Origin of the sequence: Rhodoferax mekongensis (genome assembly GCF_032191775.1) — a bacterium.
In the GTDB taxonomy this organism is placed as follows: Bacteria; Pseudomonadota; Gammaproteobacteria; order Burkholderiales; family Burkholderiaceae_C; genus Allorhodoferax; species Allorhodoferax mekongensis.
In genome coordinates this window covers 1,213,483-1,268,153 of record NZ_CP132507.1, presented here as the reverse complement: position 1 = coordinate 1,268,153, position 54,671 = coordinate 1,213,483, and the positions used below count along the sequence as shown (strand labels likewise).

Annotated in this window: 55 protein-coding genes and 1 tRNA gene (1 of these 56 running past the window's edge); 32 read left to right on the top strand and 24 right to left on the bottom strand. The window is 59.5% G+C overall.

Annotated elements, in window-relative coordinates; translation table 11 throughout:
* Positions 1-50: 50 nt before the first annotated feature.
* The 13 genes from RAN89_RS06015 to RAN89_RS05955 all read left to right on the top strand — a co-directional run bounded on the left by RAN89_RS06015 (position 51) and on the right by RAN89_RS05955 (position 6,920).
* A complete protein-coding gene (locus RAN89_RS06015) occupies positions 51-731 on the top strand; it encodes a LexA family transcriptional regulator (RefSeq protein ID WP_313868703.1) in 681 nt (226 codons plus the stop codon).
* A gap of 17 nt (positions 732-748) precedes the next feature.
* On the top strand, positions 749-1,042 hold the full coding sequence (locus RAN89_RS06010) for a hypothetical protein (RefSeq protein WP_313868702.1): 294 nt from the start codon (positions 749-751) through the stop codon (positions 1,040-1,042).
* A gap of 148 nt (positions 1,043-1,190) precedes the next feature.
* Positions 1,191-2,180 carry a recombinase RecT gene (locus RAN89_RS06005; RefSeq protein ID WP_313868701.1) on the top strand — a complete coding sequence of 330 codons (990 nt, stop codon included), beginning with the start codon at positions 1,191-1,193 and terminating at the stop codon, positions 2,178-2,180.
* Complete coding sequence (locus RAN89_RS06000; protein WP_313868700.1) at positions 2,177-2,782, top strand: hypothetical protein; 606 nt, start codon at positions 2,177-2,179, stop codon at positions 2,780-2,782. The genes RAN89_RS06005 and RAN89_RS06000 overlap by 4 nt, the downstream gene beginning before the upstream one ends.
* Before the next feature lie 8 nt (positions 2,783-2,790).
* A complete protein-coding gene (locus RAN89_RS05995; RefSeq protein WP_313868699.1) occupies positions 2,791-3,597 on the top strand; it encodes a hypothetical protein in 807 nt (268 codons plus the stop codon).
* 18 nt (positions 3,598-3,615) lie between these two features.
* Positions 3,616-3,834, top strand: a complete 219-nt coding sequence (locus RAN89_RS05990) for a hypothetical protein (protein WP_313868698.1) — start codon at positions 3,616-3,618, stop codon at positions 3,832-3,834.
* The gene (locus RAN89_RS05985) at positions 3,831-4,133 is read left to right on the top strand and encodes a MazG-like family protein (RefSeq protein WP_313868697.1); all 303 of its coding nucleotides are present in this window, start codon (positions 3,831-3,833) and stop codon (positions 4,131-4,133) included. Before RAN89_RS05990 ends, RAN89_RS05985 begins: the two co-directional genes overlap by 4 nt.
* A 3-nt stretch (positions 4,134-4,136) precedes the next feature.
* Positions 4,137-4,658, top strand: coding sequence for a single-stranded DNA-binding protein (gene ssb / locus RAN89_RS05980; RefSeq protein WP_313868696.1), 522 nt, complete (start codon positions 4,137-4,139; stop codon positions 4,656-4,658).
* 10 nt (positions 4,659-4,668) lie between these two features.
* Positions 4,669-4,899 (top strand): hypothetical protein, encoded by a 231-nt coding sequence (locus RAN89_RS05975; RefSeq protein ID WP_313868695.1) that lies wholly within the window; start codon positions 4,669-4,671, stop codon positions 4,897-4,899.
* An 11-nt stretch (positions 4,900-4,910) separates the two neighbouring features.
* Positions 4,911-5,357, top strand: a complete 447-nt coding sequence (locus tag RAN89_RS05970) for a hypothetical protein (protein ID WP_313868694.1) — start codon at positions 4,911-4,913, stop codon at positions 5,355-5,357.
* Between the two features lie 52 nt (positions 5,358-5,409).
* Complete coding sequence (locus RAN89_RS05965; RefSeq protein ID WP_313868693.1) at positions 5,410-6,252, top strand: recombination-associated protein RdgC; 843 nt, start codon at positions 5,410-5,412, stop codon at positions 6,250-6,252.
* The gene (locus RAN89_RS05960; protein WP_313868692.1) at positions 6,245-6,634 is read left to right on the top strand and encodes a hypothetical protein; all 390 of its coding nucleotides are present in this window, start codon (positions 6,245-6,247) and stop codon (positions 6,632-6,634) included. The genes RAN89_RS05965 and RAN89_RS05960 overlap by 8 nt, the downstream gene beginning before the upstream one ends.
* Before the next feature lie 58 nt (positions 6,635-6,692).
* Positions 6,693-6,920 (top strand): hypothetical protein, encoded by a 228-nt coding sequence (locus RAN89_RS05955; protein ID WP_313868691.1) that lies wholly within the window; start codon positions 6,693-6,695, stop codon positions 6,918-6,920.
* On the opposite strand, the gene RAN89_RS05950 is transcribed toward RAN89_RS05955, so the two are convergent.
* From RAN89_RS05950 to RAN89_RS05920, 7 genes are all read right to left on the bottom strand, one after another.
* Positions 6,862-7,887, bottom strand: a complete 1,026-nt coding sequence (locus tag RAN89_RS05950; RefSeq protein ID WP_313868690.1) for a tyrosine-type recombinase/integrase — start codon at positions 7,885-7,887, stop codon at positions 6,862-6,864. The two genes, RAN89_RS05955 and RAN89_RS05950, sit on opposite strands and share 59 nt — an antisense overlap.
* 243 nt (positions 7,888-8,130) lie before the next feature.
* A complete protein-coding gene (locus RAN89_RS05945) occupies positions 8,131-8,865 on the bottom strand; it encodes a lysophospholipid acyltransferase family protein (RefSeq protein WP_313868689.1) in 735 nt (244 codons plus the stop codon).
* A gap of 22 nt (positions 8,866-8,887) precedes the next feature.
* Positions 8,888-10,183 carry a dihydroorotase gene (locus tag RAN89_RS05940; RefSeq protein WP_313868688.1) on the bottom strand — a complete coding sequence of 432 codons (1,296 nt, stop codon included), beginning with the start codon at positions 10,181-10,183 and terminating at the stop codon, positions 8,888-8,890.
* A gap of 25 nt (positions 10,184-10,208) precedes the next feature.
* The gene (locus RAN89_RS05935) at positions 10,209-11,171 is read right to left on the bottom strand and encodes an aspartate carbamoyltransferase catalytic subunit (RefSeq protein WP_087496363.1); all 963 of its coding nucleotides are present in this window, start codon (positions 11,169-11,171) and stop codon (positions 10,209-10,211) included.
* A gap of 2 nt (positions 11,172-11,173) precedes the next feature.
* Positions 11,174-11,671 carry a bifunctional pyr operon transcriptional regulator/uracil phosphoribosyltransferase PyrR gene (gene pyrR, locus RAN89_RS05930; RefSeq protein ID WP_313868687.1) on the bottom strand — a complete coding sequence of 166 codons (498 nt, stop codon included), beginning with the start codon at positions 11,669-11,671 and terminating at the stop codon, positions 11,174-11,176.
* 79 nt (positions 11,672-11,750) lie between these two features.
* The gene (gene ruvX / locus RAN89_RS05925) at positions 11,751-12,164 is read right to left on the bottom strand and encodes a Holliday junction resolvase RuvX (RefSeq protein ID WP_313868686.1); all 414 of its coding nucleotides are present in this window, start codon (positions 12,162-12,164) and stop codon (positions 11,751-11,753) included.
* Positions 12,161-12,760, bottom strand: a complete 600-nt coding sequence (locus RAN89_RS05920; protein ID WP_313868685.1) for a YqgE/AlgH family protein — start codon at positions 12,758-12,760, stop codon at positions 12,161-12,163. The genes ruvX and RAN89_RS05920 overlap by 4 nt, the downstream gene beginning before the upstream one ends.
* A gap of 21 nt (positions 12,761-12,781) precedes the next feature.
* Here RAN89_RS05920 and RAN89_RS05915 point away from each other — a divergent pair, with 21 nt between their 5' ends.
* Positions 12,782-14,278, top strand: coding sequence for a cryptochrome/photolyase family protein (locus tag RAN89_RS05915; protein WP_313868684.1), 1,497 nt, complete (start codon positions 12,782-12,784; stop codon positions 14,276-14,278).
* On the opposite strand, the gene RAN89_RS05910 is transcribed toward RAN89_RS05915, so the two are convergent.
* From RAN89_RS05910 to RAN89_RS05885, 6 genes are all read right to left on the bottom strand, one after another.
* Positions 14,251-20,097, bottom strand: a complete 5,847-nt coding sequence (locus tag RAN89_RS05910) for a hybrid sensor histidine kinase/response regulator (protein WP_313868683.1) — start codon at positions 20,095-20,097, stop codon at positions 14,251-14,253. The genes RAN89_RS05915 and RAN89_RS05910 overlap by 28 nt on opposite strands.
* A 52-nt stretch (positions 20,098-20,149) precedes the next feature.
* Positions 20,150-22,411 carry a methyl-accepting chemotaxis protein gene (locus RAN89_RS05905; RefSeq protein ID WP_313868682.1) on the bottom strand — a complete coding sequence of 754 codons (2,262 nt, stop codon included), beginning with the start codon at positions 22,409-22,411 and terminating at the stop codon, positions 20,150-20,152.
* A 20-nt stretch (positions 22,412-22,431) separates the two neighbouring features.
* On the bottom strand, positions 22,432-22,962 hold the full coding sequence (locus RAN89_RS05900; protein ID WP_313868681.1) for a chemotaxis protein CheW: 531 nt from the start codon (positions 22,960-22,962) through the stop codon (positions 22,432-22,434).
* A gap of 11 nt (positions 22,963-22,973) precedes the next feature.
* Complete coding sequence (locus RAN89_RS05895) at positions 22,974-23,339, bottom strand: response regulator (protein WP_313868680.1); 366 nt, start codon at positions 23,337-23,339, stop codon at positions 22,974-22,976.
* Positions 23,339-23,731, bottom strand: coding sequence for a response regulator (locus tag RAN89_RS05890; RefSeq protein WP_313869350.1), 393 nt, complete (start codon positions 23,729-23,731; stop codon positions 23,339-23,341). Before RAN89_RS05890 ends, RAN89_RS05895 begins: the two co-directional genes overlap by 1 nt.
* A gap of 71 nt (positions 23,732-23,802) precedes the next feature.
* Complete coding sequence (locus tag RAN89_RS05885) at positions 23,803-23,955, bottom strand: rubredoxin (protein ID WP_250644829.1); 153 nt, start codon at positions 23,953-23,955, stop codon at positions 23,803-23,805.
* Between the two features lie 141 nt (positions 23,956-24,096).
* Here RAN89_RS05885 and thiD point away from each other — a divergent pair, with 141 nt between their 5' ends.
* The gene (thiD, locus tag RAN89_RS05880; RefSeq protein WP_313868679.1) at positions 24,097-25,020 is read left to right on the top strand and encodes a bifunctional hydroxymethylpyrimidine kinase/phosphomethylpyrimidine kinase; all 924 of its coding nucleotides are present in this window, start codon (positions 24,097-24,099) and stop codon (positions 25,018-25,020) included.
* A gap of 14 nt (positions 25,021-25,034) precedes the next feature.
* Entirely contained in the window at positions 25,035-26,336 is a 1,302-nt protein-coding gene (gene hemL, locus RAN89_RS05875; protein WP_313868678.1) for a glutamate-1-semialdehyde 2,1-aminomutase, read from the top strand.
* A gap of 81 nt (positions 26,337-26,417) precedes the next feature.
* Here the strand turns inward: hemL and RAN89_RS05870 are convergent, their stop codons facing one another.
* The 4 genes from RAN89_RS05870 to dusB all read right to left on the bottom strand — a co-directional run bounded on the left by RAN89_RS05870 (position 26,418) and on the right by dusB (position 30,195).
* Positions 26,418-27,011 carry an SIS domain-containing protein gene (locus tag RAN89_RS05870; RefSeq protein ID WP_313868677.1) on the bottom strand — a complete coding sequence of 198 codons (594 nt, stop codon included), beginning with the start codon at positions 27,009-27,011 and terminating at the stop codon, positions 26,418-26,420.
* Positions 27,012-27,205: 194 nt separating this feature from the next.
* Positions 27,206-28,837, bottom strand: a complete 1,632-nt coding sequence (purH, locus tag RAN89_RS05865) for a bifunctional phosphoribosylaminoimidazolecarboxamide formyltransferase/IMP cyclohydrolase (RefSeq protein WP_313868676.1) — start codon at positions 28,835-28,837, stop codon at positions 27,206-27,208.
* A gap of 72 nt (positions 28,838-28,909) precedes the next feature.
* Positions 28,910-29,146 carry a Fis family transcriptional regulator gene (locus tag RAN89_RS05860; protein ID WP_087496349.1) on the bottom strand — a complete coding sequence of 79 codons (237 nt, stop codon included), beginning with the start codon at positions 29,144-29,146 and terminating at the stop codon, positions 28,910-28,912.
* On the bottom strand, positions 29,143-30,195 hold the full coding sequence (gene dusB, locus RAN89_RS05855; protein ID WP_313868675.1) for a tRNA dihydrouridine synthase DusB: 1,053 nt from the start codon (positions 30,193-30,195) through the stop codon (positions 29,143-29,145). The genes RAN89_RS05860 and dusB overlap by 4 nt, the downstream gene beginning before the upstream one ends.
* Before the next feature lie 148 nt (positions 30,196-30,343).
* On the opposite strand from dusB, the gene RAN89_RS05850 reads away from it, so the two are divergent.
* Positions 30,344-30,817, top strand: a complete 474-nt coding sequence (locus RAN89_RS05850) for a YqaA family protein (RefSeq protein ID WP_313868674.1) — start codon at positions 30,344-30,346, stop codon at positions 30,815-30,817.
* Position 30,818: 1 nt separating this feature from the next.
* On the opposite strand, the gene mnmH is transcribed toward RAN89_RS05850, so the two are convergent.
* The 3 genes from mnmH to ychF are packed head-to-tail and all read right to left on the bottom strand — an operon-like array spanning position 30,819 to position 33,894.
* The gene (gene mnmH, locus RAN89_RS05845; RefSeq protein WP_313868673.1) at positions 30,819-31,871 is read right to left on the bottom strand and encodes a tRNA 2-selenouridine(34) synthase MnmH; all 1,053 of its coding nucleotides are present in this window, start codon (positions 31,869-31,871) and stop codon (positions 30,819-30,821) included.
* A 12-nt stretch (positions 31,872-31,883) separates the two neighbouring features.
* Positions 31,884-32,780: a DMT family transporter gene (locus RAN89_RS05840; RefSeq protein WP_313868672.1), complete on the bottom strand. Its 897-nt coding sequence runs from the start codon at positions 32,778-32,780 to the stop codon at positions 31,884-31,886.
* A gap of 22 nt (positions 32,781-32,802) precedes the next feature.
* Positions 32,803-33,894, bottom strand: coding sequence for a redox-regulated ATPase YchF (gene ychF, locus RAN89_RS05835; protein WP_313868671.1), 1,092 nt, complete (start codon positions 33,892-33,894; stop codon positions 32,803-32,805).
* Positions 33,895-33,925: 31 nt separating this feature from the next.
* Between ychF and RAN89_RS05830 the strand changes: the two genes are divergently transcribed.
* The gene (locus RAN89_RS05830) at positions 33,926-35,680 is read left to right on the top strand and encodes a 7TM diverse intracellular signaling domain-containing protein (protein ID WP_313868670.1); all 1,755 of its coding nucleotides are present in this window, start codon (positions 33,926-33,928) and stop codon (positions 35,678-35,680) included.
* Positions 35,677-37,488, top strand: coding sequence for a 7TM diverse intracellular signaling domain-containing protein (locus RAN89_RS05825; RefSeq protein WP_313868669.1), 1,812 nt, complete (start codon positions 35,677-35,679; stop codon positions 37,486-37,488). Before RAN89_RS05830 ends, RAN89_RS05825 begins: the two co-directional genes overlap by 4 nt.
* On the opposite strand, the gene RAN89_RS05820 is transcribed toward RAN89_RS05825, so the two are convergent.
* Positions 37,473-38,354 carry an MOSC domain-containing protein gene (locus RAN89_RS05820; protein ID WP_313868668.1) on the bottom strand — a complete coding sequence of 294 codons (882 nt, stop codon included), beginning with the start codon at positions 38,352-38,354 and terminating at the stop codon, positions 37,473-37,475. The genes RAN89_RS05825 and RAN89_RS05820 overlap by 16 nt on opposite strands.
* Before the next feature lie 55 nt (positions 38,355-38,409).
* On the opposite strand from RAN89_RS05820, the gene RAN89_RS05815 reads away from it, so the two are divergent.
* The 3 genes from RAN89_RS05815 (at position 38,410) to RAN89_RS05805 (ending at position 42,278) form a co-directional block, all read left to right on the top strand.
* Entirely contained in the window at positions 38,410-39,537 is a 1,128-nt protein-coding gene (locus RAN89_RS05815) for an FAD-dependent monooxygenase (protein ID WP_313868667.1), read from the top strand.
* Positions 39,538-39,575: 38 nt separating this feature from the next.
* Positions 39,576-40,304 (top strand): DsbC family protein, encoded by a 729-nt coding sequence (locus RAN89_RS05810; protein ID WP_313868666.1) that lies wholly within the window; start codon positions 39,576-39,578, stop codon positions 40,302-40,304.
* 99 nt (positions 40,305-40,403) lie between these two features.
* The gene (locus RAN89_RS05805; RefSeq protein WP_313868665.1) at positions 40,404-42,278 is read left to right on the top strand and encodes a M61 family metallopeptidase; all 1,875 of its coding nucleotides are present in this window, start codon (positions 40,404-40,406) and stop codon (positions 42,276-42,278) included.
* 25 nt (positions 42,279-42,303) lie between these two features.
* Here the strand turns inward: RAN89_RS05805 and RAN89_RS05800 are convergent, their stop codons facing one another.
* Positions 42,304-43,128: an enoyl-CoA hydratase-related protein gene (locus tag RAN89_RS05800; protein WP_313868664.1), complete on the bottom strand. Its 825-nt coding sequence runs from the start codon at positions 43,126-43,128 to the stop codon at positions 42,304-42,306.
* Between the two features lie 54 nt (positions 43,129-43,182).
* Between RAN89_RS05800 and RAN89_RS05795 the strand changes: the two genes are divergently transcribed.
* The 6 genes from RAN89_RS05795 (at position 43,183) to scpC (ending at position 48,679) form a co-directional block, all read left to right on the top strand.
* The gene (locus RAN89_RS05795; protein ID WP_313868663.1) at positions 43,183-43,962 is read left to right on the top strand and encodes an enoyl-CoA hydratase; all 780 of its coding nucleotides are present in this window, start codon (positions 43,183-43,185) and stop codon (positions 43,960-43,962) included.
* Positions 43,963-43,986: 24 nt separating this feature from the next.
* Positions 43,987-44,063: transfer RNA gene (locus RAN89_RS05790), tRNA-Met, on the top strand.
* 109 nt (positions 44,064-44,172) lie between these two features.
* Positions 44,173-44,553 (top strand): hypothetical protein, encoded by a 381-nt coding sequence (locus RAN89_RS05785; RefSeq protein ID WP_313868662.1) that lies wholly within the window; start codon positions 44,173-44,175, stop codon positions 44,551-44,553.
* Between the two features lie 115 nt (positions 44,554-44,668).
* The gene (gene miaB / locus RAN89_RS05780) at positions 44,669-46,006 is read left to right on the top strand and encodes a tRNA (N6-isopentenyl adenosine(37)-C2)-methylthiotransferase MiaB (RefSeq protein ID WP_313868661.1); all 1,338 of its coding nucleotides are present in this window, start codon (positions 44,669-44,671) and stop codon (positions 46,004-46,006) included.
* 168 nt (positions 46,007-46,174) lie between these two features.
* Positions 46,175-46,993 carry a nidogen-like domain-containing protein gene (locus RAN89_RS05775; protein ID WP_313868660.1) on the top strand — a complete coding sequence of 273 codons (819 nt, stop codon included), beginning with the start codon at positions 46,175-46,177 and terminating at the stop codon, positions 46,991-46,993.
* Positions 46,994-47,164: 171 nt separating this feature from the next.
* Positions 47,165-48,679 carry a succinyl-CoA:acetate CoA-transferase ScpC gene (scpC, locus tag RAN89_RS05770; RefSeq protein ID WP_313868659.1) on the top strand — a complete coding sequence of 505 codons (1,515 nt, stop codon included), beginning with the start codon at positions 47,165-47,167 and terminating at the stop codon, positions 48,677-48,679.
* Positions 48,680-48,755: 76 nt separating this feature from the next.
* On the opposite strand, the gene RAN89_RS05765 is transcribed toward scpC, so the two are convergent.
* Together RAN89_RS05765 and ffh are read right to left on the bottom strand one after the other, a co-directional pair.
* The gene (locus tag RAN89_RS05765) at positions 48,756-49,655 is read right to left on the bottom strand and encodes a DMT family transporter (protein ID WP_313868658.1); all 900 of its coding nucleotides are present in this window, start codon (positions 49,653-49,655) and stop codon (positions 48,756-48,758) included.
* Positions 49,655-51,019, bottom strand: a complete 1,365-nt coding sequence (gene ffh / locus RAN89_RS05760; RefSeq protein ID WP_313868657.1) for a signal recognition particle protein — start codon at positions 51,017-51,019, stop codon at positions 49,655-49,657. Before ffh ends, RAN89_RS05765 begins: the two co-directional genes overlap by 1 nt.
* 78 nt (positions 51,020-51,097) lie before the next feature.
* Between ffh and RAN89_RS05755 the strand changes: the two genes are divergently transcribed.
* The 4 genes in view from RAN89_RS05755 to RAN89_RS05740 are tightly spaced (each overlapping or abutting the next) and all read left to right on the top strand, a layout consistent with a single transcriptional unit that may run on beyond the window.
* Positions 51,098-51,901 (top strand): cytochrome C assembly family protein, encoded by an 804-nt coding sequence (locus RAN89_RS05755; protein WP_313868656.1) that lies wholly within the window; start codon positions 51,098-51,100, stop codon positions 51,899-51,901.
* Positions 51,898-52,128, top strand: coding sequence for a PP0621 family protein (locus RAN89_RS05750; protein WP_313868655.1), 231 nt, complete (start codon positions 51,898-51,900; stop codon positions 52,126-52,128). The genes RAN89_RS05755 and RAN89_RS05750 overlap by 4 nt, the downstream gene beginning before the upstream one ends.
* Entirely contained in the window at positions 52,128-53,867 is a 1,740-nt protein-coding gene (locus RAN89_RS05745) for a two-component system sensor histidine kinase NtrB (RefSeq protein ID WP_313868654.1), read from the top strand. The genes RAN89_RS05750 and RAN89_RS05745 overlap by 1 nt, the downstream gene beginning before the upstream one ends.
* Positions 53,846-54,671, top strand: the 5' portion of a protein-coding gene (locus tag RAN89_RS05740; protein ID WP_313868653.1) for a sigma-54-dependent transcriptional regulator. The gene runs 686 nt beyond the window's last position; the window shows 826 of its 1,512 coding nt (coding positions 1-826); the start codon lies at positions 53,846-53,848; its stop codon lies beyond the right edge, outside the window. Before RAN89_RS05745 ends, RAN89_RS05740 begins: the two co-directional genes overlap by 22 nt.

The window sequence follows — 54,671 nt, the reverse complement described above, 5'->3', positions numbered from 1 at the left end:
GAACAAAGATGCAAAGCATACGCTTCACGGGGGTTTAATAAACTGCTAACATGACTGAACCAACCATCGAAATACGACGCAAGCACCTCGCTGAACAGCTGAAAAAGAGCAAGCTAAGTCGAAGTGACTTCGCAAATAAGCTGGGCATAAGTCGCAGCTATCTCACTCAGCTACTAACCGAGGGCTTCAGATTCGGAGAAAAGTCTGCGCGAGCCCTAGAAAAGAAGCTGAGGCTGCCGGATGGATTCATGGATTCCTCAGCAGAGTCTGAGGTGCGAAGTGTTGAGGTATGGGAGAGCCCCGACGATTTGCCGGAGGGCGTATTCGCAATCGTCCCCCGGGTGGCCATACAACTATCAGCAGGCTCGGGGGCCATCAGTGAGGGAGAGATGGATTTACCACCGCTGGCCTTTAGGGCTGACTGGCTGAAAAAAAAGAACGTGACTAGCAGGGACAACCTGAGAGTCTGCGAAGTCTCAGGAGACTCCATGGAGGGATACCTCTATGACGGCGACTCCGTGCTTATTGATATTGGGCAAAGGGATCTGGTTGACAACGAGGTGTACGCGATCCGCTACGGCGACGAGCTGAGGATCAAGCGCATAGGCAAGCGATTCGATGGCGGCATCATCATCAAGTCGGACAACCCGCGCTACCAGCCCGAGTCCCTGTCTCCCAGTGAGGCAGAGCAGATCCACATTATTGGGAGGAAGATATGGCGCGGGGGTTGAGCAAACCAGTGTTCACCATGATGTTTGTAGCGGCTGCCCTAGTTGCTGCTGGCACCTTGATCCTATCAATCGTGCATGCAAGAGAGCAGGAGCGCAAAACGCAGAGCAAGCCAGCAGCCGTCAGGCCGGCCGGCGAGTCTTGGATCCAGATGTCAGGCGGGCAAATGGGTGTGGTTGACATACCCGTGACCAGCATCAAGGGAATGACCGAGCGGCAGACGTGCTTCGTGTGGCGCGACACTGAGTACAAGAGCACCAGCATGCAGTGCCCGAATGACAGGGCAAGCTACGCACCAGATCCGCCACCCTGACCCGGTAAATTGATTTGCATAAGAGCCCACCAAGCGTGGGCTTTTTTTCGACTGTTGTTTTCTTGTTAAGCAAATAGTGAAAAAAGTTCTCGACAAGTTGTTTTACGTTTGCTAAACTGCAGGCATTCGTTAAACAACCGAGAAACAGATGTCCAACAACCTTCAGGTTATCGAGCGGGAGATCATGGCGCTGCAGCCGCGCTTTGAAACACTCAGCGTTGACAGCAACATTGTCTTTGCCCGAGAGGCTGAGTTCGCGCTGCAGATCATTGGCGCCAACAACTACCTGCAGAAAATTGTGATGGGCAACATGCAGGCGCTGCACGACTCTGTGCTCAACGTCAGCTCCATCGGCATCTCCCTGAACCCGGCTCGCAAGCAGGCTTACTTGGTCCCACGCAAGGGCAAGATCTGCTTGGACATCAGCTACATGGGCCTGCTCGACATGGCCATTGCTGGTGGTGCGATTCGCTGGGGTCAGGCCGAGGTTGTCTACGAGGGCGATGTCTTCAAGCGCACAGGCTTCAACACGCCCCCTATCCATGAGTGTGACCCATTTGATGATGGCCGCACCAACCTGCGTGGAACCTACGTGGTGGTCAAGACCGCTGACGGCGACTACCTGACGCACACCATGTCTGCTGCCAAGGTGTTCTCCATTCGTGATCGCTCTGAGGCTTTTAAGTCTTATCTGGCCGACAACTCCAAGAAGTGCCCATGGGTCACTGACGAGGAAGAGATGGTCAAGAAGACTGTCATCAAGCAAGCCTCAAAGACTTGGCCAAAGTCCGCGCAGTTGGATCGCGCCATCCATCACCTCAACACCGAGGCTGACGAGGGCATTGAGTTCACTCCTCAGCAAGAGCCCAAGCAGCCAGTGGGGCGCAAGCCTGACGTTGCCATGCCAGAGGCGCGCAAGCGTCCTGCGCCAGAGGGTGTGACTGATGTGGAGCCCAAGCAAAAGCCGACCCAGTCCAACCTGTGCTCCGAAGGTGAGCGTATGTTCATCACCCGCAAGCTGGAGCGCAAGCAGTGGAGCGTGGCCTATGCCCGGGAGATCGCCGGTCTGGATGTGTCTGAAACCTTGGACAGCCTGACGGCCGATGAGTTCATCGCATTGAAGGACGTGCTCAAGTGAACACCGCACAAGACATCATCTTCGATGAAGAGGCGCACATCTACCGCCTCAATGGAAACATCGTGCCCGGCGTGACATCGATCCTCAAGCCGCTGACTGACTTCTCCATGGTCAAGACGGAAGTGCTGGAGTCCGCAAGCAAGTTCGGCCGCGCAGTCCACAAGGCGTGCGAGCTGGATGACCTTGGCGAGCTGGATGAGGGATCTCTGGATCCGGCCTTGCGTCCATACCTGATCGCATGGCGCAAGTTCACCGCCGACTACCAGTGCGAGTGGGAAGTGGTCGAGCAGCTGGTCTATCACTCTGCCCTGAACTACGCAGGAACCCCTGACCGCTACGGCAAGGTCAAGGGTCGCGCAGCCGTGGTGGACATCAAGAGTGTGAGCGGAACCATGAGCCCGGCGGTTGGACCGCAGCTCGCCGCCTACAAGAACGCCATCCCCGGGGTGCCGCCAGTGTGTGACCGCATTGGTGTGCAGCTCAAGCCTGATGGCACCTACGTGGCGAAGAACTACATAGACCGCAATGACTGGCCGGTGTTCTGTTCTTTGCTGACCCTTCGCAACTGGTGCTCGCACCACAACATCACCCCGACTTTTTAGGAGAAACCATGACCGCAGCAACTGAAGAAAAGAAGCTCAAGGGCACCGTCGAGTTCGACATCACCAGCGTGGTCGACCACGTCAAGACATCCGAGGGCGCACTGACTGACGCCAAAGACTACGTGATCGACAGCGACAACATGCTGACACTCGCATCGGGCGACCTGATGAATATCAAGGGCCTGCAGAAGATGGTGGAGGCCGAGCGCGTGTCCAAGGTTAAGCCATTGAACGATGAGGTCAAGCGCATTAACGACGAATACAAGGTGCCGGCCAACTTCTTGGCACAGGCCGAGACGGTTCTGAAGGGCGCCATCAGCACCTACCAAACCAAGCAGCTGGAGATCGCCCGGGAAGCCAAGCGCTTGGCGGATGCAAAGGCCGCTGCGGAAGCCGCTGAGATTGCCCGCAAGGCAGAAGAAGCTCGGCAGGCAGCGGCCAAGCTGGAGAGCGATGCCAAGGCCGCAGCCGAGTCTGGCGACGAAGCCGCAGCCGCAGCCGTTGCCGAGCAGGCGGCCGCCATGACAGAGCAAGCCCAGAGCCTGCAGCTGGCAGCCGAGGTGGTGACATCTGCGCCCGCTGTGCAAGCACCAGCTCGCGTCTCTGGCATCAGCACTCGCGTCACCTACTCCGCTCAAGTGGACAGCCTGCTGGATCTGGTGAAGGCTGTGGCCGAAGGCAAGGCTCCTCTGGAGTGCATCGCAGCCGACGAAAAGTTCTTGGGCGCTCAAGCCCGTGCATTCAAAAAGGCCGGTCCTTTGTACCCCGGCGTCCGTGCAATCGCAGCGCAGTCTATTGCCGCCCGCGCTGCTTAACTCCTGAAAGGAACCACCATGGCAACACGTATCTACAAAGCAACCACACCCAAGGGTGTGCGCCTGATCGACGCAGGCATCAAGTCCTCGGTGATCGCGCATGTCGCGCGTGACGAGATCAAGGTCGAGGTGGCCTCCGGGCACGACATCGCTGAACTTGTCGGCGCTGGCGTGAAGGTCGAGGTCATTGGCGCCAACGCGAACCAAGACCTGTTTGTGGAGGGCACTCAGCAATGAGCTATTCAGAACTTGAAATCAAGGTGATCCAGTGGGCAGAAGCTCGCAAGATCATCCCTAATGCAGCCCCTCAAGCGCAGCTCAACAAGGCACTTGAAGAGCTGGCTGAATTATTTAAGGCAGAGAGTCAGAAGAACATGGACGGCATCAAGGATGGTGTCGGCGATGTGGTTGTCTGCCTCATCAACTACTGCGCCCTGAAGGACATTGATCTGGTGAGCTGCCTTGATCTTGCTTACAACGAGATCAAGGATCGCAAGGGAACCCTGATGCCTGATGGCACATTTGTGAAGGAGTGATAAGTGGCGTCTGTGAATAAAGTAATTCTGATCGGCAACTGCGGCCGAGATCCCGAAGTCCGCTACCTGCCTTCCGGGCAAGCCGTGGCCAACGTCAGCTTGGCAACCACCAGCCGTCGCAAAGATCGGCAGACAGGCGACACCATTGAAGATACCCAATGGCACCGCATCACTTTCTACGAAAAGCTGGCTGAGATCGTTGGCGATTACGTCAAGAAGGGCGACCCGATCTACATTGAAGGTCGCCTGAAGTACGGCAAGTACACCGACAACAGCGGCGTGGAAAAGAATACCTGCGACATCGTGGCTACCGAGATGAAGATGCTTGGAAGTCGTGATCGTCAGGATCAAGGGCAAGGTCAGGATCAAGGTGGCCAGCAACCCCAAGGGCGCGGCCAGCAGCAGCGTCAGGCGCCACCACAGCGCGGTGGTCAAGCACCTCGCGGCGCGCAGCAGCCGGCACGCCAAGCGCCAGCTCGCCCATCCAGCGGCTTCGATGACATGGACGACGACATCCCATATTGATCCAAGGTAGATGAGCAAAAAGAACCCGAAGTTTTTGGTTCCCATGGTCGGCCTCAGTGCAACGCAACGCAAGAGCATTGGGGCCGGCAAGTATGAGCCGAGACAGCGCCACCCGGATGAGGCGCTTCCAAACACCATCAGCATCAAAGAGCTGCCGCATTACGTGCCGCCAAAGCACCAACCCGTGAGAGCTGGAGCTGATGACCACCTGAACATTAAAAGCATAGGAGTCGCCTGCTAGGCGAGAGCAACATGAACGAACAAAAGACCGTGGAAGTTACAGAGCAAAGCCTGTCAGTTGGCCGTCTGTTCATCACCGAAAACAACAAGAACTGGCCAGCCGAAACAAAGGCAAAGCACGACGAGCAAGAGCGCGGCCGCATCTACGCAAACCTGCGTGAAGATGATGCTGGCGCCTCTGCAATCTTGGTGGGCGTGATAGCCAATCCCGAGCTGGCCGAGCGCGTGGTGGTGTGCCTGCAAGCGTGTGAAGGCATCGACAACGAAAAGCTCGCATACGCCCCGGTGGCCACCATCGTGGGTGTCGGCGTGGCGCAGCGCGAGATCGCAGTGAAGGCGCTGGAAAGCCTGCGTGATGAGTATGGCCAAAACATGTCTGGCCGTCAGCTGGCGTTCATTGAAGACGCCATCCTGCGCGCCCGTGGCCTGAAGGCGAAGGAGGTTAGCGATGTTCAGTAACGCGACCATTCTCAAGTACACCGGCAACGACCTCTCGATCACGGATGACTCGTTGCAAAAGTCCGCCTTCATTGAGTGCGGAGCAACACAGGAGAAGTCGGTTGGCTGGGTGCCCCCACGTGGGCAGCAGCACGACCCGCTGATTGCCGTTCTGCGTGGCGCCACCTTCGACCACAAGATCCTGTGCTTGATGATTGAGACAAAGCGCGTGCCCGGCGAGGCCATCAAGCGCAAGGTCGATGAGCAGTGCAAGGCCATTGAGCAGAGCACCGGCCGCAAGCCGGGCAAGAAGGAGCGCCGGGAGATCATGGAGGATGCTCGCCTGTCTCTCTTGCCAATGGCATTCACATCCCGCAAGAAGGTGTATGTGTGGATCAATCGCAGCGCCGGCTACATAGTCATCGACTCAACCAGCCAGTCTGTGATTGATGATGTGACGTATCGCCTTATCGGTGACTCTGAAGATCTTTCGATCATGCAGATGAGCACCTTCAAGACCCCGGCATCTTTGATGACAGGGTGGCTTGGAAGCGGTGAGGGCGGAGTGCTTTTCTCTATTGAGCGCGCATGCGAGCTGAAAGCTCAGGATGAAACCAAGGCTGTGGTGCGCTATAAGAATCACCCGCTCGACACGCCCGAGGTGATGGATCACATCAAGGCAGGCAAGTTGCCGACCAAGCTGGCGCTCACATTCGGTGATCGTGTGTCATTCACACTGACGGAAAACATGCAGCTTAAGGGCATCACATTTTTGGATGTGGTGTTTCAGGACAAGGCTGCCGGCAATCAGGATGATGTGTTTGACTCTGAGGTCTTCATCACAACATCCGAACTGGATGCGCTGATCTTTGCGTTGAAGGTGGAGCTTGGTGGGGAGATGCCACTGTATGAGTAAGGTAGATTACAAGTGGATGGAGGCAACCCCTCCAAAGCCAGATGTCTACATGACCCGGCGCAACAAGTCCAACTACCTGACTCTGCGGTATTGGGATGGGGTCTGGTGGTACGAGATTGCGCTCTCCAACTCTCGCGGCGGAAAGCCATTCAAGTGGCCAAAGCCATCTGCGATGAAGAAGCCTGCGTGGGTGTCTCGGCCAACTACAAAGTTGCACATACGCAAGATCTCGTCAAACCTCAGCAACATCCAGTGGGGTGTGCCGTTCAAGGTATTCGATGAGAAGGAGGTGCTTGCTTACCTAGTGCGAACTGGCGTCCTGCCATCAAACTGGAGGAGCGAGTATCAGCAGGCCATGCGCAATGAGGAGCTTTTGAAATGAGCGCCCCATGGTGGCCGGAAGACGGCAATGACAAGAAGCCCATTGGGCCGGAGGATGTGTGAGCCTGATAACCCAAGCATTCCTTGTTGAAAAGTACGGGCTCAGGCTGACCATGGATCAGCTTGGTGAGTCGCTTGGGATGGCCAAGCAAACCATCTTCAACAAGATCGCCAAGGAGGAGTTCGAGGTGCCGACCTACATGGATGCCGGCAAGCGCTATGCCGACTTCAGGGATGTGGCGGCTTATCTTGACCTTTGCCGAGAGCGTGCAGCGACTCCGGCTTGAGCTGTGTGTAACGGCGCAGATGGCGCCAATCCTTGTGACCCGAGACGAGGGCTACTTGTTCAATCGAGTAGCCCTCTTCAAACATCTTGCTCACCCCATCGTGCCGGGTGTCATGGAAGTGCAGATCCGGAATGGATAGAGCCCTCACCGCCTCGGTGAAATACTTACTCAAGGTCCGGGGCTCCAGTGGGAAGATCCGCTCATCATCATGCACCTGACGCAGCGCCAGATTCCATGAGTCTCCCAGCAGCGGGATCCACTGGTCGTTGCCCTCCTTCTTTCTCGGATCCTTCCTGTCTCTGATCAGCACCATCTTCTTCTGGTAGTCGATGTCGGCCTTGAGGATCCTGCACACTTCGCCCTGCCGCATCGCCGTGATGCAGGCGAACAGGGTTGCGTCCGAGTAGATCTGACCCTTGTTCTCAGCCAGCCAACTCAGGATGCGCGTCATCTCATCCTCGGTGGCCCGGCGCTCGCGCATGCCGCCACCCCCAATCAACCCGAGGTAGGAGAGCTTTGGTCGGGCTGCCCCGATCACATCCGGCAATCCTGTGCCGGCGTAGCGAAACACGGTTCCCAGCTTCGAGAGGTCGCAGTTGATGGTATAGGGGCCGGCTCCATCATCGCGGCGTTCCTGCGCCCAGCCAAGCAGCCTGTCCACGGTTAAGGTGGAGGCAACTTCATGCCCGAGCATGCGCTCCAGCATCTTGAGGGTGTAGTGCTCCGTGGATGAGTCGGAGATGGGCCGGGTAGATCCGCGCAGCCGGCGGTACTTGATGACCAGCTGGCCAATCGTCTCGGCGCCCTGCTCGGTGGACTCCAGCTTCCCGGCATCCATCAGGGCCTCGATCTTGGATGACCACGCAAACGCAGCCGCCTTGGTGTCAAACCACTTCGACTTTTGCGGGTATCCTTTGCGGCGGATTAGGGCTCGCCACTTGCCATTGATTTTCGATACAGACGCCACGACTCACCTTCGACTCACCAACCGACTCACTTGGTTGGTTTACCGAATGCTACCGTTGAAGCGTTTAGCAGTGGCTAAACCCCTATAATCGCCACCAGTCCCCGTAGTTCAATGGATAGAACGGCCCCCTCCTAAGGGGCAGATACAGGTTCGATTCCTGTCGGAGGCACCAGCCACTTTTACGTCGGATCAAGCTCTGGCGCACATGGAATATGCGCAAGCAGCTATGAAAAAGTGAGCAAATCAGCGCTGACGCAGCGCGATGATGTCTTCCCGCACCGCGGCCGCCCACGTCCTGCGGTCACGCCCCTCGGCGGATTGCGGGGCTCCAAAGGTCACCACTGCCTGAATGCCATCGCTGCACAGCGTGCGCCACAGGGAGCCGAGCAGCGTGTCTTCGCCGATATAGCAAGGGGCAAAGCTTTGCTGGCCCTGCGCATCGGCAAACTGCAGGGCCACCGGCTGGATGGGCGCATTCACTGCGATGGCGGCTTGCAACAGGTTGGCGTGGAAGGGCAGCACATGGGTGCCGTCGCCGGTGGTGCCCTCGGGGAACACGGCCAGCACCTCGCCCAAGCTCAAGCGCTCTGCCATGTGGTGCACCACGCGCATGGCGTCGCGGCGGGATTCGCGCTCGATATACAGCGTGCCGGCGCCGGTCGCCAGCGTGCCCACCACGGGCCAATGCTGAATATCGGCCTTGGAGATAAAACGGCAATGCCGCGCGGCGTGGATGACCACGATATCCAGCCAGGAGATATGGTTAGCCGCCAGCAGCACCGGGCCGCCGGTGGGTGGAGTTCCGTTTACTACTAATTTGATAGCTAGCCGCGCAAGCATGGCGTGCGCCCAGGCCTGAACCTCTGCATCACGCTCCGGCTGCGACAGCCGGGGAAACACCATGCGAATGCGCCACGCGCCTGCCAACACGTGCAGGAGTACCCGGCTGATTCGCCAGAGGGCTTTGAGTTGGCGCATGCGTTTGTGGCCCGGTCCGGCTTCAGGCTGCGGTGTAGGCCACGCGGCCGCCAACCAGCGTGGCTTTGACGCGGCCGGGCAGCTCGTAGCCGCCGAACGGCGTGTGCTGCCCCTGGCTGACGAGTGCGGATGGCTCGACCACCCAGTGGGCGGCGGGGTCGAACACGCAAATGTCAGCCGCGCCGCCTGCTGTGAGGCGGCCTGCGCTGGCGGCAAAAGTACCCAAAGCACCACCCAACACCAGAGCTGAACGGCTGGTGACGGTGGCTACCGCTTCCGCCACGCCCAAGCCGCTCTCCTGCGCCCACTTGAGGGCCAGGCTCAGCAGCAGCTCCAGACCGGTGGCGCCGGGTTCGGCTTCGGCAAAGGGCAGTGTTTTTTCGTCGGCACTGACCGGGTTGTGGTCGGAGACCAGCGCATCAATGGTGCCGTCGGCCAGGGCGGCGCGAAGGGCATCGCGGTCGCGCTGCTGACGCAAGGGCGGGTTCAGGCGCATACGGCTGTCAAAATAGCCAATGTCCACATCGGTCAAGTGCAGGGAGTTGATGCTCACATCGCAGGTCACAGGCAGGCCTTCGGCCTTGGCCTGGCGCACCAGCTCCACACCGGCAGCGCTGCTGATGCGGCACAGGTGCACGCGGGCCTTGGTGGCGCGCACCAGCTCAAAGATGGTGTGCAAGGCAATGGTTTCAGCAGCCACCGGCACGCCGGAGAGGCCCATGCGGGTAGCCAAGGGGCCGCTGGCAGCCACGCCCTTGCCGAGGTAAGCCTCTTGCGGACGCAGCCACACGGTGTAGCCGAAGGTGCTGGCGTACTGCAGGGCACGCTGGGTGACCTGGGTGTTGAGCAAGGGCACTTCGGCCTGGCTGAAGGCCACGCAGCCAGCTTGGGTGAGCTGCAGCATTTCGGTGAGCACTTCCCCCTGCAGATTGCGGGTGAGCGCCCCCAGCGGGAACACGCGGGCCTGGTGCAGACGCTCGGCGCGGTAGCGCAACATTTCGACCAGACCGGCTTCGTCCAGCACGGGTTCGGTATCGGGAGGGCACACCACGCTGGTGACGCCACCAGCCACCGCAGCGGCCATTTCGCTGGCCAGCATACCTTCGTGCTCGTGGCCGGGTTCGCGCAGGCGCACGGACAAATCGACTAGGCCCGGCGCGACGACGCAGCCTTGGGCGTTGAGGGTGGTTTGCGGGGCAAAACCGGCGGGCGCTGTGCCAATGGCCAGAATGCGGCCGCTGGAAATGGCCACATCGGCCACGGTGTCGGTGCCGCTGGCAGGGTCAATAACGCGGCCGCCTTGGATCAAAATTTGCATTGCTTCAGTCCTTGAATCTGGGGCCTCAGGCCTCGTTGCCCGCGACGATGCTCATGACCGCCATACGCACAGCGATACCGAAGGTCACCTGCGGCAGGATCACGGCCTGTGCCCCGTCCACCACTGCTGAGTCAATTTCCACCCCGCGGTTGATGGGGCCGGGATGCATGACGATGGCGTCGGGCTTGGCGAGTTGCAGCTTTTCAGGCGTGAGGCCGAAACTCTTGAAGAATTCGTGCATGGACGGCAACAGCGCGCCGCTCATGCGCTCGTTTTGCAGGCGCAGCATGATGATGACATCGCAGTCCTTGATGCCCTCTTCCAAGGTGTGGCATACCCGCACGCCCATTTGCGCCATGTCGGATGGCACCAGCGTTTTGGGGCCTACCACGCGCACCTCGGCACAGCCCAGAGTGGTCAGCGCATGGATGTCTGAACGCGCCACCCGGGAGTGCAACACGTCACCCACGATGGCGACCGTGAGGTTCGAAAAGTCTTTTTTGTAGTGCCGGATGGTGAACATGTCCAGCAGACCCTGGGTGGGGTGGGCATGGCGACCATCGCCTGCGTTGATGACGTGCACATGGGGTGCGACGTGCTGGGCAATCAGATAGGGCGCGCCGGACTCGCTGTGGCGCACCACAAACATGTCGGCGGCCATGGCGCTCAGGTTGGCAATGGTGTCCAGCAGCGACTCCCCCTTGCTGGCACTGGACCGCGCAATGTCGAGGTTGATGACGTCCGCGCTCAGGCGGGTGGCGGCAATCTCGAAGGTGGTGCGGGTGCGGGTGCTGTTCTCAAAAAACAGGTTGAACACACTTTTGCCGCGCAGCAAGGGCACTTTTTTAACTTCGCGGTCGTTGAGCGACACGAAGTTGGTGGCGGTGTCCAGAATGTGGGTGAGGATGTTTTTGGGCAGCCCTTCGGTGGACAGCAGGTGGATCAGCTCGCCGTGTTTATTGAGTTGCGGATTGCGCTTGTACAACATGCTCAGGCCTCCTGCACATCAAAAGAAAACACACCCTCAGCGCTGCGCGCGAGAGCCAGCGATTGGTCTGCCGCCAGACTGACCCGCGCGGCCGCGAATTCGGCCTGGATGGGCAACTGGCGCCCGCCGCGGTCTACCAGCACCGCCAAGCGCACTTGGGCGGGGCGGCCGTAGTCAAACAGTTCGTTAATCACCGCGCGGATGGTGCGGCCGGTGTAGAGCACGTCGTCCAGCACCAGAATGTCCGCGCCATTCACATCAAAGGGCAACTGGGTCTGGCCACCGGAAGACAGGCCCCGTTTGGCGAAGTCATCTCGGTGCATGGCCGACGAAATCGTGCCATGCTTGCCCGCGAGCTTCAGGTCCGCCTGCAGGCGCTCGGCCAGCCAAGCGCCGCCCGAGGTGATGCCCACCAATCGGGTGTCTGCATTGCACAACTGCTGTACGCCGCGCAGGAGTTCGCGGTACAGCGCCTCTGCATCTAGCAACAAGGCCCCCACGCTCGTCGCAACGCGTGCTTCGCTGCCCCCGAGGGGGCGCTCACGCCTTGGGACGGCCCGGCGGCGTTCGTCAATGTGGTCACTCCAGACTCCTCAAAAATTGTTCCAAAATAATGCAGGCTGACATGGCATCGGCGTCTTTGGCGCCGCTGGCAATCGCCTCGGTGGTGCTGTAGCGCTCGTCCACCTCAAACACTAGCAGGCCGAATCGCCCTTGCAACTGGCGCCCGAATTTTTTGGCGCGGGCGGTGTTTTCATGCGGCGCGCCATCGGGGTGGTAGGGCACGCCGATCACGATGGCGTCGGGCTGCCACTCTTTGAGCTTGGCAGCCACACCGTCAAAGCGCGCATTACCCTCGGCATGGATGGAGCCTTGCGGCTGCGCGGTGCGCATCAGCCGGTTGCCCACGGCAACCCCGGTGCGCTTTAAGCCGAAATCAAATGCAATAAAGGTGGTGAAGGCGGGAGGCACAAGGGGCGTAGCGTCGCTCATGCGTGCCCCGCTTGTTGCGAAATCATCCAGGATTCCAAGCCCAAGAGCCCCAAAGCCCGGTCATAGCGTTGCTCCACCGGCGTGTCGAAAATCAAGGACTGGTCCGCAGCGACTGTCAGCCAGCTGTTTTCACCCAACTCGGTTTCCAACTGACCTTCGCCCCACGCGGAGTAGCCCAAAGACACCAGTACCCGCTTGGGGCCGGAGCCCATGGACAAGGCTTCAAGCACGTCTTTGGAGGTGGTCATTTCCAGCCCGCCGGGAATGGTCATGGTGGAGGAGTACAGCGACTCGTCGCTGCCCTGGCCCTCAGCCACCACGGACTCATGCAATACAAAGCCACGCTCGGTTTGTACCGGACCACCCTGAAAAACACGTTGCCCCATCAGGTCTGCGCGATGCAGCGGCAGATCAATCTTTTCAAAAAGGGCCGGGAGCGGCATGTCAGCTGGCTTGTTAATGACCAAGCCCAAAGCCCCGCGCGCGGAGTGTTCGCACACATACACCACGCTTTTGCCGAACATGGCATCGTCCAGTCCGGGCATTGCGATCAGGAAATGATTGGTGAGATTGAAAGGTGCAGAATCGCCGGACATTGTTTGATTTTAACGGTTGACATGCAATCTCACTTCTCTACCGGGCTGGTTTGGTTTCGGCGCGACCTGCGCACCGACGACAACGCGGCACTGTCACGCGCATTGGCTTGCTGCGACACCGTTTACTGTGTTTTCGTGTATGACAAAGCCATTCTGGACAAGCTTCCGCGCCAGGACCGCCGGGTGGAATTCATTCAAGAGTCTGTCACGGCATTAGAGTCTTCATTGCAGGCCTTGCGAGGACATGCTTCCCGCACGCTGATCACTTTGCACGATGTGGCGCAGTCTGCCATTCCGGAGCTCTCCAAACAGCTGCAGGCGAGTGCCGTATTCGCAGCCCGTGATTACGAACCCGCCGCCGTAACCCGCGACACTGCGGTGCAGCAGCAGCTTTTGGCTGAGGGCAAGCAGCTCGTTTTGGTGAAAGACCAAGTCATTTTTGAGGAACGGGAAGTATTGACCCAGACCGGCAAGCCTTACGGAGTCTTCACTCCCTATCACCGCGCTTGGCTGGCGCGGATAGGTATGGAGCTGGTACCAGGCCATGACGTCGGTCGTGGCAACGCGGTACTGTCTGTTGCGCCGGACGCCCTTGCCCAGCCATTGCCCTCGTTGGCGGACTTAGGGTTCGAAGCCACTAACCTGCGAGCGCTTGGCATGCATGGCGGCAGTGCTGCGGGCGAAGCGATGCTGCAGGACTTTGTGGGGCGCATGGACCGGTACAGCGAAGCCCGCAATTTCCCCAGCGTGAAGGGCCCTAGCTATCTGGGAGTCCATTTGCGATTTGGCACCGTATCTATCCGCAAGCTAGTGAACCTCGCCCTACAGCGGGTGCGCACCGGGAGCGAGGGGGCCTCGGTATGGTTGGCAGAGCTCGCTTGGCGGGACTTTTACTTTCAGATCTTGGCAAACTTTCCACACGTGGCAACGCAGGCATTCAAGCCTGAATACGATGCCATTGCCTGGGAGCAAGGCGAGGAAGCTGAGGCGTTATTTGAGGCGTGGTGCGAAGGGAAAACCGGCTACCCGATTGTTGATGCGGCCATGGCTCAGCTCAACCAGACAGGCTACATGCACAACCGTCTGCGCATGGTGGCGGGCAGCTTTTTGGTGAAGCACCTTGGCTTGGATTGGCGCTGGGGCGAGAAGTACTTCGCTCTCAAGCTCAACGATTTTGACCTGTCTGCCAACAATGGTGGTTGGCAATGGGTAGCCTCCAGCGGATGCGATGCGCAACCCTATTTCCGGATTTTCAACCCCGTGACCCAGAGCGAAAAGTTTGACGGGCAAGGAAAGTTCATCAAGCGCTACTTGCCGCAACTTGCTGGCCTTTCTGACAAGGCCATCCATGCGCCTTGGCTCGCGAAACCGATGGAGTTGGCAGCTGCGGGAGTTCAGATAGGCAGCAACTACCCTTCGCCTGTTGTTGATCACGCGAAAGCCAGAGCACGCACGCTCGCGCGCTATGGCTTCCTCAAAAAATCAACAGATCAGGCGGGGACTGCAACGGAGCAGTAGCCCCGCACCAAACCAAGCAATTCGTCTTCCGAGTAGGGCTTGCCAAGGTAATGGTCCACGCCCAATTCACGGGCGTGCTCACGATGTTTCTCTGCGATGCGAGAGGTGATCATGATGATGGGCAGTCCTTGCAGCTTGGCATCTGCGCGGATGTTGCGAGCCAAGTCGAAGCCATCCATGCGGGGCATTTCGATATCGGACAGAACGACTGCAGGAATTTCTTCCTGCAGCTTTTCCAGTGCCTGCAGCCCATCGTTGGCCAGAGCTACCCGGTAGCCTTCACGCTTGAGCAAACGCTGGGTCACACGTCGGACGGTGATGGAGTCATCTACCACCAACACCAAGGGCAGCTGGGTTCCAGACGCGGCCGTTGCAGCGGCTTTTGCCGGTGCATCGGAGGTTGTTTCCAACAATGCATTTACTGGGGTAGCTTCAGTTCCAAGCCCACGGGCTAGGTCACCGTACACGGATGCCAGAGCCACGGGGTTGTAGATCAACACTACGGCACCCGACGCTAGCACGGACATGCCCGCCAGACCCGGCAAACGTGCAAGTTGCGGACCGAGGTTCTTCACCACCACTTCGCGGTTGCCCAAGACTTCGTCAATGTGCACCGCGAGGCGCTGTCCCGCACTGCGGAAGATGGCCACCGGCAAGGTTTTGCCACCCGCGTCCGTGCTCTTGGCAGAGACCTGCAACAAGGCGCCTCCCCAGAAGAAAGGAACCTGTTCTTCACCGATGCGGAATGCTTGCTGGGCATACGCTGTATCCAGCTGGGCAGCGGGAACGCGCAGGACGGTTTCCATAATGTTGGCGGGTACACCGATGGAGAACTCGCCCATGCGCAAGATCACCACCTGTGTCACAGCGGTCGTCAGAGGGAGCACCAATTTGAAGGTTGTACCGGCGTTCGCCTGAGTCTGGGTTTCGATACGTCCGCCCAAGGCATGGACCTCTGCCCTCACCACATCCATGCCGATTCCACGGCCTGAGAGCTCCGTGACTTCGTCAGCCGTAGAGAAACCTGGCATGAAGATCAAGTTGGCGGCATCTGCATCGCTCAAGGAATCTCCAACGCCAATCAACCCTTTGGCCTCTGCTTTTGCACGGATGCGATCCAAGTGCAGTCCGGCACCATCGTCCGTGAAGCTCACGGTCACATCGTTACTTTCCTGATGAACCTCGACGGTGATGTTGCCCGAAGCCGCCTTACCTGCGGCAGACCGGTCAGCCGGCGACTCGATGCCGTGTGCCACCGCGTTGCGCAGCAAATGCTCAAACGCCGGTGCCATCCGGTCCAGCACGCCACGGTCAATTTCAATGGCGCCACCAGAGATATCCAACTTGACCTGTTTGCCTGCATCTTTCGAGGCTTGCCGAACAACGCCATAGAGACGGTCAGAGATTCCGTCAAACTCCACCATACGGGTTCGCAACAAGTCCTTTTGCAGTTCGCGGGCTTGCCGACCTTGTGCAATCAGATCGTCTTCCGTACCTTCCACGGAGCGCTGCAAGTTACGTTGAACCGTAGCGACGTCGTTGACCGACTCCGCCATCATGCGCGTCAGCTCCTGCACACGGGTGAAACGGTCGAATTCCAATGGGTCAAACGCCTGAGCGGAATCCTTGGTTTGCGCCAAACGCGATTGCATTTGGGACTCAGCTTGCAACTCGACGTCTCGCAATTGCTGACGCAATCGATCCAGGTTTCCGGTGAGTTCACCGAGGGAGGCTCTCAATTGGGTCAAGCGCTCATCCATCCGGGAGCGCGTGATCATGACTTCACCGGCTTGATTGACCAAGCGATCCAGTAATTGGGAGCGAACTCGCACCGATTGATTACCTTGAGCCCGCGGCATGGCCATAGCCGGGGCTTGAATCGCCGGCAGCGCCTTCGGCAATGGCGCGACAGCAGGCACGCTATTCGTTGCAGGCACCGCTTCCAGTGGCACTGGAGTTTGCAGGTCTGACGCAACGCCGGCATCAACCTCCGGCAATTTGCCAAGCGAAGCGAAGGCGGCTTGCAGCGCATCAAAGCGGCCCAGCAAGGGCTCCAATTGGATGGATTGCAGCCCCTCAGCTCCAAGCTGCTCGATGGACGACTCCATGCGGTGGCCCATTTCACCCATGCGCATGGCACCGGCCAAGCGCGCACTACCCTTCAAGGTGTGCAACAAGCGCAGCACTTCGCTACGGGCACCGAGGTTGTCCGGCCTCGCAACCCACTGGCGCAAAGCAGAGCCCAATTGAGGCATGAGCTCTGTAGCCTCTTCTTCAAAAATTGGGAGCAAGTCCGCATCCAAATGGTCTTCGGCATCCAGATCGTCATCCTGCTCATCCAGCACGACAAGTGGCGCGGCCTCTGCCACGACGGCAGGCAAAACGTCGGGCACATCGATATTGAGCGCCTCTTGGACCAAGACAGCGGCACCATCAGTCGCACCCAAAGGCTCAGGGAAGGCCTGGTCATCCTCCTCATTGATGGAGGACTCTTCCATCACTGGGGCAGGAAACTCGGTATCAATGATGACCTGCAAGGAGTGCAGCACCTCGGAATCGGCCTCCTTCACAAAGCCGGCAGCAAATTGGTGCAGCAAGCGCCGTATGTCCTCGGCGGCATCGCAAAACACGGCTGCATGTGCACTCTCCACTTGGCGGTGCAACTGCACGTGCTGCAGGGCTTGCTCCAGTGCCTTGGCCATGTTGGAGAGCGCCATAAAGCCCACTGTCGCAGAACTGCCCAAGAGAGAGTGCGCCAAAGAAATCACAGAGTCCGGGACGGGGTGGCCAAGTTCCATCGCCCATTCACCCAGCTCCGTTTGCAAGCGACGCGACCACTCGTCAGCCTCGTTGAGATAAACGTTGTAGAGCGGAATGCTCATGCGCAGGGGTCCGATGACCTTCATGCCATCGTCCACATCGCCACTTGCGACCTCCTCCACTTGCGGCTGCGATACAGGCGCCAGCGGCTCCGGAAACTCGAGCACCAACGCAGACCCACCAGACTCCGGCTCGTCCACCGGTATCAAGTCAGCTTGGGGCAGCGGCTCTTCGACGTACATCTCCGCCAAACGGGTTTCCAGAGGCGCAAGCTCGGTTTTTGCGGGTGGCTCAAAGTCACCAAAATTAAAATCGCCCAAATCCAACTCTTCCGGCTCCAAGTCAGCCTTGGAAGACACTCCCACATTTGGAGAATGTGTGTCCAAAGCTGTCGTTTGGGCAAAGTCAAACATTTGGGTCGCGGCAAAGCCTGCGTGCTCCGACGGCTCCGTCGATGAAAGTTCGAGCTCGTCGGGCAACTGGGTGGGTTCGAAATCCCGCACCGAGACGGTTTCCAGCATTTCAGGCGCTCCGATCTCCGTCGCAGCAAAATCCACATTGCTGATTTCGTGCGCATCCGTCGCAGGTATTTCTTCCACGACGGACAGCGGTTCATGGACCTCTTGGGCTACGTCCTCCGTCGCCTCAAGCTCCGCCACCGGAGTTTCCAAAGGCACCACCAAAGGCACCCATTGATCGTGCAAACGCAATGCATCAGAGGTTTTGCGGAACTCCGCTGCGCTCCATGCACTTGCGTCACCGGATTCAATGTCTCGTACCCAGCGCTCAAATGCAGTCATTGCCTCAGTTGAGGTTGCAATCAGTGCTTCGCTAGCGGGACGCTGTTCTGCCAGCGATGTATTGAGAAGTTGCTCGAACGACCAAGCTGCCTCGCCAAATTCATTCAAGCCCACCATGCGCGAGCTCCCCTTCAGGGTGTGGAATGCGCGGCGAAGTGTGGTTTGATCTGCAAGATTGGTTGGATCCAGCTTCAGAGCAGCAATGGCGTCCCGACCACGGGCGACAACCTCGCGAGCCTCATCCAGGAAAATATCCAGCAACTCAGCGCTGTCATCGTCTTCTTCCTGCAAGGGCTCTGCGGGTGTCGCAACCGGTTGTGTCTTTTCAGCATTGCCACTGGTCTCAGGCTGGGATTGGCCCGTCAAGGCGGCCAATGCGGCCATGTCGTCCTCTATGCCATCTGAAGAAGGCGCAACCGCCTCCGGCAATACGTTCCGCTCACGGCCCATCAGAGGCTTGAACTCCGCAAGCTCTTCATCATAGACAAACAACGTTTTGGCCAGAGTGCGCTGATAGCTGAGCATGTCAATGAGAAAGCCCATCGCACCCAAGCTGTTCCCGAGCTTCTCGAAAATGCCACTGCGCGCGCTGACCTCATCCACATCGTCAACGAGGAACTGCTCAACGCTTGCACGCATGCGGAGTGCCGCGATCGAAGGTTGATCCAGCCCCAACACAGAAAAAACGCCACGCATTTGCGCCAGCTGACTGGGCACCTCGCGCAAAGGACCTTTGTCGCGGGGGTCCCGGAAAAACTGGTCCAATGATTTCTCGACTTCAGCAAGCGTAGTCCGTAACTCATCGACGACACTGCCCATGGTCTGGCGGTCGCTGACACGGCGATACAGCTCCTCCATCCACGCCTCAAGTGGCTCTGGTTCGCCTCCGTCCGTCACGTGTTGCAGTCGCTGCGCCAATCGAGCGCTACGATCTGCCATCTGGTTGTCAGTAGGATCAAGATCTTCGTAAGCCGCCTCAAGATACAGGACAGAGGTTGCAACTTCCATCGCGACCGCTGGCGATGGAGCTGCACCAGTGCGTGCAGTGGCCTCAATGGCACGTGACAATGCTTTGGCCAATTCACCGCTTTCGGCGTGCAATTTGGTGACCGCATCCGCAACCGCTGCAAACTGCTCTGCCGCAGGTTTCAATCGGTTGACATCTCCCCCGGCAAGCGCGGACCAAGTTTCTGCCGCAGAAGCAATCCGCTTGCGAGCCAGCACCAGCATCGCCGGGTCAAAACGGCCGAATTGCTCATGGACATAGTCAACCGGTTTGGCTCGGCTTAATCCATACGCTTTTCGCACAGCCGCCAGGACGGGAGCATCTGAGGCTTCGGACGGAATTGCACGGGAGCAAAAGAAAACGATGTCTTGCGCCAAGCGCTCTGACACCGAATGCTGCCCCTTGGCCAAGGCAACATACTGCTGAAGAATGCGGGATGCAGCGCGTTTGGTGTAGACATCCCCCTCAAACAAATGCAGTGCCGTGCCTTCGAAATAGGCAGCACTTACCATCCAGAATGTCCGCTCTTCACTGGAGTGCGCGGAAGCCGCCAAGCCAAGGCTGATTGACTGCAAGCGTCTGGCCGCCTTGTCGTCGCCGTACTTCACAAGACGCAAAACTGCGTGATCCATCTCGCGGCGTACATCAGGACCAATTTCCCGAGGTTCAGTTCCTTCCGGCACGGCAATGGACACCCATTGCCAAGCCGGAGGCCACAGATCCGCAGGGTGAATACGCTCTGCGCCCGCCAATTCCATCAGGGTTTTGTATTGAGGAAACAAGGCAACAGAAGACGCGGATTTGCCTTTCAAGACGCCATCGAGGTATTCGGTCAGCGCGAAACTTGCCCGCTCCATACAGTTGGCAGCCTCATCACTGCACTGCTCGGGCCGCTGCACAAAGCGCTGGGCCAAAGATTCCATAGCCCGCAGAAACTTCGCGGGTGCTTCCAAGCCGACCATCTCCAGCGCACCTACCGCTTGGTGCAATTGCTGACGAGCGATCCGCAAATGGCTGGCATCCAGGTCTGTCAGGTCTGATCCACGTGCCAGCTCGGCGTCGCGAACAAAACGACGCATCGCTTTGGTTGCACCATCCAGCGACTTGCGTAGCTCATCCAAAACCCAAGCCAATGGCCCTAGGTCGGTGATTGAAAGCTCATTGTCTCCGGGAGCGACAAGGTTTGACGACATGGGTTCAGACTCTCCAGGAAATCACGGGGCAATCGATAGCGGCAAGGCGCGATCAGGAAATCTTGAATCGGGATACCGACTGACGCAACTCTTCGGCCATGCGGGACAGTTCCCGCACCTGATTCGCAGTGGCACGGGTACCTTCTCCGGTTTGCTCTGTCACCGCGAAAATGTGCTGGATGTTGTCAGCCACCACGTTGGCAAGACCCGCCTCACGGGAGGCTGCGTTCGAAATCTGTTCAATCAGATCCGCCACTTGGCGGGACACCCGGTCAATCTCTGTCAGTGCAGTACCGGCGTTATCGGACAGCTTGGCTCCTTCCACCACACCTTGTGTGGAGCGCTCCATAGCGCCGATAGCATCTTGGGTATCCGTCTGAATGGCTTTCACCAGTGCGGCAATCTGGCGCGTCGCGTCGGCAGAGCGCTCAGCCAAGCGTTGCACTTCCTCCGCCACCACCGAGAAGCCACGGCCGGCTTCACCGGCAGACGCTGCCTGGATAGCGGCATTCAACGCCAGAACGTTGGTCTGTTCGGTAATGTCGGAAATCAGCTCGGTAATTTCACCAATCTCTTGGGAAGACTCACCCAGTCGTTTGATGCGCTTGGAGGTTTCCTGGATCTGGTCACGGATGGAGTTCATACCGCCGATCGCATTTTGTACCGCCTGCAAACCGGACTCCGCCGCCTGGAGCGACTGACGGGCCACTGCCGCAGACTCTTGCGCTTGAGCAGACACCTCATTAATGCGACCGGCCATATCCAAAACGGACTTGCCGGTTTCACGAATCTCGTGCAGTTGCTCGTTGGAGGCAGCAAGCAGCTCGGTGGAGGTCGCATCCACATCTGCGGTTGTTTGGGCAACTCGGGCGGCCGTGTTCTGTACGTTGGACACCAGCGAGCGCAACTCTTCCACCGTGTAGTTCACCGAGTCGGCAATAGCGCCGGTAATGTCCTCGGTCACCGTGGCTTCCTGGGTCAGGTCACCCTCCGCAACGGTTTGCAATTCGTTCATCAGTCGCAAAATCGCAGCCTGGTTGGCGTCATTGACACGCTTGGCTTCCTGCTCCTGACGCTCCGCTTCCAATCGCTGGTCTTCCGCAACCACCTGGCGTTTACGGCTGTCTTGCAACTGCACGTAAGACAAACCGCCAGCACAAACCAAAGCGAACAACGCGGCAACCACCAACAAAGCCAAAGAAGCCCCACCGATACCAGCTTGACCTGAGAGCTTGGCCTGCAAGTCCTCCAAGTTACGGCGCAGGGGTTCGCTGTCTGCAATGATTGCGCCTTGCGCTTCACGCGCAGAAACCAAGCCTTGCAAGTTGCCCAGAATAGCGCCTGCCTGCACGCGGGTTTCCTCGTACATCTTGATCAGGGCTTCAAGTTGCTCACGGGTCGCAGCATCTTTGGTGGCAGTCAAACGCAACTCGGTGCTACCGGAAAGAAGCGCTTCTGAGATTTCCTTGAATGTGTTCAAGTCTTTACCAAGCAAGAACACAGCTTCGGGACTCACGCCTTCTGCAGTCAAGAACTCATTGGACGACTTGCCGATGCGCTGGGTCAGCATCACCAACTGGCCAACTGCAGAGATTTCAGCGGCGGGGGCGTTCTGTTGCAACTTGAGGGAAGCAATGGTCTCTGCCACTTCCAATAGATCGGAGGACTGCCGGTTAATCAAACGCAAGGCAGACCCGATCTGGGTGAGCATCTTCTGCTGAGCAATAACGGCTTTGGCGTTCTTGTCAGCACGCTCGACCAAGGGAATCACTTTGCCAAGCTCGGGAGCGTAATCTTCACTCAAAGCGTTGATCCGCATCTCGTCATCACCAGATTGCAAACCTTTGACAGATTTGGACAGAATGCCCGAGCTGTCCGACACGTCCGGGAACGCCTGCGCACTTCCCACCACCGCCTGAGACACTGATTTCGCCAATCGCTGTGACTGCATCAAAGACTGGCCCGTAGCACCCAACTGCTGCGCAACGCGATCAGATTGGTTCAGTGCATAAAACGTGACGCCTGCCAACACCACCAAAGCGGCCCCCAGCAGCACGAACAACGTACGCTGGTGCTGCACCACGGTACGCCGCCCCAGGATGGGGATTGAAATCAAATCCCCCTCGGTTACCGTTGGCTCGTCCGCCAAACTCGGTGCCGGAGCTTGAAGAGGTGCATTCTGCGACTCTTGCATTGTTTCTTGTTCGGCACTGTTGACCGTCGCATCAGGCATCGCGAGGCTCAGGCGCGAGTCCAGCTCCGATTCAGGCTGCTTCTTGGAAAAAAGATTTTTCAATTGATCGACGACGGACATGGTGGGACCTTACGGATGAACTAAGCGCTGATGCTCAAAAACTGTGGGGACTGAGAAAGAATACGCAAATTGATTTCTTGCCAAGCTTCTCCAGCACTGTCGACAAAAACATTGCCAAAGAATGCAGGTGACCCTTCTGCTGGGCCGTGCGATTGGGTAAATGCATCTACACCCCGCAGGCCGGACAAAGCATCCACCTGCAACGCACAGTTCACATCCAAAGCCGCATTCAGCGTCACGACACTGGGCTCGGAGGCAGGAGAGTTCTGAATTGACTCCCCGGTTTCCGCCGACATGAAAGAGGCGAGATCCACCACGCCGAACAAGCCCCCGCGGATGTTCACCACCCCCTTGAACCAATTCACCGCATAGGGAACCGGCTGAACATGGGTGAGAGGAACAATTTCGCCGGATTGGCTGAGTGGGAAAAGATATTTACGGCCCGCAGCCTGCACCGCAAGCCATGCGACCGACATGCCCTCGGCACGAGCAGCCTGTAACCGGCTGGCGAGCCGGGCCTGTAATTCTCGAAGTGCTTCTCTATTGGCCATGGGGCGCTGTGTTAACCCAGTGCCTTGATCTTGGCCAGCAATTCGGATGCATCGACCGGCTTGGTGATGTAGTCCTTGGCACCTTGACGCATACCCCAGACCCTGTCCGTCTCCAAGCTCTTGCTGGTGCACATGATGATGGGGATGTCTGCATATTCGGGGGTGCGGTTAATGGCGCGGGTCAGCTGAAAGCCGTTCTGGCCGGGCATCACCACGTCCATCAAGATCAACTGGGGCTTTTCTTCAGCCAAACGCTTGAAAGCTTCATCGGCGTTCTCTGCCGCACGGACGGCATATCCATTTTTCTGCAGAATCTCTGTCAGGTAAAGGAGCTCCGTTTTGGAATCGTCAACGATCAGTACTTTTTGAATAGGCATCAGGCGGCTCCTTGCAATGCAGCACCGAATTGCTGTACAGCCTGCAGCAATTGGTCTTTGGTGAATGGTTTGGTGAGGTAATCTTGCGCGCCCACCATGCGGCCGCGCGCTTTGTCAAAGACGCCATCCTTGGAAGACAGCATCACGACAGGCACCCCGGAAAATTTGGCGTTGCGTTTGATGATGGCGCAGGTCTGGTAACCATCCAAGCGCGGCATCAGGATGTCGCAGAAGATCATGTGCGGCTGGTAATCATTGACTTTGGCCAAAGCATCAAACCCGTCCTCAGCAAGCAAGACTTCATGCCCGCCCTGCTTGAGAAAGATTTCCGCGCTACGCCGTATGGTGTTGCTGTCGTCAATCACCAGGACTTTAAAGGTGGGGGCGGTCATACTCAAAGGGCTAGGCTCCAGTGTTCACATGGAAAGTTGTGACATGCAAATTCCACACCTGGCGTGGTGCTTCAGATCTGCACCATTTCGAAATCTTCTTTGCGGGCACCACATTCAGGGCATGTCCAGTTCATAGGAACGTCTGCCCACAAAGTGCCGGGTGCGATGCCGTGGTCAGGCGCGCCTGCGACTTCGTCATAAATCCAACCGCAAATCAAACACATCCAAGTTTTAGTATCAGTCACAGCTTATAGGGCCTTCAAATAGAATGCAACGATTGTATAGAGCGGGTTCTGACCAAAAGACCGCCGCCCGACGAAAGAACGCCATTCTGCACGATGACTTACCCTAATAAAGGCCTCTAGATGTCGGCAACACCCTCCCCGAAAATCGAAGATGCCATCGGTGATGATGGGCCCTCGGCCTGCGTCATGGCATTCAACGCCAACGACCCCAGCGGCGGCGCTGGCACGGCAGCCGACTTGACGGCCATTGCATCTGTTGGAGCACATGCCTTGCCGGTAGTCACCGGCGCCTACGTGCGCGACACCACTGAGATCGTGGACCACTTTCCCTTCGATGACGAGGCCGTCACCGAGCAAGCGCGCGTCATCCTGGAGGACGTGCCCGCACAGGTTTTCAAGGTCGGTTTTGTGGGTACGCCCGAGAACCTCTCAGCCATCGCTGAAATGGCGTCGGACTATTCCGATGTCCCTTTGGTGGCCTACATGCCGGACCTATCCTGGTGGGAGGAGGACAAGATCGACTTGTATCAAGACGCTTGCACAGAGTTACTTTTGCCTCAGACGACATTGTTGGTAGGAAACCACAGCACGCTTTCCCGCTGGCTACTGCCCGACTGGGAGTCCGAAAAAAGCCCCTCTGCCCGCGACATTGCGAAAGCAGCCAACGCATTCGGCGTGCCCTACACCTTGGTCACCGGCATACCCTTGCCCGACCAATTCATCGACAACGTGCTTGCCTCACCGACTGCGGTGCTCTGTAGCGAAAAATTTGAGCGCTTTGAAGCCATCTTCACGGGCGCAGGCGACACGCTATCTGCGGCCTTGGCAGCACTAATCGCCAGCGGCACAGAACTGAACGAAGCCGTAACCGAAGCGCTGAGCTACCTCGATCGCTGCCTGGAAAACGGCTTTCGCCCGGGCATGGGACATGTACTTCCTGACCGCCTGTTCTGGGCACAACCCGAAAGTGACGACGAAGAAGACGGCGCGTTGTCCTCTGTAGAAACCGACTTCGAAGTCCCCCCCAATTCCACCCGACACTAACTGGCAGAAATTTTGTGACAGACCGTAACTTAGAACTTTTCGAGCGCGCCAAACGCGTGATTCCCGGTGGCGTGAACTCCCCTGTGCGCGCATTCAAAGCCGTAGGCGGCACCCCGCGTTTTGTGCAACGTGCGCAAGGCGCCTACTTTTGGGACGCCGACGGCAAGCGCTACATCGACTACATCGGATCATGGGGTCCCATGATCCTGGGCCACGGTCACCCTGCAGTGTTGGAGGCGGTACAAAAAGCAGCGCTGGACGGCTTCTCTTTTGGGGCCCCCACGGAGCGCGAAGTGGAACTGGCCGAAGCCATCCTGGCGCTGGTGCCCAGCATGGACATGGTGCGACTGGTCAGTAGCGGCACCGAGGCCGGCATGAGCGCCATCCGCCTTGCCCGCGGCGCGACTGGCCGGAGCAAGATTTTGAAGTTTGAAGGCTGCTACCACGGTCATGCCGATGCGCTGCTGGTCAAAGCCGGTTCCGGATTGGCCACCTTCGGGAACCCCACCAGCGCCGGTGTGCCGCCCGAAGTGGTGCAGCACACCCTGGTGCTGGAGTACAACAACATCCAGCAACTCGAAGAAGCTTTTGCCCTGCACGGCAAAGAGCTGGCCTGCGTGATGATTGAGCCGATTGCCGGCAACATGAATTTCGTGCGCGCCAGCGTGCCCTTCATCAAACGCTGCAGCGAGCTGTGCACGGAATACGGCGCCTTGTTTGTGTTTGACGAAGTGATGACGGGTTTTCGCGTCGCACCCGGCAGCGCCCAGCAGGTCTATGCACGCAGCATTCCCGGATTTGAGCCCGACATGACGGTCATGGGCAAGGTGATCGGCGGCGGCATGCCCTTGGCAGCCTTTGGCGGCAAGCGCGCGGTCATGGAGCAGCTGGCCCCCTTGGGCCCGGTGTACCAAGCCGGCACTTTGTCCGGCAACCCGGTGGCTACCGCTTGCGGATTGGCAACGCTGGCAGAAATCAGCAAACCCGGCTTCTACGAAGACCTGGGCCGCAAAACACAGTCCCTGATCAGCGGCCTGCAAGCAGAAGCCGACAAAGCGGGAATCGACTTCTGCGGCGACTCTGAGGGCGGCATGTTCGGCTTTTTCTTCTTCAAAGAACTGCCGCAAAACTACGCCAAGGTCATGACCACCGACAACGCACGCTTCAACACCCTGTTCCACGGCCTGCTGGACCGCGGTGTGTACATCGCCCCGGCGCTCTATGAAGCAGGCTTCATGAGCGCAGCACACACAGATGCCGACATTGCAGAGACGGTCGCTGCAGCAGGTGACGTATTCAAATTGCTATCAAAATAGAAGCTGCTCGCGCAAATAAAACAAGGGCTGGAAGTCGATTTGGCTTCCCGCCCTTGTTTTATGGTGGGGTGGACTATGCGCTCACTCGCCGACGTAGTTCTCTGGAAAGAAGTGGCGCTCGATCAGCTCAATCAGGATGTGCAGCACCTTGATGTGCAGCTCCTGCACGCGGTCTGCATACGTGCCACCGGGGGTGCAGATATACACATCGCTCAGGGGCTCCAGCTTTTCGCTGCGCTTGCCGCTGAGGATGATGACCTTCATGCCCAGTGCCTTGGCCGCCTCGGCGGCCTTGATCACATTCTTGCTGGTGCCACTGGTGCTGAGCGCCACCAGGCAATCGCCAGGGCGGCCGTGGCCTTCGACATAGCGGGCGAACACTTGCTCGTAGCCATGGTCATTGCCCACACAGGTCAGGTGGCCGGCGTCGCTGATGGCTGTCGCGCCCAGCGATTTGCGGTCTTTGCGGTAGCGGCCGGTCAGTTCTTCGGCAAAGTGCATGGCATCGCACATGGAGCCGCCGTTGCCGCAAGAGTACACCCGCCCGTGGCTCTCAAAAGTGGAGATTAGCAGTTGGGCTGCCTGCTCGATAGTGGCCAAGGCTGCCGGGTTGGCCAGCAGCTTGGTCAGTGCGGTGTGCGCCTCTTGCAGGCTGGAGGTGATGTGGTTTTGCATGGGACCCATTTTCGCGCAAACCCTCCTGTGTCCGGAACAACTGCAGAACAAGCCCAGATACCAAGATTGCAAAGAAGCAGCAGTCGCTACTGAATTCATAGCTGCTCGCGCAAATTCCATGAGTGCCAGCGCATGATTTGACACAAAAAAGCCGCCCTCAGGCGGCTTTTGCACTTGCATCCAAAGTCGAGGGATTAGTGGCGGAAGTGGCGCACGCCGCTGAACACCATGGACACGCCGCGCTCGTTGGCCGCGTCAATCACTTCCTGGTCGCGCATGGAGCCGCCGGGCTGAATGACGCAGGTTGCGCCGTGATCTACCACCACATCCAAGCCATCGCGGAAGGGGAAGAACGCATCGCTCGCCACCACCGTGCCAGCCAAGGACAAATTGGCGTGGCCGGCCTTGATGGAAGCAATGCGGGCAGAGTCCAAGCGGCTCATCTGGCCGGCGCCCACGCCCATAGTCATGCCGCCCTTGCAGAAGACGATGGCATTGGACTTGACGTACTTGGCCACTTTCCAAGCGAACAGCAGGTCGTTCAGCTCTTCAGCAGTAGGCTGCTTGATCGTTACGACTTTCAGATCGCTCAGCGCCAGCTCATGGTTATCGGCCGTTTGCAGCAGGATGCCGGAGCCGATGCGCTTCATGTCCATCAGGTTGCGGCCCTGGTCCCACGCTGACGCCCCGCTGGCTTGGACAGCGCCCAAGGGCGCGGGCAAATCGATTTGCAGAATGCGCACATTGACCTTGGACTTGAACACTTCCAGCGCTGCGGCTGTGAAGCTAGGGGCCATCAACACTTCCACAAATTGCTTGGAGATTTGCTGAGCACCAGCTTCGTCCAGCTCGGTGTTCAGGGCAATGATGCCGCCGAACGCGCTAGTGGGGTCGGTCTGGAAGGCCTTGCTGTAGGCTTCCAAGGCATTCGCGCCCACGGCCACGCCACAGGGGTTAGCATGCTTAACGATCACGCAGGCTGGCGTATCAAAGCTCTTTACACATTCCCAGGCTGCATCTGCATCGGCAATGTTGTTGTAGCTTAGCTCTTTACCCTGCAACTGCTTGGCAGTCACCAGCGAGCCGGGGGCAGGAATCAAATCGCGGTACAGCGCGGCTTGCTGGTGGCTGTTTTCACCATAGCGCAGGTCTTGCACTTTGACGAAGCGGCCGTTGCTCTGGCCGGGGAACAGGTCGAGCACAGGAGCCTTGTCGCCTGCAGGCACAGCGTCGCCGATCTGGATAGCGGACAAGTAGTCACTGATGGCGCCGTCGTACTGGCTGATGCGGTTGAACGCCGCGATGGACAGGCCCAGCTTGGTCTTGTCGCTCACCACGCCATTGGCTTTGAGTTCGGCAATCACGGCGTCGTACTGGGCTGCGTCGGTCAGCACCGCCACGTCTTTCCAGTTCTTGGCAGCGCTGCGCACCATGGCGGGGCCGCCGATGTCGATGTTCTCTATCGCGTCTTCCAGCGTGCAATCAGCCTTGGCCACGGTCGCTTCAAACGGATACAGGTTCACGACGAGGAAGTCGATGGTGTTGATGTTGTGCTCGGCGAGCGCCGCCATGTGGGTGGGGAAGTCGCGACGAGCCAGCAAGCCACCGTGCACGCGGGGGTGCAGGGTCTTCACCCGGCCGTCCAGCATTTCGGGGAAGCCGGTCATCTCTGCCACTTCAGTCACGGGCAGACCTTTGTCGGCCAGCAGCTTGGCGGTGCCACCGGTGGACAGGAGCTTGACGCCTTGGGCGTGCAACGCCTGGGCGAGTTCGACGATGCCGGTCTTGTCGGAGACCGACAACAGTGCAGTTTTTTGTGCGTTCATAGTGCGGGGTAAAGTAAAACCAGAAAACGTTTCACCGGACACCCGCACCATGGCGGGAGCCGGTGGGGACACTCACGAGAGCAACTTGTGCTCTACCAATTTTTTGCGCAGCGTGTTGCGGTTCAAGCCCAACCATTGGGCGGCTTTGGACTGGTTGTTGTCCGCCTGCGCCATCACCACTTCGAGCAAGGGTTTCTCTACCGCCCGAACCAGCATGTCGTACATGCCACCGGGCTCCGTGCCATCCAGATCCGCGAAATACGATTCCAGACTGGTGCGCACGCACTCATCCAAGTGCTTCTTGCTCATGCTGCCAATTCCATCATATCATGTCCCCTTGCCTGACCACTTGCGAGTTCCCGGGCGGGAATGCGGTCCATTTTTTCATTCAACTCATCCAAATACGTTTCCACCGCCGCGACCTGAGAAGCGCTGTCTTCCAACAGGTTCATGCGCTGCCGGAAGTCTTCGCCACCCGGCAAATCCTGCAGGTACCAGCCGATGTGCTTGCGCGCCGAGCGCACGCCTATGAATTCGTCGTACAGGCTGTAATGGTCGTAGAGGTGCTCGACCAACAGCTTTTTCACCTCACTCACCAGCGGTGGTGCAAGGTGTGTGCCAGTGGCCAGAAAGTGCGCCACCTCCCGGAATATCCACGGGTAGCCTTGGGCCGCACGGCCGATCATGATGGCGTCTGCGCCCGTGGCGGCCAGCACGTCACGCGCCTTCTCGGGGCTGGTGACGTCGCCATTGGCCACCACCGGAATGCGCAAGGCCGCTTTGACGGCGGCAATGGTGTCGTATTCCGCCGCGCCTTTGTAGCCCTGCTCGCGGGTACGGCCATGCACTGTCACCATCTGCACGCCTGCGGCCTCGGCAGCGCGGGCCAGCACCACCGCATTCTTCTCGGTCTGGCACCAGCCGGTGCGCATCTTCAAAGTCACCGGTACATTGCGCGGTGCGCAGGCTTTGACCACGGCGTCCACGATCTCGATGGCGAGTTGCTCGTCCTGCATGAGGGCGGAGCCCGCCCACTTGTTGCACACCTTTTTGGCGGGGCAACCCATGTTGATGTCGATGATCTGCGCGCCCCGGTCGATGTTGTAAACGGCGGCCTCGGCCATCATGGCCGCCTCGGTGCCGGCAATCTGCACCGCAATCGGGCCGGGTTCACCATCATGGTTCGCGCGGCGCGAGGTCTTGAGGCTGTTCCACAAATCCTTGCGCGAAGTCACCATTTCGCTCACCGCATACCCGGCACCCAGCTTTTTGCACAACTGGCGGAAAGGCCTGTCAGTCACCCCAGCCATGGGGGCGACAAAGAGGTGATTCGCCAAAGCGAATGGGCCGATTTGCATGGGTAGTGTGGGAGCGGGAGGCGGTAAAAAGCGTGAAGGCCCGCACTGCCGCGGGCCTGATGGGTATTCTAACTGCTCAATATTTCAGCAATTGAAATGCCGCCCGGATGCCGAGAAACTATGGCGGGCTCCCTATACTGGGCTCACCATGGACGTCTGGCTCACCCACTTTTTGCACCTGCTTGCGTTACCCGAGTACAGCCTGAGCACTGTGTTCGCCGTCTCGCTGATATCGGCCACCTTGCTGCCCATGGGCTCGGAACCGGTAGTGCTGGGCCTGGTGCACCTGCATCCCGACATGTTCTGGCCTGTCATTGCCGTCGCGACCGTGGGCAACACCCTGGGAGGTGCGATCACCTGGTGGATGGGCAAGGCAGCCTGCGATGTCGCTGACAAATTTGGCGGCTCCTCCAGCCACGCGCGGGCTCTGCACTGGCTCCGCCGCATGGGGCCCAAGGCCTGCTTGCTGGCTTGGCTGCCCATCGTAGGCGACCCGCTATGCGCGGTGGCCGGCTGGCTCAAATTGCCTTTCTGGCAATGCGTGGCCTACATGGCGGTGGGCAAATGCCTGCGCTACATCACGATGACAGCCGGTGCCATCGGGTTGATATCACTCTGGTGATTTACTTCCGCTCTGCGATACGGCGAGCCAATTCCATGAACCCGGCGTCACTTACATCATCTGTGCCCAAAGCATTCCCCTGGGCCTCAACGGAATGCAGTTGCTGCATGGATCGGTCGTAGTAGCGGTCGTAGTGCCTGACGAGAAGGTCCTCCACCAGTTCTTCGTAGTGCCCGTTCGCAATCAAGCCCTTCCACGCTTCCACTTGGGCCTTGCCGCAGGTCGCACCCAAGCGCTCCAATTGCGCCACCAATACCGGGCTGTGCACGAAATAGGCGTAGTCCTGCAGCAAGAACCGCACGCGCGCACGGACCGGCACATGCAGTCCCATCCATTGGCCCTGCTGTATGCGCTCGTAAACTGCATCTGGCAGGCGCAACAAACCAATGCGTTTGCTTTCTGCCTCCACATACACCGGGCGTGCCGGATCAAAAGCGGACAAAGTGTGTAACACCCGGGTCTCGAACATTTTTTGCGATGGCTGAGCCTGATCCGGCAGTCCTCCAAGCACAGAGCCTTTGTGGGCGGCAATGGCTTCCAGGTTCAAAACCTGCTCGCCTAGTGCTTCCAGCGATTCAAGAACCTTGGTTTTACCGGAACCGGTGGGCCCTGCCAGCACCCGGAAATCGAATCGGGCCGGCACAAGCTCCAGCTCACTCAGCACATGATGGCGCCAGGATTTGTAGCCGCCGCTCAGACGCCGTGCCGTCCAACCCACTTCATTGAGGATATGGGTGAACGAACCACTGCGCTGCCCTCCACGCCAGCAGTACACCAAGGGACGCCAGGACTTGGGATGTGCCGCAAACAGCGTCTCAATGTGGCGCGCCACATTGCGCGCCACCAATACCGCGCCTACCTTGCGGGCTTCAAACGGAGACACTTGTTTGTACAGCGTACCCACCCGGATGCGTTCTTCGTCATCCAACACGGGGCAGTTGATCGCACCGGGAATATGGTCCAACGCAAACTCACCCGGAGAGCGTGCATCGATCACGGCATCGAAACTGCCCAATTGGGCGATATCGGCGAAGGTGTGGTTGACGGAAGTCACGCAATGTTTCCTTTAACGGACCAGAACCAGAATCGTGCCCACCACCGTGAGCCCTGCCCCCCACCAAGCGCCCTTTGCAGGAGCCCGTCTGAGGTGCCACCACAGCAACGGTAGCACCAGCACCGGCGACACGGAAGACAAAATCCCGACCATGCCGACATTGCCATGCTGAAGGGCCAGCAGGATCAGGCTCATGCCCAGCCCCATACCGATCATCCCGCTCAGCGCCACTTTTCCCACCACGGGCCAAGACAAAGGGCTCTGAGTGCGAGCCACCTGGGCCCCGCCCCATAACAGCGCCAGATGGGCCGCACAGGTGGCGCCTACGCGAAGCACAGTGGCAGCCACCGGGTCGACCCCGGACGCCATCACCGGTTTGGCAATCAGGGACCCGGTGGCCTGGCACAGCGCTGCGACCAGCCCCAATGCCACACCCGAAGGCACGTGGCCACGGATCTGCTCCAACGCATGCGACTCGTCCTTGCGCGACCCCAGCGCAATGGCCGTCATCACGCCGCCCACTACCAAGGCTCCGCCCAATATTGCTTGAGTGCCCATGCGTTCCTCCAGCACCCAAAAGCCCAGCAGCGCGCTAAAGAGCGCATGCGTGGCAAACAATACGCCCGTGCGCCGGGGGCCCAAACGGTTCATGGAGGCAAACAGGGCGGTGTCACCCACAAAAATGCCTATGAGACCACTGGCAATCAAGACCAAGGCTTGGGCCCCTGAAATGCTGTGCCACGCGCCATTGAAGAGAACGACTGGAGCCAACATGACAAAGACCAGCCCCATGCGCCAGCGCGTAAACGCAAACGCGCCCAAATGGCGCGCTTGCGGAGCGGAAATCAGCCCGGTGAGGGCCCAGCAGGCCGCTGCTCCCAGGGCCAACCAGTCATACGACAGGGTCACATGATGTCCGTGAAAAGATGCATCAGGAACTGAACAGGAAGTTCATCACGTCGCCATCCTTGACGACGTATTCCTTGCCTTCGGCGCGCATCTTGCCGGCATCCTTGGCTCCCTGCTCGCCCTTGAACGCAATGAAGTCGTCAAACGCGATGGTTTGGGCACGGATGTAGCCCTTCTCGAAGTCCGTGTGGATCACGCCCGCAGCCTGAGGACCGGTGTCGCCCACATGGATGGTCCAAGCGCGCACCTCTTTCACGCCCGCGGTGAAATAGGTTTGCAGACCCAACAAGCTGTAAGCAGAACGGATCAGGCGGTTCAAGCCCGGTTCGGTCTGGCCCAGTTCTTTCAAGAACTCCAGGCGGTCTGCATCATCCATTTCAGAGAGTTCAGCTTCCATCTTGGCGCAAATGGCCACTACGGGGGCACCTTGTGCCTTGGCAAAAGCCGTCAGACGGTCCAACAGCGGGTTGTTCTCGAAACCGTCTTCCGACACGTTCGCCACAAACATGGCGGGCTTGGCCGTGATCAGGAAGAACTGTTTCAACAAAGGCAGCTCTTCTTTGCTGAAATCAATCGTGCGCACTGGCTTGGCTTCGTTCAGGGCAGCCTGGCAACGCTCCAGAATGGACACCAGCTTTTGCGCGTCCTTATCCCCGGAACGGGCCACTTTGGTGTGGCGCTGCAGGGCTTTTTCCACAGCCCCCAAGTCCGCCAGGCACAGCTCGGTCTGGATAACTTCGATGTCGGCGATCGGGTCCACCTTGCCCGCCACGTGAATGACGTTGTCGTCCTCGAAGCAGCGGACCACATTGATGGTGGCGTCGGTTTCGCGGATATGCGCCAGGAACTTGTTGCCCAAGCCTTCGCCGGTGCTGGCGCCAGCCACCAAGCCGGCAATGTCCACAAACTCCACGATGGCAGGAACAATGCGCTCGGGGGTGATGATGTCCGCCAATTGTTGCAGGCGCGGATCAGGCACTTCCACTACGCCCACGTTGGGCTCGATCGTGCAAAACGGGTAGTTTTCTGCAGCAATGCCCGCCTTGGTCAAGGCGTTAAAAAGGGTACTTTTGCCCACGTTGGGCAGGCCTACAATGCCACACTTCAAACTCATAACAAACCTCTAAAAACTGGGTGCCAAGTGTATGCCATACCTGTTTCCTCGCCTGTTGGTGGCGCTGGCACTCTGGATAGGGGTGGGTGGCTGGGGCGCCAGTGCCGCAGAAACCGGCCCCCCAGACACACTGGTGCTCGGTGATGGCACCAGCAGCCTGACAGTCCAAGGCCACACATTGCAATGGCTGGAAAACGGCCGTACTGCAGTCGTCAAGGATGCACTGACGGCCCCTTTTCAAACCACTCCCGCAACGCGGGTCGCTAACCTGAACGAGAGCAACACCCTCTGGATCAAGATACGCGTGGTGCGAGCTGCAGGGAATGCATCTCGCTGGACCCTCAATATTCCTCAGCCTTACTTGGACTACGTCACGCTCTACGAACTGCGCAATGGCGCCTGGTACCCGCAAACTGCCGGGGATATGCACTCCCAAGCCCATTGGGCCATCCGCGGGCTCTATCCCGAGTTTGACCTGAACCTCACAGCCGGGCAACCGCAGGACTTGCTTTTGCAGGTACGCAACTTCAAACCCCTTCCTCTTCCTCTTCGCATCAGTACCGCCAACGTGCGTGAAGCGCAGCGCATGGTGGAGAGCATCGCACTCGGACTGGTTTTTGGCTTGGTGCTGACGCTGACCGTTCTTTCACTGATGCGGTATGCGGAGTTCCGTAACATCTCTGACTTGGGCGCAGCGCTGTACAGCGTGCTGATCGCTACCGCACTGAGCCAGTTCAATGGCGTACTGAACGCCCTGCTGTGGACCGACGCGCCGGCCTGGGCGGATTACGCCAACAGCGTGTTGCCGGTCGTTGCCCTCGGGGGAGCGCTGCTTTTCGGCAGGCATCTCTATGCCCTGAACACCCACCACCCGCATTTTGATCGTGCTTTGCAGGTCATGGCATGGGCAACTCTGGCCTCGGTTTTCAGTTATGTGATGGTTGATCGACCTTCCGCCGACCTGATGACCGGCGTAACGCTTCTGCTGGGCACCGCCATGGGGCTTGCGGCCACCTGGCTCAACTGGCGTACTGGCTCCCCACTGGGGGCGTGGTTACTGTGGACCTACACCCCGCAGTTCGGTATGGTCTTGTGGATGACCCTGGAAGCCGGAGGCTACCTGCCCGCCTTCTGGCCATTGCGCTATCTGCTCACACTCACCGTAGCCGCGTCTGTACCAGCGCTGGTCTATGCGCTGGGACGCGCAACCCATGACCGCAAGGAAATTGCTGCCCGTGCAGAGCACCTGCCAACGCAGGATGCTCTGACGGGGCTGCTGACCCCCGGTGCATTTCAATCTCACCTGGAAGACGCTTATCAACGTGCCATCAGCGGGCGCGAACCCGTAGCATTGGTGCTGGTGACGGTGGTGAACCACGAACACATTCGCAGCAGCATGGGGGACCCGATTGCGGAACAGTGCCTCTTGCGCGCCGTGATCAAGCTGCACCGGGTACTGCGCGATGTGGATCCGGCGGCCCGCGTAGGCAGTGCCCGCTTTGCGATGTTGATGGAAGGTGTGGCATCCCGGCAAGCTGTCACAGAACGTTTGGTGAAGCTGGTGGCGTCCGGCCTGATTCCGCTGCAGGGCTTGCAGCCGGAAGTGACGCTGCAATTCCAAGCCGCCTGTGTACTGCTCCAGGAAAATCCGATAGCTCCCGCCAAAGCCCTGGACGAATTGGCCGAAGTATTGGCAGGTATCTCACCCCGCACCCGACGTCCGATCCGGTTTCTCGAACCCGTGCCCACCCAGGTCGCGAGCTTGCACTCGTCGTTGTCCGCATGACGCTCCTAGCTTGCTCGCACACGCTCATCAGACGCGCCCTGGCCCTGGTCGTCCTGTGCTGGGTAGCATTGTTCAGCCCGCATGTGGACGCTCAAACCACCTACATTTTGGATGACAACGCAGGGAGCTTCCGGCTCCAAGACTCCCTGGCTTTCCTGGTGGAAACGGATGGCAAAAACAATGTTGACGAGATCCTGAAACGAAACCGGAACCGTTTCAGCCCGGCCAGCGCCACCAGCAGCCTTCCTATGCGAGAAGGCAACAGTGTCTGGGTGCGCTTGAGCCTGACGCGTGCGGCCAGCTCCACTGCGAAATGGACAATGGTCATTCCTCTGCCATATCTGGACTATGCCGCGCTGTACCAACCGGACGGACAAGGAGGCTGGACCCGCCAGGTAGCAGGAGATACCTTGGCAGTCGACAGCTGGACCCGGCCGGCGCTCTACCCTGAATTCAGGCTGGACGTCCCGGCGGAAGGGGTCTATGAGATCTACCTGGAACTCCGCAATTTCAAACCCAGCTTGATGCCATTGATCCTCGCAACCGAAAGCAAACGCAACAGCCAACGAGAGCTGGAGCATTTACTCCTGGGCGGGTTGTTTGGAGCGATGTTGATGTTGATGGGTGTATGCGCCCTTCACTACGTGCAGAGCGGAAGCACGGACGATGGGTGGTACACACTGTACGCAGCAAGCATGGTGATAATTGTGAGCTGCATGACAGGGCTCTCTGGCCTGTGGCTGTGGCCACACTCCCCAGTATGGTCTGATTTCACACACCTCAGCATGCCTGTGCTCGGACCCAGTGCTACCTTGATATTTGTTCGGCACATTACCTCGCTGGATGCCGGTTTTCCGCGTTTGTCACAAACCGTGTATGGGTTTGCCGGTTTTGGCATTCCGATTTTCCTGTTGGGCGCTGCCATTGACCGGGGGCTGGCTGACAACATCAATGCAGCCTATCTCGCAATTGGAACTCTGCTTCTGCTGCTTGCCACAGCACAAACATGGCGTCGCGGTCATGCGATTGGCCGTTGGCTGACCATTACATTCATCCCCACTGGGCTGGTCACAATTTACATCGCCCTGCAAAAACTTCATGTACTGCCCGCCTGGTGGCAGTCCCGTTACTTGATGGTGGCGGCAGTCGCCTTGTCGGTTCCGCTTTTGCAGCAAGCCTTGCATTTGCGCGCCCGCGAGCGGCGTGAAGTCCAGGAGCGTGCCGACGCGCTCCCGACCCAGGACGCGCTGACCGGCTTGCTGACCCGCCCACTGTTCGACACCCAGGTGGACCTGGCGATCAAGCGCTCTCGTCAACACCGGGAACCCTCTGCCATCGTGATGGTGGAAGTGGTGAACTACAACTACTTGCGGGAGTCCTACGGGGACGCCATTGCCGAGCAATGCCTGCTGCGTGCGGCGGTCAAACTGCATCGCGTACTGCGCGACGTGGACCCTGCAGGCCGTGTGGATACCGCCCGCTTCGGCTTGGTGCTCGACGGAGTGGCATCACGCCAGGAACTCACCGAGCGCATGGTCCGCCTGGTGGCCTCCGGCCTGATCCCGCTGCCCGGACTGCGCCCGGAAGTCACGCTGCAATTTCACATCAGCTGTGCCTTGTTGACCGAGGTAGTCGCCGACAAGCGCACAGTTCTGCAAGAGCTACAGGACGTTTTGCACGGCATGTCGCCCCGCACCCGTCGTCCTATTCGTTTCCTCGAGCCCGCACCAACGATGCCGGCAGCCCTGCCTTCCAAGGATGACGGCAACTCTGACAGGCCACCGCTCACGCCTCACTCAAAACCATAGCTCGCAGCCACGGACTGGCCCACTCGCAGCACAGCACCCGCACCGGCTTGCACGATGGCATTCATGCCGAAAGTGATCGCGCCGTTCACGCGGGCATCCTGCCGGTAGGCCATCAAGGCGTCACCAACGCCCGGATGGGTTTGGGCCGTGACGGGATCAATGTTTGGAATCGGGCAGCGGGCACAGGGCTTCACCAAGGCCAGGCGGGGCCGGACTTGACTCTCTGCGTCCATCTCCACTTCCAGCACCGTGAGGTGATCTTCATCATGCGCGTCCAGCGCACCCAGGACCAGGTTGGGGCGGAAGCGGTTTATCCCGACAGGGGCTAATCCGGCAGCGGCCAGTCGGGCGTTGAGGGGATCCATGGAAGCTTCGGTAGTCACCAACACCGGGTAGCCGTCGGCAAACTGGGTGTGGCTGGGTGCACCACCTGTCCAGCGCGTGCTGCACGGCCGTTGCACCTGCGGAGCAAAGCGCACCAGCCGTACACCGGGCTCGCCCAATACTTGCTGCAACCACAAAGCTGCGTCTTTCCCCATGTCCAGGGCATCCAAGGTGTCATCCCACACCTGCACGCGGCGCAAAGGGCCCGGCGCCTGAAGCGGCACCACAAGGCGCTCCCCTTCCGGCCCGTGCAGCTCCAAGGCGCCGGGTGTGATGCGGGGTTGCACCAAGGCCATCCGGGGACATTCGCGCTGCGTCAGGAACAGGCCGTCTGCGTCCACCACCATCCAGTGCCGGTCCCACTCCAGGCCTGTCTCCAGCAGACGGGCCTCTGTCACAGAGATTCCTGCAAGGGATTTCACCGGGTAAATCATCAAGGCGGCGATAAGACCGTGTACATCGGGGGTGAAATTGTCGGACATGGGGCTTTCCTGGTGCATGGAGCCTGCATTGTGCACAGCCTCCTACAATGCCCGCATGGCCCAAACCTATGACATTTGTATCCGTGGCGCTGGCATTGTGGGGCGCACGCTGGCGCTGCATCTGGCGGCCAAACGCTTGAAGGTTGCCCTGGTAGTGACCGCGGTCGGTAACCCAGTGGCAGACGCTGATGTACGAGCCTACGCACTCAATCAGCAATCCCGCGCGCTGTTGGAAGCGGTGCGTTGCTGGCCCGCCGGAGACAGCGCCACCCCTGTCCTGCACATGCAGGTCGAAGCGGATGCCCAAGCCCAAGTGAACTTTGCGGCAGCAGACCAGGGGGCTGAGGCACTGAACTGGATCGTCGATGTGCCTGTGATGGAGCAGCAACTGGCACAAGCCGTGCAGTTTCAGCCCCTGATCACCGTGGTCGACACGCCCCAGCCCGCCACCCTCACCGTCGTATGTGAAGGCCGCGCTAGCACCACGCGTGATGAATTCGGCGTCGAATTCGACGTGTTCAAATACGACCAATGGGCAGTCGCGGCCCGGGTGGAGAGCGAACTCCCTCACGGGCAGACTGCGCGCCAGTGGTTCCATGAAGGCGAAATTACCGCACTATTGCCGATGGGCGGCTCACAAGGGAACTTCCACGCCCTGGTGTGGTCAGTCAGTCCCGAGCGCGCACAACACCTGCTGAACAGCCCTGACATGGAATTCACCGACGCATTGCAAACCGCCACTCGCATGGCCGTGGGCAGCTTGCGCCTCACCGGCCCCCGCGCCAGTTGGCCCCTGCAGCATGCTGTGGCACGGCGCTGGGTGGGCTCGGCCTCGATTGCAGGTGTGCAGCGCGCCTGGGTACTGGCCGGTGACGCCGCCCACAACGTACACCCCCTGGCGGGCCAAGGACTGAACCTCGGGCTAGGCGACGTGGCTGAACTGGTGAAGGTGCTGGATAGCCGCGGCTATTGGCGCTCGGTGGACGATATGCGCCTGCTACGCCAGTATGAACGGGCCCGCAAAGCCGACTTCGCGCTGGTGGGCGGCAGTGGCGATTCCTTGCAACAACTTTTTTCACATCCCCATGCACTGGTGCAAAGTGCACGCAGCTGGGGCATGCGGGGCTTTGACCACCTTCTGCCCTTGAAGCGCTGGGTAGCCCGCCGCGCGATGGGCCTTTAAGGCCTTTGGCCAACTTTTCTGAACGGAACTTTCTTCTTATGCGTTTCACCCGATTGTTTGCCGCCTCCCTGGGTTTGGCCTTGGCCGCCCTCACCACCGGCGCAACTGCCCAAGAGGCCGCCATCCGCGAAGCCATTGCCAAACGCGTGCCCCAGCTCAAGGCCATTGACGAAGTGCGCCCCTCCAAGATTCCGGGCCTGTATGAAGTCCGCGTCAACGGCGCCGAGATCTATTACACCGATGCCAAAGGGAACTACCTCATTCAGGGCAACATGTTTGAGACCAAGGGCCTGCGCAACTTGACCGAAGAGCGCATCAACAAGCTGACTGCGATCAAATTCGACACCTTGCCGTTCAAGGATGCCTTCACCATCGTGCGTGGCAACGGGTCGCGCAAGCTCGCCGTGTTTGAAGACCCCAACTGCGGCTACTGCAAGCGCTTTGAGCGTGACCTGCAGAAGATCGACAACGTGACGGTCTACATGTTCCTGTACCCCATCCTGGGACCGGACTCCACCGAAAAGTCGAAGGCCATCTGGTGCAGCAAGGACAAGGCGGTCGCCTGGCAGGATTGGATGCTTCGTGACCAACCCGCACCAGCCGCCGCCGCCATGTGCGACACCACGCCACTGGCCCGCAACGTGGAGTTCGGCAAGGCCTACCGCATTCAGGGTACCCCCACCCTGCTGTTTGAAGACGGCAACCGCGTGCCGGGTGCCATCGACGCCCAGCAAATCGAGAAGCACCTGAAAGACGCCAAGGGCTGAGGCGCACAGGCATCCGCCCTTCACAGCCGCCCCTGAAAAAACGCTCCTGAATTCATAGCTGCTCGCGCATATCCGGCGGGCGCAAACCGGTGTTTTGGCATGAAAAATTCCTCCAAGTCCCCCAAGACCGCCAAATCCGTGGCAAAGACCTCTGCCCCTCAGGCTGCAGTGCACTACAGGGTGGAAGTGGCAGATCTGCATGCCCACCTCTACCGGGTCACCATGACGGTGGCGTCGCCGGCCATCCAGCAGATGCTGCGGCTTCCGGCTTGGATACCGGGTAGCTACCTGCTGCGCGAATTTGCCAAGCACCTGCAAAAGCTGGAATGCCGCCAAGGCGGCAAGCGGGTCGCAGCCGAGCAACTGGACAAGGCGACCTGGCAAGCCCACTGCCGCCCGGAGCTGCCGCTGGAAGTGAGCTACGAGGTCTACGCCTTCGACGCCTCCGTGCGCACCGCTTGGCTGGACGCGCAGCGCGGTTTTTTCAATGGCACCAGCCTGTGCCTGCAGGTGCCCGAAGCAGCAGCACTGCCGCACACGTTGGAAATGCTGCCGGTTGCAGACGCCCAAAGCTGGCAGCTGGCCACCGGACTGGAGCCGGTGCGCATCGACAAAGCCGGCTTCGGCCTCTACCGCGCTGCCGACTACGACACGCTGGTGGACTGCCCGGTGGAAATGGGCCCGTTCTGGAGCGGCAGCTTCGAGGTATTCGGAGTGCCGCACCGCTTTGTGGTGGCGGGCGCCCCGCCCAGCTTCGATGGCGAGCAACTGCTGGCCGACACCCGCGCCATCTGCGAGGCCGAGATGCGTTTCTGGCATGGCAGCGAGCTCGAAAGCTATCAAAAAGAGAGCGCCTCGCGCACAAAGGATGGGCGCCAGAGCCCGATTCCATTCAAAAACTACGTCTTCATGCTGGCCGCGGTGCACGACGGCTACGGCGGGCTGGAGCACAAAAACTCCACGGCGCTGATCTGCAACCGCAAAGACCTGCCGCGCCTGCCCCGCAGCACGCTGGCGCCCACCACACACAAGCAGCCCGAGGGCTACACCACGCTGCTGGGGCTGATCAGCCACGAGTACTTCCACACCTGGAACGTGAAGCGCTTGCGCCCCGCAGAACTGGCCACCTATGACTACACCCGGGAAAACTACACCGAGCTGCTGTGGTTCTTTGAAGGCTTCACCAGCTACTACGACGATCTGCTCTTGCGCCGCGCCAAGCGCATCGACAACGCGGCCTACCTCAAACTGCTGAGCAAGACCATCAACCAAGTGAACCAGACGCCCGGCCGACTGGTGCAGAGCGTGGCCCAAAGCAGCTTTGACGCCTGGGTGAAGTACTACCGGCAGGACGAGAACACCGCCAACGCGACGGTGAGCTACTACACCAAGGGTTCCCTGGTCGGCCTGTGCCTGGACCTGACCCTGCGCGCTGAGGGAAAAACCACGCTGGATGCCGTGATGCGTGGCCTCTGGACGCGTTGCGCCGGCGGCCCCATGGCTGAGGCTGACTTGCTTGTCGTGCTGCAAGCGCTGGGCGGCCGCTCGTTTGCCAAAGACTTGGAGCGCTGGGTGCACAGCACCAAGGAGCTGCCGGTGGCCGAGCTGCTGGAGCGGCACGGTGTGCAAGTAAACCGCGAGCCGGACCAGGTGGCCCAACAGCTGGGGCTGCGCGTCAAGGAGTCCGGCGGGCTGTTCATCCAGCAGGTGCTGCGCGGCGGTGCGGCCGAAAAGGCCGGTTTTGCGGCGGGCGACGAGTGGCTGGCCGTGCAAACCGAGGGCGAGCCTTGGCGCATGCAAGCCTTGGACGACCTGACGCTTTACACCGGCAAGGCCAAGAAAGTCACAGCACTCGTGTCGCGTGACAAGCGGCTGATGAACCTGCAACTCACCCTGCCTGCAGCCTCTCAAGCCGTGCGCCTGTCGGTGCGCGATGCGGCCGCTGCCAACAAATGGCTGGACAGTTCCAGCTGAAGCTGGCCGTCCTGATACTTCGTAGCTAATTGCCGGTAAACCGCGGGGTACGTTTCTCCCGGAATGCCATGACGCCCTCTAAATAGTCATGGGTGCGGCCCATGGCACTTTGGATATCCCGCTCGGCGTCCAGCTGTTGGTACAGGCTGCGGTGAAGCCCGTCGCGCAGTAAATGGCGGGTGGCCACCAGCGCGCTTGTCGGCATCGCGGCCAAGCGACGGGCCATATCCATGGCGGCGGTGACACAGTCGTCGGCCACTTCCCAGATCAGCCCCCAGTCTTTGGCCTGCGCCGCAGGTAGTGCATCACCGGTCATCGCCAAGGCAAGCGCCCGGGCCATGCCCAAGCGCTGGGGCATGAACCAGCTGCTGCCGGCGTCAGGCACCAGCCCTATCTTGCTGAATGCCTGAATGAACTTGGCACCCGGCGCAGCAATCGCCACATCGCAAGCCAATGCCAGTGAAGCCCCTGCCCCCGCAGCCACGCCATTGACGGCCGCAATCACCGGCATGCGCAAAGCCTGAATGCGCCGGGTGGTGGGGTTGAAAGCCTGGTCGATCACGGGGCCGGGGTCGGCGCGCTCCACGAGATTGGGGCCGGGCTCGAAATCGAATTCCGTCAAATCCGCCCCTGCGCAGAAGCCACGGCCTGCACCGGTAATCACCACGGCACGGATGGCGGAATCCGCTTCTGCGCGGTCCAGCGCCTTCCACAAATCAGCATGCATTTGGCGGGTGAAGCTGTTCAGGCTAGCCGGGCGATTCAAGGTCAGCAAAGCCACTGCGCCCTGTGCTGCGTAGGTGACGGTAGATTCAGGGGAGTTGGTAGGAGTCGTGCCGGCGTCAGTCATGTGCAAACCCTCTTCGCTATAGTTCAAAACATCAAAAATCCGGAGACTTCCATCATGAGCTACGAATGCATCACCACCCGTATCGAAGGCGACAAAGTTGCCATCATCACGCTCAACCGCCCCAAGCAGCTCAACGCGCTGAATGATCAACTGATGGATGAATTGGGCGCGGCGCTCAAGGCCTTTGACGCAGACACCGCCATCGGCTGCATGGTGATCACCGGCAGTGAGAAAGCCTTTGCCGCCGGCGCAGACATCACGGCCATGGCCAAGTTCAGCTTTGCAGATGCCTACAAGGGCGACTTCATCACCCGCAACTGGGAAACCATACGCACCATCCGCAAGCCGGTCATCGCCGCTGTGAGCGGCTTTGCGCTGGGCGGCGGCTGCGAATTGGCCATGATGTGCGACTTCATCATTGCAGCGGACAACGCCAAGTTCGGCCAGCCCGAAATCAAGCTGGGCATCATCCCCGGCGCGGGCGGCACGCAGCGCCTTCCCCGTGCGGTGGGCAAGTCCAAGGCCATGGACCTGGCCTTGACCGGCCGCATGATGGACGCTGCTGAAGCCGAGCGAGCAGGCTTGGTAAGCCGCGTGGTGCCTCTGGACAAGCTGCAAGAAGAAGCGCTGGGTGCTGCGCTGCAGATTTGCGCTTTCTCTCAAGTAGCCACCATGGCGGCCAAGGAAGCCGTGAATCGCTCGTTTGAAGGCACATTGGCAGACGGCATTGCTTTTGAGCGCCGCATGTTCCACGCCTTGTTTGCCACCGCAGACCAGAAGGAAGGCATGGACGCCTTCGTGAACAAACGCGCGGCGAACTTTACGCACCAATAAATCTGGCATATAATGCGCGTCTTCGGTCGTATAGCTCAGTTGGTTAGAGCGCAGCATTCATAATGCTGATGTCGGTGGTTCAAGTCCACCTACGACCACCAAACAAGAAAACCCGCAGTGCAAAAGTGCTGCGGGTTTTTTCTTGGCCGGCCCAGTTTGCGCACTGCCGGTAAAATCGCCTCCTTCATTCACAGCCTCTGGATACACACCATGAATCGCTGCACTCTCCTGCTTTGCGCCATGAGCCTTGCGGCGTCTTGTGCCCTCGCACAAACCGGCCCTATCAGCAAGAACCTCACCACTACGGATGGCTCCGTGGTGGCAGTACGCAGTTTCCCCTCAAACGCGCTGCGTGGCACGCTGATTGTCCAATCGCCGCCCGAGGTGCTGCTGGATACCAAAGCCGACCGCCTGTCCCCCGGCGCCCGCATTCGCGGTGCCAATGGGATGTTGGCTTTGTCTGCAACACTGGTCGGGCAGACCTTGCCGGTGATGTACACCCGCGAACCCAACGGCATGCTGCACGACGTTTGGATACTGACAGAGCTGGAAGCCCAGCTCATTCCGGCCAAGCCCTCGTACTCCAAGTGAGCAGGTTCGACCCCGGGTCGCCACCAGCATTCACTTTAATAGTCATTTGGCCCCCTGGTGCCCGCTGCATTTGCGCGAGCAGCTCCTGAATTCATAGCATTGAAACAAACCCATCATGTCCAAAAAAGTCTTTATCAAAACCTTCGGCTGCCAGATGAACGAGTACGACTCAGACAAGATGGCCGACGTGCTGGGTGCAGCCCAGGGCTATGAGCCCACCGATGACGTGGAGCAGGCCGACCTGATTCTGTTCAACACCTGCTCGGTGCGTGAGAAGGCACAAGAAAAAGTGTTCAGCGACCTGGGCCGTATCAAGCACCTCAAGGCCAAGGGCGTGCAAATCGGCGTGGGCGGCTGCGTGGCCAGCCAAGAAGGCGCTGAAATCATCAAGCGCGCACCTTATGTGGACGTGGTGTTCGGCCCGCAAACCCTGCACCGCCTGCCAGAAATGCTGAATGCCCGCAAAGCGCTGGACAAGCCGCAGGTGGACATTAGCTTCCCAGAGATCGAAAAGTTTGACCATCTGCCGCCTGCCAAGGTGGAAGGTGCCAGTGCGTTCGTGAGCATCATGGAAGGCTGCTCCAAATACTGCAGCTACTGCGTGGTGCCCTACACCCGAGGTACCGAAATCAACCGCCCGTTTGAAGATGTGTTGGTCGAAGTTGCCGGCTTGGCCGACCAGGGCGTGAAAGAGGTGAACCTGCTGGGCCAGAACGTGAATGCCTGGCGCAACGCCATGGGTGACTCGGGCGAGATGGCCGACTTTGCCACCTTGCTGGAGTACGTGAGCGACATCCCGGGCATCGAGCGCATCCGCTACACCACCAGCCACCCCAACGAGTTCACACCCAGCCTTATTGCGGCGTATGAAAAACTGCCCAAACTGGTGAGTCACTTGCACCTGCCGGTGCAGCACGGCAGCGACAAAATCTTGATGGCCATGAAGCGCGGCTACACCGCCATGGAATACAAGAGCACCATCCGCAAGCTGCGCGCCATCCGGCCCGACATGAGCATCAGCTCCGACTTCATCGTCGGCTTCCCCGGCGAGACGGACGAAGACCACGCCAAGATGATGAAGCTGATCCACGACATCGGCTTTGACAACTCCTTCAGCTTCATCTTCAGCCCCCGCCCCGGCACGCCAGCTGCCAACCTGCACGACGACACGCCGCACGACGTAAAGCTGGCCCGCCTGCAAGAGCTGCAAGCCGCCATCAACGCCAACATCGCCCGCATCAGCGAGCAGCGCCTGGGTACGGTGCAACGCATTCTGGTGGAAGGAAGTAGCAAGCGCGACAACGGCGAGCTCATGGGCCGCACCGAGTGCAACCGCGTGGTGAACTTTGCCGGCAATCCACGCTTGGTGGGGCAGTTGGTGGATGTCACCATCACTGAGACGCGCAGCTATACCTTGCGCGGCGAGGTACTGACCACCGAGACCGTGGCCTGAGCTCACCAGCAGCAAAGGCTTGAGGGCTCCTGCGGGAGCCCTTTGTGCTCTTCGTAACAGGCAATTACAAAGATTACGGAGCGCCTAGTCCGAAAGCACCACAGCGGTGCAGCCACTTCATCACATTGCGCGTCAATACTTCAAGCCCTATCAACAGGGAGCACAAGTATGTTCAAAAACATCGCCGCCAGTACTTTGCTGGCCATGACCTTTGCCACCGCGCCAGCCATGGCAGGTGCCGTACATGACGCCAATTTGTACACCGGCAACACTCTTGCCGCGAATGACGACCTGTCAACGGGCAGAGTTGACATCGGGTTCAACATCAACTTCTATGGCTCCAATTTCAGCCAACTGTATGTCAACAACAACGGCAATGTGACCTTCAACGCAGCGCTGTCCACATTTACTCCTTTCAGTCTGCTCAGCACCAGCACCCCCATGCTTGCGCCATTCTTTGCAGACGTCGACACCCGCAACATCAACAGCGGTCTCACGCAATATGGACGCGCTACTGTCAATGGGCGGCAAACCTTTGGCGTGAACTGGCTTAATGTGGGGTACTACGCCAGCCAAGCGGACAAAACCAACAGCTTCCAACTGATCGTGACAGACCGCTCGGATACCGGCGCTGGCAACTTTGACTTCCAATTCAACTACGACAACATCAGCTGGGAAACCGGAAGCGCGAGTCGCGGCGTCAACGGTTTTGGTGGAGCTTCTGCAAGAGCCGGCTGGTCCAATGGCAGCACCAACTCTTTCGAACTGGCGGGCTCCGCCGTGAATGGCGCCTTGCTCAACTCCGGCGCAAACGCCTTGATCAGCCACCAGCTGAACTCCAATGTGAATGGGCAGTACAACTTCAGCGTCCGTAACGGGAATGTGATCCCAGCCGTGCCTGAGCCTGAGACCTACGCCATGTTGCTGGCCGGTTTGGCATTGATGGGCACCGTAGCCCATCGCCGCAAAGCCAAACCCCAAGCCTGAGTTCGAGACTCTGTGGTGAAGGGCTCCTGCGGGAGCCCTTTTTGCTTTTGGCTTGCCTTAAGTCAAGATTTTCGCAAGGGTAAACCCATGCGCCGGACGTAAGATGGCCCGCGCCGGAGCAGGCAGCCTGCACCGGCGCATCGCCCATCACCGCCCCGGAGTTTTCTTGACATGCCAACGGCTAGCCGCATTCCACACCCCGCCTACCAGGCCAAGATCATGTCCGCCGATGCCGCCGCCGCCCTCATCCCGGCTGGGGCGAATGTGGGCATGAGCGGCTTTACCGGTTCGGGCCACCCGAAGGCGGTGCCGCAGGCGCTGGCAAAACGCATGGAGACATTGCATGCGGCGGGCGAAGACTTTCAGATCGGCCTGTGGACCGGCGCCTCCACGGCGCCCGAGCTGGATGGCGCGCTGGCCCAAGCCCACGGCGTCTCCATGCGGCTGCCTTACCAGTCCGACCCCACGGTGCGCAAGCAGATCAACGCGGGGCAGATGCAGTACACCGACATTCACCTCTCGCATGTGGCGCAGTTGGCGTGGTTCGGGTTTCTGGGGCCACTCAAGGTAGCGGTGGTGGAAGTGGCAGGCATCCTGCCGGACGGGCGGCTAATCCCATCGTCCTCGCTGGGGAACAACAAGACCTGGCTGGACTTGGCCGACCACATCATTCTGGAAGTCAACAGCCTGCAGCACGCCGGGCTGGAGGGCATGCACGACATCTACTACGGCACCCGCATCCCACCGCACCGCCAGCCCATCCCGCTAGTGGCACCCGGCGACCGCATTGGCGACTGCTACCTGCACTGCGACCCGGCCAAGGTGATTGCCGTGGTGGAAACCAGCGAACACGACCGCAACTCGCCTTTTTCTCCACCGGATGAAACCTCCGAACGAATTGCCGGCCACATCATCCAGTTCCTGCAGCAAGAAGTACAGGCAGGACGCTTGCCCGAAGACCTGCTGCCGCTGCAGAGTGGCGTGGGCAATATTGCCAACGCGGTGCTCATCGGCCTGAACAAGGGCCCGTTCAACAATCTGACCGCCTACACCGAAGTGCTGCAAGACGGCATGCTGGAGATGATCCAATCCGGCAAGCTGACCATGGCATCGGCCACGGCACTGTCCTTCAGCCCGGCAGCGCTCGAAGAGTTCAACGCCAATATCGACTTTTACCGTGAACGCATCGTGCTGCGCCCGCAGGAGATGAGCAACCACCCGGAGGTGATCCGCCGCCTCGGCCTGATTGCCATGAACGCAATGATTGAAGCCGATATCTACGGCAACGTGAACTCCACCCACATCATGGGCAGCAGCATCATGAATGGCATCGGCGGCTCGGGCGACTTTGCGCGCAACGCTTACTTGTCGTTTTTCATGACGCCCTCCACCGCCAAAGACGGCGCCATCTCCTGCATCGTGCCCATGGTCTCGCACACCGACCACACCGAGCACGACGTGGAAATCATCGTCACCGAACAAGGCCTGGCCGACCTGCGCGGCAAGTCCCCCACGCAACGCGCCCAACTCGTCATCGAACACTGCGCCCACCCCGACTTCCGCCCCGCCCTGCGCGACTACTTTGACCGCGCCCTGCAGACTGCCCCGGGCCGCCACACCCCGCACATCCTGAGCGAGGCGCTGTCATGGCACGACCGGTTTGTGAAGACCGGGCGGATGTTGTAATTTGCTATTGATTTAGGAGCTGCTCACGCAAAATCCTCGGGCGCTGGAGGCCGATTTCACCCCAAAAAGAAGCGCCTCAGTGCTCCGGCGCTTCCGCCGCAGCCCGGCTCTCATGCGCCGTGAGCCACGCACCGGCGGCACCACACACGGCAATCAGGGCCATGCCGGCGATGGTCCAGGCATCGGGCACATGCGTAAAGATCAGCCAGCCGCCGAGCATGGCGAATGCAATCTGGGCATACATGTAGGGCATGAGCACTGCTGCCGGTGCGCGCTTGAAGGCCTGGATGAAAATGAAGTGTCCCAGGCTGCCCAAAAAACCCATCAATAGTAGCCCGCCCCATACGGCTGGCGAGGAGATCGGCTCCCAAGCGAAAGGCAATGCCACAGCCGCCACCAGCGCACCGGTCCAGCCGGTGTAGAACTGCATGGTCATCGGGTCCTCGGTGCGGGCCATGCGGCTGGTTAGCAGCTGAAAGCCCGCATTGGCCAGCACCACGCACACCGGAAACAGCAGCGCCCAATTGAAGTCTGCACCCTTGGGCCGCACGATGGCCAAAGTGCCAGCAAATCCGCCAGCCACCAGCAACAAGCGCAGGCGTGACACCTTTTCATGCAGCATGCGGGCGGCCAGCAGCGTCACGATGAGCGGGGTCAGCAGCACGATAGCGGTGAACTCGCCCACCGGCATGTGCTTGAGGCTCAGGAACGCAAAGATGCTGGTCGCCAGCAACAAACCGCCGCGCGCGATGTGCAAGCCCAAATGCTCGGTCTGCAGCAAGGCGCGCCCCTGCCGCGGCAACTCAATGGCCGTGGTGGCCACTGCCTGAAACGTGTAGCGAAAAAACATGGCCACCATCAGCGGGGCGCTCAGTGACACCCATTTGGTGGTGGTGTCCAAGGTGGCGAAGCAGGCCATGGCCAAGACGGCCAGGCCTATGCCTTTGAGGATTTGTTGCGGTGTGTGTTCAGACATCAGAAGGGCATTTTGGGCATGCCTTTCATGCCTCCCAGCCGCTTCATCATCTTCATCATGCCGCCGCCCTTCATCCTCTTCATCATCTCTTGCATTTGCTCAAACTCCTTGAGCATGCGGTTGACTTCCTGCACGTGCACACCCGCACCGGCGGCGATACGGCGCTTGCGCGTGGCTTTGATGAGTTCGGGCTTGCGGCGCTCCAGCGGCGTCATGCTGTGGATGATGCCTTCCTTGCGCTTGATGTCTTTTTCGGCCTTGTCCATGTCCACCTGACCGGCCTTGGCCGCCATGGCCGCAGGCAGCTTGTCCATCAGGCTGGAGAGGCCCCCCATTTGCTTCATCTGCTGGATCTGGGCCAAAAAGTCATTCAGGTCAAAGCCGCCACCGCTCTTGACCTTTTCGGCCAACTTCTTGGCGGCCTCAATGTCCACCCCGGCAGTGACTTGCTCCACCAGCGCCACGATGTCGCCCATGCCCAAGATGCGGCCAGCATGGCGCTCGGCGTCGAACACCTCCAACCCATCGAGCTTTTCGCTGGTACCAGCGAACTTGATGGGTGCGCCGGTGATCTGGCGCACTGACAGTGCGGCACCGCCACGCGAATCACCATCGGTCTTGGTGAGGATGATGCCGGTCAGTGGCAGGGCTTCCTTGAAGGCCTTGGCGGTGTTGACCGCGTCCTGGCCCTGCATGGCGTCCACCACAAACAGGGTTTCGACCGGGTTGAGCGCGGCGTGCAGATTCTTGATTTCCAGCATCAAGGCTTCGTCAATCGCCAAGCGGCCTGCGGTGTCGACCAGCAGCACATCAAAGAAGTGCTTTTTGGCGTAGTCCAGCGCGGCACGGCCGATGTCCACGGGGTTCTGGTCCGGGGTGGAGGGGAACCACTCCGCACCGGCTTGGGCGGTCACGGTTTTGAGCTGTTCGATCGCCGCGGGACGGTACACGTCGCCGGACACGGTCAGTACTTTCTTTTTGCGTTTTTCAATCAGGTGCTTGGCCAGTTTGGCGGTGGTCGTCGTTTTACCGGCACCCTGCAAGCCCGCCATCAGGATGACGGCGGGCGGTTGGGCTGCGAGGTTGATGTCGCTTACGCCTTCGCCCATGGTGGCAGCCAACTCGCGGTTGACGATGCTGACCAGCACCTGCCCGGGCTGCAGGGAACCCAGCACTTCCTGCCCTAGCGCTTTTTCCTTCACCCGGGCGATGAAATCGCGCACCACGGGCAGAGCCACGTCGGCCTCCAGCAGCGCCATGCGCACTTCGCGCAGCATGTCGGTGACGTTGGACTCGGTGATGCGCCCCTGGCCTCGCAGGTCTTTAACGAGGCGGGAAAGTTTGTCGGTAAGAGCGGAGGCCATATTGAAGTATTCCGGCAGGCGCAACCTGCGGTGTGGGCCGGACAGTGCCGGCAGGAAGCAAAACGCTAAACTGTGCGCATGATTTTAGCCAGTGCGTCTCCTGTCAGCGTAACCTTGTCGGTTTTGGCGGCTTGTTCTTATGCTTGGCCGGCACTGCGTGCGGACCGTTTGTCACACGCGGCTGCACGCGGATGGGTCGCATGGGCGTGGTTTCTGCATGGTGCCGTACTGGCTTGGGGGCTCCTGTTACCGCCTGCGCATTTCGGCTTTGCACCCGCCTTGTCCATGACGGCGTGGATCGTGGCTGCGGTGTACGCCATTGAAAGCCAGATTTACCCCCAACTTCAAACACGATGGGCGCTCTCCGCCGTCGGCGCGGTCGCGGTCGTGCTGGCATGCATTTTCCCCGGCACGGCCTTGCCCGGCACGGCCTCCATCTGGCTTCCCACGCACCTTGCCTTTGGTGTGGCCAGTTACGGACTTTTCGGAACCGCTGTCGTTCACGCATGGCTCATGGGCCGCGCAGAAACCCGCATTCGTCAGGCGGCAGACCCTCATAGTGGCTTACCCTTGCTAACGCTGGAGCGACTGACCTACCGGTTTGTGGGTGCCGGTTTTGTGTTGCTCACGGCCACTTTGGTCATGGGATATGTCTTCGGAGATGTGGTCTACGGCACAGGCCACGCATGGCACTGGGACCACAAGACCGTGTTTTCACTACTGTCTTGGATCACCTTCGCGATCCTTCTGTTGGGCAGAGCACGTTTCGGCTGGCGGGGCAAACGCGCGGTAGCTGTGTTGTACACGGGTTCTGTGCTGCTGCTGCTGGGCTACGTGGGGTCCCGTTTTGTGCTGGAAGTGCTGCTGGGACGGTCCGCGTGAAGTATCTGGTTGTGCTGCTGATTGCGCTGGTGGTGCTGTGGAGGATTCGCAGCAAGGCCCAAGCCCCCGAAGCGCCCCCCATCCAAGAGCGGGCAGAAGCTGGCCCCAAAACTGTAGAAATGCATGCTTGCACGCACTGTGGACTGCACATGCCTTTCAGCGACATGGTTACAGGTACGCGTGGGCGCTACTGCAGTGCTGGACACCGCGCCTTGGCGGAGCACTGATGCAGCAGGAACACGGGGATCACTCCTGGTTCGGCGCCTCGGCACTGGACGCCCTGCCCGAGCCCACGGAAGATCAAGGGGACTTCAAACGGCTGTGGCAGGCGTTCATGACCGCGCGGCTGGTCTTGGGCGTAGTGCTGGTAATACTGCAAATCACGCTGTACGTCACGGGCTCCGCACACAGCAAAACGCTGCTGGCCGTCTGTGCCGCCTACTTTTTAGGCACTCTGGCGACGCGCATGTATTTGCGCCCCAGGCCCTTGGGAGGCGCGTTTACCCGGTCCTGGGGCGTGCTGATAGGCATTGACGTGCTGGCGTTTTCAGCCTTGCAGTGGCTCCACGGAAATAGTCTCAACTACACGCCTTTGTTTGCACTACCCGTGCTGCTGGCATCTGTTTTGGGATCCTTGCGTTTAGCCCTGGGAACTGCTGCCGGTGTGACCATGCTGCTCTTGGGTGGAGCGGTTTGGACCCAGATTCGCAGCGAACAGGACAATCCAGCCTCGTTCGTCCAGGCCGGTCTCAGTGGTGTGGGTTACTTTGCCATCGCCTTTCTGGCCAACCAACTGGCAACCCGGCTGGCCAATGAAGGCAAGCGGGCACGACAAAGCCAGCTTGCGGCCACTATCCAGCGCGAGGTCAATGAGCTGGTCATCGAAGCCATGCCCGAGGGCGTGATGATCGTGGACCAAGGCGGCATCGTGCGCGCAGCCAACCCTGCGGCACGTCAACTGCTGGGGGATGAGTACCGCTTGCGCGCAGCGGTGTTTGACCTCAAGACAACCCCCGCGTGGAAGCCACTTCTGCGTTTGTGCAAACTCAGCCTCGGTAGTGGCCAAGCCCAGGAGGCAGAAGTTTCGCTGCAACATGATGGAGGCGCCCCACTCAAGGTACTGGCCCGAACGCGGCTGGCCGCTCCGCAAGGTATAGGGGAAGACAGTCTGTGTGTCTTGTTCCTGCAAGACCAACGCCAGGCAGAGGCCCGTCTACGTACCGAAAAGCTTGCAAGTATGGGCCGCATGTCCACTGCTGTGGCCCATGAAATCCGGAACCCGCTGGCAGCAATTGCACAGGCCAACGCGCTGCTGGCTGAGGATTTGAGTGACCCGAAACAGCTGCGCCTGACGACCATGGTGGGACAGAACGCCAAGCGACTTGAGAAGATTGTTGACGACATTCTCAACGTGGCACGTGCGCGCGGGGCCAACTTCGGCGAGCGCGACGCCCTCCATGGACTGAGCGAGGCGGTACACAAGATTAGCAGTGACTGGGCCCAACAGCATGGTCAAACCGGAATGATCGGTTTTGAGATTGATCCGGCCATGCACTCCGTACGGTTTGACTTGGACCATTTACGGCAAGTGATGGTCAACTTGCTGGATAACGCTCACCGCTATGCCAGCCGACAGCTCGAGGCCATCCAGATCACGGTAACTTACAGTGAAGACTTTGCCTGTGTATCCGTTTGGAGTGATGGAGCACGCATGGACCAGACGGTGGAGCGGCATCTGTTCGAACCCTTCTTTTCGTCCGAGAGCCGCTCCAGCGGCCTCGGCTTGTATATTTCCCGCGAGCTGTCTGAGCGGCACAGTGCGACACTGACCTACCAACGCAGTAGCCGGGAACGTGATAGCCAACTGCATGAGGGCAACGAGTTCATGCTGACTCTGACACGATTGAACCTTTCCACACGCGCCGACAGCGAACAAACAACACCATGGCAAGCCTCCCTGTACTGAGTGCCTCCAAAATCTTGGTGGTCGACGACGAACCGGATCTGCGCACCCTCTATGAACTGACTCTGTTACGGGAGGGTCATCAGGTTGACACTGCGGGAACCGTGCAAGAGGCGATGGATGCACTGGCGCGTCAAGCCTACGACCTCGTGATTACGGACATGCGTCTGCCAGATGGACTCGGCATTGATGTCTTGAAGAACCTGCGCCGTCAAGAGCGCAATGAGCGCTGCATGGTGATTACCGCCTACGGTTCTGCTGAAAATGCTGTCGAATCCCTGAAGGCGGGTGCCTTTGACTACCTGACTAAACCCGTAGACCTGAAACTATTCCGGACCGCGGTCACCTCGGCGTTGAACGACACCGCAGGCCCAAGTGCGGGGGCCGATACTGCCAGATCAATAGCAAGGGCGCCAGACAACCCGGCAGCTGCGTCAACGCTGGAATTGATGGCGGGGACTTCCGCAGCCATGTTGGCGGTGAAGGAAAGAATTGCCAAAGTGGCTCGCAGCATGGCACCTGTACTGATCCGGGGCGAATCCGGCACGGGCAAAGAGTTGGCGGCCAGAGCATTGCATGCCAATAGCCATCGGGCTCAGGGGCCATGGGTTGCGGTGAACTGCAGCGCAATACCAGAGTCCTTGCTGGAAGCCGAGTTTTTCGGCGCCAAAAAGGGAGCCTACACCGGAGCAACCCAAGACAGGGCCGGCTTTTTTCAGGCGGCGCATGGGGGGACATTATTTCTCGATGAGATCGGAGATCTTCCTCTGGCCATGCAAGCAAAGCTCTTGCGCGCCATACAGGAAC

Excerpts from the sequence above, each read along its gene's own strand:
- purH (WP_313868676.1), bottom strand. The coding sequence starts at position 28,837 with ATGAACGCACAAAAAACTGCACTGTTGTCGGTCTCCGACAAGACCGGC.
- RAN89_RS05985 (WP_313868697.1), top strand. The coding sequence starts at position 3,831 with ATGAGCTATTCAGAACTTGAAATCAAGGTGATCCAGTGGGCAGAAGCT.
- dusB (WP_313868675.1), bottom strand. The coding sequence starts at position 30,195 with ATGCAAATCGGCCCATTCGCTTTGGCGAATCACCTCTTTGTCGCCCCC.
- ruvX (WP_313868686.1), bottom strand. The coding sequence starts at position 12,164 with ATGAGCGACGCTACGCCCCTTGTGCCTCCCGCCTTCACCACCTTTATT.
- RAN89_RS05970 (WP_313868694.1), top strand. The coding sequence starts at position 4,911 with ATGAACGAACAAAAGACCGTGGAAGTTACAGAGCAAAGCCTGTCAGTT.
- RAN89_RS06010 (WP_313868702.1), top strand. The coding sequence starts at position 749 with ATGATGTTTGTAGCGGCTGCCCTAGTTGCTGCTGGCACCTTGATCCTA.
- RAN89_RS05810 (WP_313868666.1), top strand. The coding sequence starts at position 39,576 with ATGCGTTTCACCCGATTGTTTGCCGCCTCCCTGGGTTTGGCCTTGGCC.
- ffh (WP_313868657.1), bottom strand. The coding sequence starts at position 51,019 with ATGGCCTCCGCTCTTACCGACAAACTTTCCCGCCTCGTTAAAGACCTG.
- RAN89_RS05905 (WP_313868682.1), bottom strand. The coding sequence starts at position 22,411 with ATGTCCGTCGTCGATCAATTGAAAAATCTTTTTTCCAAGAAGCAGCCT.
- RAN89_RS05915 (WP_313868684.1), top strand. The coding sequence starts at position 12,782 with ATGCAATCTCACTTCTCTACCGGGCTGGTTTGGTTTCGGCGCGACCTG.
- RAN89_RS05765 (WP_313868658.1), bottom strand. The coding sequence starts at position 49,655 with ATGTCTGAACACACACCGCAACAAATCCTCAAAGGCATAGGCCTGGCC.
- RAN89_RS05825 (WP_313868669.1), top strand. The coding sequence starts at position 35,677 with ATGACGCTCCTAGCTTGCTCGCACACGCTCATCAGACGCGCCCTGGCC.
- RAN89_RS05800 (WP_313868664.1), bottom strand. The coding sequence starts at position 43,128 with ATGACTGACGCCGGCACGACTCCTACCAACTCCCCTGAATCTACCGTC.
- RAN89_RS05890 (WP_313869350.1), bottom strand. The coding sequence starts at position 23,731 with ATGACCGCCCCCACCTTTAAAGTCCTGGTGATTGACGACAGCAACACC.
- RAN89_RS05805 (WP_313868665.1), top strand. The coding sequence starts at position 40,404 with ATGAAAAATTCCTCCAAGTCCCCCAAGACCGCCAAATCCGTGGCAAAG.
- RAN89_RS05940 (WP_313868688.1), bottom strand. The coding sequence starts at position 10,183 with ATGCAAATTTTGATCCAAGGCGGCCGCGTTATTGACCCTGCCAGCGGC.
- RAN89_RS05830 (WP_313868670.1), top strand. The coding sequence starts at position 33,926 with ATGCCATACCTGTTTCCTCGCCTGTTGGTGGCGCTGGCACTCTGGATA.
- RAN89_RS05860 (WP_087496349.1), bottom strand. The coding sequence starts at position 29,146 with ATGAGCAAGAAGCACTTGGATGAGTGCGTGCGCACCAGTCTGGAATCG.
- RAN89_RS05995 (WP_313868699.1), top strand. The coding sequence starts at position 2,791 with ATGACCGCAGCAACTGAAGAAAAGAAGCTCAAGGGCACCGTCGAGTTC.
- ychF (WP_313868671.1), bottom strand. The coding sequence starts at position 33,894 with ATGAGTTTGAAGTGTGGCATTGTAGGCCTGCCCAACGTGGGCAAAAGT.
- RAN89_RS05745 (WP_313868654.1), top strand. The coding sequence starts at position 52,128 with ATGCAGCAGGAACACGGGGATCACTCCTGGTTCGGCGCCTCGGCACTG.
- RAN89_RS05975 (WP_313868695.1), top strand. The coding sequence starts at position 4,669 with ATGAGCAAAAAGAACCCGAAGTTTTTGGTTCCCATGGTCGGCCTCAGT.
- RAN89_RS05795 (WP_313868663.1), top strand. The coding sequence starts at position 43,183 with ATGAGCTACGAATGCATCACCACCCGTATCGAAGGCGACAAAGTTGCC.
- RAN89_RS05815 (WP_313868667.1), top strand. The coding sequence starts at position 38,410 with ATGGCCCAAACCTATGACATTTGTATCCGTGGCGCTGGCATTGTGGGG.
- RAN89_RS05755 (WP_313868656.1), top strand. The coding sequence starts at position 51,098 with ATGATTTTAGCCAGTGCGTCTCCTGTCAGCGTAACCTTGTCGGTTTTG.
- RAN89_RS05885 (WP_250644829.1), bottom strand. The coding sequence starts at position 23,955 with ATGTGTTTGATTTGCGGTTGGATTTATGACGAAGTCGCAGGCGCGCCT.
- RAN89_RS05895 (WP_313868680.1), bottom strand. The coding sequence starts at position 23,339 with ATGCCTATTCAAAAAGTACTGATCGTTGACGATTCCAAAACGGAGCTC.
- RAN89_RS05920 (WP_313868685.1), bottom strand. The coding sequence starts at position 12,760 with ATGTCCGGCGATTCTGCACCTTTCAATCTCACCAATCATTTCCTGATC.
- thiD (WP_313868679.1), top strand. The coding sequence starts at position 24,097 with ATGTCGGCAACACCCTCCCCGAAAATCGAAGATGCCATCGGTGATGAT.
- RAN89_RS05960 (WP_313868692.1), top strand. The coding sequence starts at position 6,245 with ATGAGTAAGGTAGATTACAAGTGGATGGAGGCAACCCCTCCAAAGCCA.
- RAN89_RS05935 (WP_087496363.1), bottom strand. The coding sequence starts at position 11,171 with ATGTTGTACAAGCGCAATCCGCAACTCAATAAACACGGCGAGCTGATC.
- RAN89_RS05775 (WP_313868660.1), top strand. The coding sequence starts at position 46,175 with ATGTTCAAAAACATCGCCGCCAGTACTTTGCTGGCCATGACCTTTGCC.
- RAN89_RS05945 (WP_313868689.1), bottom strand. The coding sequence starts at position 8,865 with ATGCGCCAACTCAAAGCCCTCTGGCGAATCAGCCGGGTACTCCTGCAC.
- RAN89_RS05785 (WP_313868662.1), top strand. The coding sequence starts at position 44,173 with ATGAATCGCTGCACTCTCCTGCTTTGCGCCATGAGCCTTGCGGCGTCT.
- RAN89_RS05900 (WP_313868681.1), bottom strand. The coding sequence starts at position 22,962 with ATGGCCAATAGAGAAGCACTTCGAGAATTACAGGCCCGGCTCGCCAGC.
- RAN89_RS05870 (WP_313868677.1), bottom strand. The coding sequence starts at position 27,011 with ATGCAAAACCACATCACCTCCAGCCTGCAAGAGGCGCACACCGCACTG.
- RAN89_RS05820 (WP_313868668.1), bottom strand. The coding sequence starts at position 38,354 with ATGTCCGACAATTTCACCCCCGATGTACACGGTCTTATCGCCGCCTTG.
- RAN89_RS05910 (WP_313868683.1), bottom strand. The coding sequence starts at position 20,097 with ATGTCGTCAAACCTTGTCGCTCCCGGAGACAATGAGCTTTCAATCACC.
- RAN89_RS05990 (WP_313868698.1), top strand. The coding sequence starts at position 3,616 with ATGGCAACACGTATCTACAAAGCAACCACACCCAAGGGTGTGCGCCTG.
- scpC (WP_313868659.1), top strand. The coding sequence starts at position 47,165 with ATGCCAACGGCTAGCCGCATTCCACACCCCGCCTACCAGGCCAAGATC.
- RAN89_RS05850 (WP_313868674.1), top strand. The coding sequence starts at position 30,344 with ATGGACGTCTGGCTCACCCACTTTTTGCACCTGCTTGCGTTACCCGAG.
- RAN89_RS06015 (WP_313868703.1), top strand. The coding sequence starts at position 51 with ATGACTGAACCAACCATCGAAATACGACGCAAGCACCTCGCTGAACAG.
- miaB (WP_313868661.1), top strand. The coding sequence starts at position 44,669 with ATGTCCAAAAAAGTCTTTATCAAAACCTTCGGCTGCCAGATGAACGAG.
- RAN89_RS06005 (WP_313868701.1), top strand. The coding sequence starts at position 1,191 with ATGTCCAACAACCTTCAGGTTATCGAGCGGGAGATCATGGCGCTGCAG.